Source organism: Winogradskyella psychrotolerans (assembly GCF_018860565.1).
Taxonomy (GTDB): Bacteria; Bacteroidota; Bacteroidia; order Flavobacteriales; family Flavobacteriaceae; genus Winogradskyella; species Winogradskyella damuponensis.
On sequence record NZ_JAHKPS010000022.1, the window covers coordinates 463,552 to 521,222 of the forward strand.

Sequence of the window (57,671 nt, forward strand, 5' to 3'; positions counted from 1 at the left end):
CGGAATTAAAAGGGCAATCATTGTCGCAAGAAGAGATGTCTAAATTATTGCCTTTTAAGGTGTTTGAAGGTAATAAGCCAACAACATCATTGTTAATTCAAAAGTTAACACCAAAGAGTTTAGGGAAACTCATAGCTATGTATGAGCACAAAATTTTTGTACAAGGTATTGTTTGGAACATTTATAGTTATGATCAATTTGGTGTAGAATTAGGTAAACAACTCGCTAAATCGATTTTAAATGAGTTGACAGATTCTGATGTTACGGGATCTCATGATGCATCTACGCAAAGTTTGATAGCGTTTTATAAGGAAAATGTTAAATATTGTTAAAAAGTTTTGTAAAAAATTAATAAAATTCTTTAATATATAAGGATTCTATAATTAACTTCTTGTCGCTTAATTGTTAACATTAAGTTAATCTAACAGCTGTAATAGCTGTGTAATTTTGCGCTGATAAAAAACCAATTAACTTAAATTTTATATGAAAAAATTTAATCAAATTTTATGTGTTATTGTACTTACTTTGTTTAGTACGATAATGTATGCTCAAACAACTATCAAAGGAAAAGTAATTGATAGTGAAATGAACTCCCCTTTACCAGGAGCAAATGTATTAATAAAAGGAACTACTACAGGAGTTATAACTGATTTTGAAGGAACTTTTTCTATTACTGCAAATGTGCAATCTGGAGAAATTGTAATTTCTTATGTAGGTTATGGTTCAGTTACAATTCCATTTAATGGAAGTACTGATGTTGGAGAAATAACGTTATCTCCAGATAACAGTTTAGATGAAGTAGTAATTATTGGAGGTGGAATTATTGACTTAGCAGAAGATAGAAAAACACCGGTTGCAGTATCAACTATTAAAGCTAGTGAAATACAAGAAAAGGCTGGAAATTGGGATTTACCTGAAATTTTAAAATCTACCCCTTCTGTTCAAAACGTAAAAGGTGGAGGTTTTGGTGATGGTTCTATGTTTTTACGTGGTTTTGACCAGACAAACACGGCTTTCCTTTTAAACGGGCAGCCAATTAATGGTATGGAAGATGGTAAGATGTACTGGTCTAATTGGTCTGGTGTTTTGGATATAGCAAATGCTGTACAGGTGCAACGTGGTTTAGGGTCATCTAAATTAGCCATTTCTTCAGTAGGTGGTACTGTTAATCTTGTTACAAAAACCATAGATAAAAAACAAGGCGGTTTTTTTCAAACTATGGTTGGCAATGACAATTATGTAAAGACCACAGGCTATTATTCTACAGGATTAATGGAGAATGGATTGGCGGTTTCTGCAATGCTTGGGCATTGGCAAGGTGATGGCTATATGCAAGGAGCCAAAGGTCAAGGACAAACATACTTTTTGTCATTTGGATACAAACTCAATGATAATCACTTATTTAACTTTTTGGTTACTGGAGCTCCTCAATGGCATGGTGCTGCTGGAGGAAATAGATTGAGTGATTACTTAGATAACGGTAGAAGATATAGTGATTGGTGGGGGTATTACAACGGCGAAGAATATGCAGGAGGAAGAAATTACTATCATAAACCTGTAATTAACTTAAGTTGGGATTGGGACATCAGTGAAAAATCTACATTGTCAACAGTGGCTTATGCTTCTTTCGGACGAGGAGGGTTTGCTTACCCGGAAGGGAGCTCTTTCTATTCTTTCAGAACGGGGAATGATAAAATTGATTATGATGCCATTCAAGCAAATAATATAGCTAACCCTGATGCAGATAACTTTGTGAAATCTTCAATAAACTCTCACAACTGGTTTGGTGTGGTTTCAAATTTTGAGCACCAATTGAACGATAATATGAGTTTTAATGTTGGTTTTGATGGAAGATTCTATAATGGTATTCATTATAGAACCGCTGCTGAATTATTAGGGGCAACACCAAGTGTGACAAGCAATTATGGAGGAACTTATATTTTAAGTGAAGCAACTGGCTTTAATCCATGGACAAATCTATTTTCTACGACTGATAGAGACCAAAGATTTGGCTATGACTATGAAGAAAATATAAATTACCTTGGTGCTTTTGGTCAGTTTGAATATTCAAATGATAATTTGTCTGCTTTTTTCCAAGGGGCAATCTCAAACCAATCGCACTTAAAAACGGATTACTGGAATTACTCAGAAGCTGAGGAGGCTGAAGAAATCAATAATCTTGGTTATAATATAAAAGCTGGTGGTGCATATAATATTAACGATGATAACATTGTCTTTGTTAATGCTGGTTATTATTCAAGACAACCTTACCATGATGATTTATTTACTAACATTAGATCATCTAATGAATTAAATCCTTATGGTGATGAAAATCAAGAAATTACAGGTCTAGAAGCAGGGTATAAGTTTAAAAGTCAGTATTTTTCTGCAAATTTAAACGTATACCACACTATTTGGGATAATAGAATTTTATCTTCTGCATCTGATACTGATGATAACGGAGAAGCAGATGTATTCACACAGTCTAGTGGTATAAAACAAGTTCACCAAGGTATTGAACTTGAGGTGTTCTCAAAACCATTCCATAATTTTAACTTAAATGGTTTTGTTTCTATAGGTAATTGGGAATACGACGGAAACGTTGAAACGCGTTCTTTTGACGAAGATGATATTCTATTAAGCTCTGGTGATATAGCATATATGGATGGTGTAAAGGTTGGTAATGCAGCACAATTTACAGCAGGTGTTAATGGAGCTTATGCTATAGTAGAGGGGCTGTCTGTTGATGCGGCTTTTAATTATTATGACAATCTTTATGCTAATGTGGATTTGAGTTCATCAGAATTTGAAACAGATAACAATAGAGGATCTCTTGAATTGCCAAGTTATGAAACCTTAGACTTGGGGCTTTCATATAAAATGAAGGTTGGAAAGGATAAAGCTAATTCTGTTCAATTTAGATTCAACATGAATAATGTTTTTGATAAATTATACATAGAACAGTCTGAAACTAATATATATGCTGAAACTGGAGATGAAACATGGGAAGGTATAAGCACAGACAATCAAGTGTATTTAGGTTTTGGTAGAACTTGGAATGCAAGTATTAGATTTAATTTTTAATAAAAAAATAGAGTCAGTTAAAAAAAGCCCGCAATTGCGGGCTTTTCTTTTTTGTAGTCTAAATTATTCCTTCCATTTTACACTTTCCATTATACGCTTTATATCCTTTTTTAAATACTCTGAAGCAGGATAAATAGAATCGTAATTAGGTTTAGCATAGAAATAAAGCGAACCACTTAAAAAATGATTGGTGCTATCTGTAACATAAAATTGAGATTGTGATGCTGCATCGCCTCCAATTTCATAAAACATTCCATAAACCTGCTTTTCAGCATTTACAAATTCACCTTGTGCAATCTCATCTGCTTTCATGGTGTGTTTTTGAGTAAGGTTTTGAGCATCTCGTAACAACTTCTCTAAGTTTCCATCTTTTACTTCTTTATAGGTGAGATAAATTGTAGCCTTTAAAGAAGGATAATTAACATCAATGCCTTTAATGTCTGCCGTAGATTTTACAAACTTTATAGGATCCGAAAGTTCATTTTTTTCAAAAGAAAACGGTAATGGAACTGTAGCTTTTTTATAGACGGCTTTTGGATATTCGAGTCTTAAATAGCCTTTTGGTTTTGGTAATGGATTATCTCCACAGCTTAACATTAATAAACTTAAAATGGGAAGAACTATGCGTTTCATGTGTTTGTATTTATTGTTTTTGTAAGACACGTATTAATTAGTTATTAATCACCTTATTGGATAATGTGTAATGTGCTCGTTTTAAACGTGTGTCCCTAATAACGTAAGTTTTATTTGTTTAATACGCTTACGTTCTAAAGCTTCTACTGTAAAAACGTAATTTTCAAAATTTATTTTACTTCCTATTCTTGGGAAGCCACCTGAAATTTCTAAAACAAAACCTGCAAGTGTTTCTGCTTCTCCTTTCCGAGCTTCAAAAAGTTCAATATCATCTTCAATACCAACTATTTTATATACATCTTTAAGAGGAGTCTTACCTTCAAAGCTATAATTGTTATTGTTTAATTTGGTATAGATTAAATCGTCATCATCATATTCGTCACTAATGTCTCCAACAATTTCTTCAATAATATCTTCAAGAGACACCAATCCAGAGGTGCCTCCGTATTCATCAACAACCACAGCAAGATGTACTTTTTTGGTTTGAAATTCTACCATTAAATCATCTAATTTCTTGTTTTCTGGTACAAAGAAAGGTTCTCGTAAAATGGTGGTCCAATCAAATGTTTTCTTATTTAAATGTGGTAATAAATCCTTAACGTATAGCACTCCTTTGATCGTATCGATGTTTTCTTCATATACCGGAATACGAGAGTAACCATTGTCAATAATTTCTTTTATAATGGTTTCATAGGGCGTGTTTATATTTAGAGCAAACAAATCCATTCGAGGTCGCATTACCTGTTTGGTATCTGTGTTTCCAAACGATACAATACCTTGTAATAGTTTTTGTTCTTCCTTTGTGGTGTCTTCGTCGTTGGTCAATTCTAGGGCTTGAGACAACTGGTCTACACTAAGATTAGAGCGTTGTTTCCCAAATTTATTCTGAATTTGAATGGTTACAAAGCGCATTGGTAAACTTAAAGGAGAAAAAACCACATCTAAAAAGCGTAATGGTCTTGCCATAAAAGAAGAAAATTTTACACTATTTCTACTCGCGTAAATTTTAGGAATAATTTCTCCAAATAATAATATTAAGAATGTTGCCGAAACAACTTCAACTAAAAACCTAAACAAAGTACTCGTAATACTGCTAAAAAGCGTTTCTCCTATATATGCAAACAACAGAACAATAGCAATATTTATAAAATTATTAGCAACTAATATGGTGGCTAATAATTTTTTTGGGCGTTCTAAGAGTGTTGCAATAATTAACATTGCAGGAGATTTTTTTTCTATACCTTCATCTATATTAGATTTGGTAAGTGAAAATAAAGCAACTTCAGCTCCAGAAATTAAAGCAGAACACATTAATAAAATAATAAGAATGATAATACTTGTTATAAACGAGCTACTGATAACTACTAAATGTGAAATTAAAACCGTGGGTTCTGGGTCCAAGATAAGGTTAGTTTAAAAGTTGGTTAGAATGGTAAATCATCATCTCCCTCTGGTTCTGCATTTGTTGGTGCAGGTTGTTGTGGTTGAGGATTGGTATTTTGCGTGTTAGGTTTATTGGATTGTTGTTGGTCATTCTTAGGTGTTAAGAATGTAAATTCATCACATTGAATTTCTGTAGAATAACGATCCATACCTTTATCATCTGTCCATTTTCTAGTTTTTATTCTACCTTCAATATAAACTTTATCACCTTTAGTAAGGTATTTTTCACAAATTTCAGCCGCTTTATTTCTAACCACAATATTGTGCCATTCTGTATTGGTTATGCGTTCGTTTGTTTGCTTATTTACGTAAGATTCGCTAGTGGCAATAGGAAAACGACCAACACAATTTTTATCATCAAAATAATGCATTTTTACTTCGTCACCTAAGTTTCCGATGAGCATCACTTTATTTAATGTTCCAGCCATAATTATTTATTTTTTGTAAAGTTAGTCTTTTTGAAAGTACTCCATTAAAAGTAATAAAAAAATGTGATTTCTTTAAGATTCTAAAATGTGAACTTATGTAAAAAGTTGCTAATAAGCACTGGAGCAGGGTATTTTGTTAGTGATTCAATAGAAATTGCTTCTTTTGGTAAGTGTTCTGTTTCAATAATCCAGAATTTAGTATACAGATGTTGGTGAGATAATTTGTGAACAATATCTGTTTCATTATATAAAGAGTAATCGAAGGGGGTTGTTTTTAAAAATGTGTTTTCAATATCTAGTAAATCAAATTCATTAATACTTAGACTTTTTTCTGATTCAATTAAAGGAAACTGATAGAGGTTTTGCCAAATTCCTTTTTTAGTACGTTTTTCAAAAAGAACCTTTTTATTAGGGTCTATACAGACTAAAAAGTTGAAATATTTAGTGGTAACTTTAGTTTTTTTCAATTTTACAGGAAGCGTATCGACTAGTTTTTTCTGAAGTGCTACACAACCCGATGCAAGTGGGCACGTTGTACAATCGGGATTTTTAGGTTTGCATTGCAGCGCACCAAACTCCATGATAGCTTGGTTGTATGTAGCAGGTTGATCTTTGCTTATTAGAGAAGCTGCTAAAGACTTAAATTCTTTAATACCTAAAGTTGAATTTATAGCAGTATCAATTCCAAAATAGCGAGAGAGTACACGATATACATTACCATCTACTACAGCAGCAACTTCACCAAATGCAATAGATGCAATAGCACTTGCTGTATAATCTCCAACCCCTTTTAACTTAAGTAAATCTTTATAAGTGTTTGGAAATTGACCCTCTAATTCAGTAACAATATATTTTGCTGCTGTATGAAGATTTCTAGCTCTAGAATAATACCCTAATCCTTGCCATAATTTTAAAACGGATGTTTCAGAAGCTTCAGCAAGGTCAAAAATTGTAGGATATTTGGTAACAAATGCGTCATAATAAGGTAATCCTTGCTTAACTTGTGTTTGTTGTAAAATTATTTCTGATAGCCAAATGTAATACGGATTACTAGTTTTTCGCCAAGGTAATTCTCTTTTTTTGACTGAGTACCAGTTAATTAGTTTGAGGTTGAAATCCATTTAGTGTTTTTAATGAAAAACAAAATTAAATGTTTATTGTGTTAAATTTTAATTAATTACGTTTGAACTATTGAAATTAAATTACCTATATTTGCAATCCCTTAGAATTTAAAGTAACCCTAAAACTAATAACAATGACAAAAGCCGATTTGGTAGCAAAAATATCTGACAAGTTAGGTATTGAAAAAGGTGACGTACAAGCAACTGTTGAAACCTTTATGGAAGAAGTAAAAACATCTTTAGAAAGCGGAGATAACGTATACTTAAGAGGTTTCGGAAGTTTCATTATTAAAACAAGAGCTGAAAAAACAGGTCGTAATATTTCAAAGAATACTACAATAAAAATTCCTGCTCATAACATTCCTGCATTTAAGCCAGCTAAAGTATTTTTAGAAGGTGTTAAATCTAATGTTGAGGTTAACTAAGAAAGCATTTAAACAAAATATTAATTAAAAAGAATTATTTATTATGCCAAGTGGTAAAAAAAGAAAAAGACACAAGGTAGCGACGCACAAGCGTAAAAAACGTAGACGCGCTAATCGTCATAAAAAGAAATAAATTGTTAAAAGTAGTTTTATAACTACTTTTTTCAGTTTTAAAGAAACGTTCTTTGATATAGAATCTGGTGTATTTAATAGAGTATGCCATGGTTTGTTGGATATTATATCCTGTGTCAAATAATTTAGTAAACTCCATCTAACTCAATGAAGAGCTAGATATAAATTAACATTATGAACAAGGAATTAATCGTAAGATCAAGTTCAGATATTGTTGATTTTGCCTTATTAAAAGATGGAAAACTTATTGAATTACACAAAGACGAAGAGGACAATGACTTTGCGGTAGGCGATATTTTTATTGCCAAAATCCGTAAAGTTATGCCTGGTCTAAACGCTGCGTTTGTAAACGTAGGGTATGAGAAAGATGGTTTTTTACACTATCATGATCTAGGACCGCAATTGCCTTCGCTTTTAAAATTCATTAAGCGTGTAAGCACAGGGAAATTAAGGGATTACACCCTTAAAGACTTTCCTATGGAAAAGGATTTAGATAAAAATGGCAGCATTGCGAATGCCATAAAATCGAATCAATCCATATTAGTACAAGTAGTAAAAGAACCAATCTCTACAAAGGGACCACGCATTAGCTCAGAATTGTCTATTGCAGGAAGATACATTGTCTTGGTACCGTTTTCTAATCGTATTTCAATTTCACAAAAAATTGAATCGCAAGAAGAAAAAGACCGCTTAAAAAGACTCGTAAAAAGTATTACACCTAAAGGGTTTGGAGTTATTATTCGTACTGTCGCAGAAGGCAAAAAAGTTGCCGAGCTCGATACTGATTTACAAAATTTGCTGGATCGATGGACAGCAATGTGTAAAAAACTGTACAAAGCACATCACCCAACAAAAGTATTGGGAGAAATGAATAAAGCATCCTCAATTTTGAGAGATATTTTTAACGATTCATTCTCTGGTATTGTTGTAGATGATGAAGAAATGTATGTACAAGTAAAAGATTATGTGCAGCAAATTGCACCAAAAAAAGAATCTATAGTGAAGTACTATAAAAATGGTGTTCCAATTTTTGAAAAATATGGCATAGAACGTCAGATTAAAACATCATTTGGTAGAACTGTCTCTATGGCAAAAGGCGCTTACTTGGTAATAGAACATACCGAAGCCCTTCATGTTGTAGATGTAAACAGTGGTAATCGCTCTAATAAAGAGAAAAACCAAGAAGACACTGCTTTAGAAGTCAACATGATTTCAGCCCAAGAAATTGCTCGCCAATTACGATTACGTGATATGGGCGGCATTATCGTTGTCGATTTTATAGATATGGGCAAAGCAGAAAATAGAAAAAAGCTTTATAATTATCTTAGAGATGAGATGAAAGATGATAAAGCAAAGCACAAAATATTGCCGCCGAGTAAGTTTGGATTAGTGCAAATCACCAGACAACGCGTTAGGCCAGAACGCAATATTAAAACGAAAGAAGAAAATCCGAATTTAGTAGGAGGAGATGAAATCGAAGCACCAATTAAAGTGGTAGAACGTATTAATCAAGATTTACAACGTATTTTCAAAAAAGACTATAAAAAGGTAACACTTAATACACACCCTTTTATAGCAGCCTTTTTAACCAAAGGGTTTCCATCAGTGCGTTCAAAGTGGTTTTTTGAACATAAAAAATGGGTAAAAGTTTTACCTAGAGATGCTTACACTTATCTTGAATATCATTTTTTTGATAAAAATGGTAACAAAATCAAATAATATCTATTAGAAAAGCCCAACTAAAAATTTTAGTTGGGCTTTTTATTTTATTGACCATTTTAAATTAATCTCTAGACATAAAAATTCTAAGGATATACCAAAATAATAACATTAAAGACGCAAACAAGCCTAAGGCTGCAGGAATGTAATCTTCAACACCATAAGTTTTCATTAAATTAGATGTTTGGTATAAAATAGATCCTCCGGCTAATAAACACATACCTACAGAAAACCATAAGCCTAAGTCAAAACCAAATAAGGAACCTGCAATTATTAATCCAATAGCAATAAAGAAACCAATGGTTAATCCTGTTTTTAGAAATGAAAAATCAGTTTTTGTCATTAGTACGGTTGCAGATAATCCTGTAAATAGGGCTAAGGTTATTATAGAGGCTTGGTAAAGAAGATCTGAGCCCGCAGGTCCCATTAATTCTGTAACAATATATAGCATAGGTACAAAAATTAAAGCTTCAAAAAAGATATAAATTCCGTAAGCTAAATATTGTTTGTTTTTATCTGTTGTACGCATTGCCATACCTTCGGCATAATTGGTTGCTAGCATAAAACCACCTAACATTAATAGCCATTTATAGCCTAGAGTCATAGATAACATAAACTCAACTATAGTTTCACTTTGTAAGAGTAAATACTCAAATAACACAAAGACAAGTACACCTGCGGCAACATGTGAATATGTTTTTTTGTAAAAAGCAACACGATCCACTTCTGAAAGGCTATTGACCATTATTTTTTCGGGGAATTGATTTTCCATTTTAAATTTAAAAATTGATTAGTTTAACTAATGTATGTAATTTCAGTTGTAATTCAAATAAAAAAGCTCTGAGTAATCAGAGCTTTAATTGTGTTTATATGTTTTAAGCTGTTAGTCTCTACCTCCAAACACCTGAAGTGCCCAATATAATAAAGAAGCCAATGCTCCAATAGCAGCCACCAAATATGTTCTTGCAGCCCATTTAAGTGCGTCTTCAGAACCTTTATATTCTTCTGGTGTTACCATGTTTTTATTCTTTAACCATGCTAAAGCTCTATTACTAGCATCATATTCTACAGGTAACGTGATAAAGCTAAATAGTGTTGCAAAGCCCATAAAGACTAATCCAGCAACGGCTACCCAATAACCTAAACCAACTCCTGCTGCAGCTCCTAAAACTAAACCTCCAATAACTAACCATTGCGACATTCCAGACGTAACGCTTACAATTGGTACTAATGCAGAACGCATACCTAAAGCGCTATAAGCTTGTGCATGTTGTACGGCGTGTCCACATTCGTGAGCAGCAACAGCAGCAGAAGCTGCATTTCTTTGGTTGTAAACAGATTCACTTAGGTTTACGGTTTTATTTTTTGGATTGTAATGATCGGTTAATTGTCCTGGTGTAGAAATTACTTCAACATCATAAATTCCATTGTCAGCCAACATTTTTTCTGCAATCTCTCTTCCAGATAAGCCATTTCTTAGTTGTACTTTAGAGTACTTAGCGAATTTACGTTTAAGTTGGCTACTTACTAACCAGCTCACTAAAGCAATAGCACCAATTAATATGTAATATCCTAGCATTCCACTCATAATTTGAAATTTTTAATTCATGTAAATTTACTAAATGAATAGCAAATAGTAAGCCAAATTTGAGTTAAGAAATTTTGTCAGGATTATTTATGACAGTATTAGTTTATACGGCATCAACAGACCAATTGAAAGCTTCGGCTATTTCTTCGTATACAATTCTACCATTTACAATATTTAGACCTTTAGCTAGCATAGGATCCTTTTCACAAGCTTTTTCCCATCCTTGGTTTGCTAGACGCAACACATAAGGTAAGGTTACATTAGTTAATGCTAAAGTTGATGTGTATGGTACAGCACCAGGCATATTAGCGACACAATAATGCACCACATCATCAATAATATAAGTTGGGTCTTCGTGTGTTGTTGCTTTAGTTGTTTCTATACAACCACCTTGATCAACGGCAACATCTACCAAAACTGTACCTGGTCGCATATATTTAAGCATATCTCTAGTAATTAATTTGGGGGCTTTTGCGCCCTTAACTAATATACCGCCAATAATTAAATCGTGATCTTTTATACGCTTTCTAATATTGTATTCGCTCGAGAATTCTGTCACTACATGACTAGGCATTACATCATTCACATAGCGCAACTGTTTCATGTTAATATCCATAATAGTGACATGAGCACCTAAACCAGCAGCCATTTTTGCTGCTTGAATACCAACGATGCCAGCCCCTAAAACTAAGACACGTCCTGGTGGTACACCTGGAACTCCTCCTAATAATACTCCACGTCCTTTAATAGGTTTTTCTAAATATTTTGCCCCTTGTTGTATTGCCATTCTTCCAGCAACTTCAGACATTGGTGTTAATAATGGCAGAGAACCATCTTTGTCTTCAACAGTTTCGTAAGCAATACAAACAGCTTTACTTTTTAACATGGCTTTTGTTAGTGGTTCGCTAGAGGCAAAATGAAAATAAGTAAATACCACATGATACGATTGTATTAAAGGGTACTCTTCAGCAATAGGTTCTTTTACTTTTACAATCATGTCACTAGAGGTGTACACGTCTTCAATAGTATTCAAAACAATGGCACCAGCGTCAATATAGTCTAAGTCTGAAAAACCACTACCCAATCCGGCCGATTTTTGTACGTAAACAACGTGTTTGTTTTTTGTTAATTCAAAAACACCAGCTGGTGTCATTCCAACTCTGTTTTCATTGTTTTTGATTTCTTTTGGGACTCCGATTTTCATTTTTTAATGATTTATAAGATTAATAGCTTTTGAAAATTACTATTATTAAATCTGATGTTCCAAATTTGAATGTGCATTTGAAATCATTTTTACGGAATTATTATTTTGAAGGACTTATTTTGAAATAATCTAAAAATAGTTCTGATTTTCAGAGCGATATGATATGTGTTGAAAGAAAGATAGTTGCGATGGCTTGGTTATGTTGAATAGGTCGCTATACAAAATTTTAGAAATCTATTTCACTCGAACAGGCCAAAGAAATATATAATTTTTAATCTGTTACGTCATTTCGAGTAAATTGTAAGAGACGAGTAAAATGTATTGATAAGCTGTTGTTAATGCTGTGTTTCAAATCCGCTGATAACACGTTCGCTTTCAAAAATAAAAGTTTGATTAAAAAATGAAATATGATATAACCGCCATGAAATAATTTTATTTTGAAGTATAGTCGGCTAAGGATACGTTATTAACTTTATCATTAATAAACTGAATATAAAGATGCTCCACTTGATTGTTCTCTCGGTTAGGTGCTAATCCTAATTCGTATAGCATAATATCTTTATCAGATTTTAAAATCCAACTGGGTTCGCCTAATAAATTTATAACATCTTCTTTCGATTTATCAATTAAAATATGATCATCAATAAGGTCGTCCACCATTTTATGGCGTGTCATTGGGCGAGATTTCCATTGTTCTTCTGTAAATCGATTTTCAAAAAAGAAATGTAAAGACGTGGCAATGACAAACGAAGAAAATAAAATTAAACCTATTTGATTTATTTGATTATTACGATAATCAAAATAATCTTTAAGGCGCTTTCGCTTTTTTAATGGTTCGTTATTTGGCGTATCTAAGTACATAGCATTATTCGTTCGTAAGTTCAGTGTAGCTTAGAAAATAAGTGTCTTCACATGGTGACATAGCATGCGGATAATTTGGAATGAGTAATACACCTTCAGCAGTTAAACTCCATGTTTTGTATGTCCAATAGCTATCGTCAACAAAAGTTTCACACTCTTCGTCTTGGACATCGTTTTCTAAATGTTGGTATTTATCCTTCAATTTCTGAAAAAAATTAACCTTTGGGTATAAGCTTTCAATATCCTTAACAACATCTAAAGTTTTGAGGTTAAAATTATAAGCGACATTACCATGAGAAGGATGTGCTCCGCCACAATAGATGCTGTAATTTTTTAAGTAGCTTATAAATTTATCATTGACGAGATTGATGTGGTATGAAATTTCAAACCAAGAATTACAATCTAAATTGTCTTTGGCATCTTCAAGGTGAATGGCGTCTAAAATAGGATTGAATTTAGCGCGTTGTGCTTTAGTGAAACCATTTCCTAATCTAAATAAGGGCAGTTTTGAATATTTTTCATGAAACCATACTAACTGCTTGTCTTTATATTGAACAATACTATCTTTAATAAAGGTCAGTTTAGGATTTCTAAAGTCTTCTAAAGGCTCTTGTTGTGTTTCGGTTAAGACAACGTTGTACGTTTTATCTTTTAATTTGAAATTACCTTCGAGTTGATTGCCTTTTTTGGTTAATTGAAAAACTTCGTCGGCATCAATAACCGATTCAGGCCTAAAAAAATAGCCATCAATTAACGTGATTTTATCTTTTTTAAAATCACCAGATATTGGAATACTAATGAGTTTAGAATCATAAAAATAATAGCCATCTAATTCGCCGGAAGTGGAGTCTTTTTCATGTGGATAACTCGTGACCTCTAAATGAATAGGATAATTACCAATAGTACCAACATAACTTTGAGACCAACCTATAATTGGCAACAAAGTTATGATGATATATCTTAGAAGTTTACCCAACAATATTTACAATCTTACCAGGCACCACAATCACTTTTTTAGGTGTTCTGCCATCTAATTGTGCTATGGTTTTTTCGTGAGCCATAACGGTTTTTTCAATAGCGTCTTTGCTCATATCCATTGGTAACTCTAACGTAAAACGCATTTTACCATTAAAAGAAATGGGATAGTTTTTACTACTTTCTACTAAATGACTTTTGTCAAAAACAGGGAAAGCTGCCGTAGAAATAGAATCACTATGTCCTAATTTAGACCATAATTCTTCAGCAATATGTGGCGCATAAGGTGAAATTAAAACCAATAACGGTTCTAAAATAGCTTTGCTTGTACACTTCTGAGCGGTTAACTCATTAACGGCAATCATAAAGGTAGATACAGAGGTATTAAACGAGAAGTTCTCAATATCTTCTTGGACTTTTTTTATGGTTTTATGTAAGGTTTTTAAGTTGTCTTTAGTTGGTTCTGCGTCATTTACACCAAACCCACGTTTAACGACTTTTCCAGCAGAATATACATCATCTGTATTTGGATTATGAAGGTAATAATCAGGATTATCTTTGTTTATATCATCGCCTTGATGATATAATTTCCATAGTTTTTTAAGGAAATTATGGACTCCTGTAATACCTGCGGTGTTCCACGGTTTATATTGTTCTAAAGGTCCTAAGAACATTTCGTACAATCTTAGACTGTCTGCTCCGTAATCTGCTACAATTTGGTCTGGATTGACAACGTTGTATTTGGATTTGGACATTTTTTCGACTTCTCTTCCAACTTTGTAAACGCCATCTTCAAGAATAAATTCAGCATCTTTAAAATCTTCACCAAATTCTCCATCCGTTTTTAAACCTTCAATATCTAATTCATCGGAAGCATTTACATATTGTACTTTAACGTGTATTGGAAGTACATTTTTATCTTCAGTTAATCCTTTAGATAAATACTTGTTAGTGTTTTCTTCTCTATATATAAAAGCACTAGTCCCAAGTATCATCCCTTGGTTAATCAACTTTTTAAAAGGTTCTTCAACATTTACAAAACCTCTGTCTTTTAATAATTTCACCCAGAAACGCGAGTAGAGTAGGTGACCAGTTGCATGTTCGCTACCACCAATGTATAAATCGACATTTTCCCAATACTTCAAAGCTTCTTCACTGGCAAACACTCCATCTCTATTGGCAGCCTCTTCCATATAACGGAAGAAATACCAAGAACTCCCTGCCCAACCTGGCATGGTGTTTAATTCTAGTGGGTAGATTCCGTTGTCTTCAGTGGATTCCGCATCAAGTGCGGAATGACAAAGGTCGTTGCTAACTACAGTATTAGTTTTTGTATCCCATGCCCAAACATCGGCACGACCTAACGGTGGTTCGCCTTCTTCTGTTGGTAAATACTTTTCAACTTCTGGTAATTTAATTGGTAAATGCTCAGCCTCTATCATTTGAGGCATACCATTCACATAATAGACTGGGAACGGTTCTCCCCAATAACGCTGACGTGAAAATACAGCATCTCGCAAACGGTAATTGGTTTTACCTTCGCCTTGGCCCATTTGCTCTAATTCGTAAATGGCGCGTTTAGAGGCTTTTTTATAGTTCATGCCATTAAGGAAATCGCTATTGGTAATTTTTACATTGTCTTTAGAGGCGAAAGCTTCTTCAGAAATGTCAACACCTTCAAATATATTTGGAATCGGAATATCAAAATGTTTTGCAAAATCGTAATCACGCTGGTCACCACAAGGCACTGCCATAACTGCACCTGTGCCGTAGCTTGCTAGTACGTAATCTCCAATCCAAATTGGAATAGGTTCTTTAGAAAACGGATGCTCTGCATAAGCTCCTGTAAACACACCAGAAATGGTTTTTACATCGGCCATACGATCGCGTTCGCTTCGTTTTGCTGATTTTTCTATGTAAGCTTCAACTTCAGCTTTTTGTTCTGGTGTTGTAATTTGTGATACTAATTCGTGTTCTGGTGCAAGGGTCATAAACGACACACCAAAAATAGTATCTGGTCTTGTAGTGAAGACGTCTATTTTATGAGAGGTCTCGGCTGCGCTCGACGAGTTAGGAGGAATGACATTGAATGTTACAGAAGCTCCAACCGATTTACCAATCCAGTTTTTCTGAATGTCTTTTAAAGCGTCAGTCCAATCAACTGTATCTAACCCCTGTAATAAACGCTCAGCATACGCCGAAATTCGCATGCTCCATTGCGTCATTTTTTTACGTACCACAGGATGACCTCCACGTTCCGAAACACCATTAACGATTTCGTCATTGGCTAAAACGGTTCCTAGTTCTGGACACCAGTTCACTTCGGTTTCTGCTAAATAGGTTAATCTGTATTTTAAAAGGATTTCTTGCTGTTGCTCTGAGGAATAATTATTCCAGTCTTCCGCAGTGAAAGTAGCAATATCATCATCACAAGCGGCATTTACCGTTGCATTTCCTTCTGCAGCAAATTTTTCAACTAAAGTATCAATATGCTCGGCTTTGTTAGAATCGTTATTGTACCACGATTCAAATAATTGAATGAAAATCCACTGTGTCCATTTGTAATACTCAGGATTTGAGGTACGTACTTCACGACTCCAATCGAAAGAAAAACCAATTTGGTCTAACTGACGACGGTATGTTTTTATATTCGCTTCTGTGGTTACAGCAGGATGTTGACCCGTTTGAATGGCATACTGTTCTGCAGGTAATCCAAAAGAATCATAGCCTTGCGGATGTAACACATTAAAGCCTTGATGACGTTTATAACGTGCATAGATATCACTAGCAATATAACCTAAAGGATGCCCAACATGTAAGCCAGCTCCACTTGGATAAGGAAACATATCCAAAACGTAATATTTTGGTTTATCGCTGCTGTTTGAGGCTTTAAATGTTTCGTTTTTTGCCCAGTAGTCTTGCCACTTTTTCTCTATGTCGTTGAAATTGTATGTCATTGTCTTGTTTTCCTTGTAATAATGGCGCAAATTTAATAATAACCATCTAAACTGCCTATTTTAAAATCAATAGGTATTATAAAAGAAAACGCACCTTACTAAAGTGTAAGATGCATTTTAAAATTTAAGGCTTAATAGCTTAGAATTTATAACCTAAAGAGACTTGAAAGACACTATTTTTAATGTCTGGGTTTTCGGCAACCGTTGAAATACCAAAATTATAACGCGCTTGGACAAACATATTAGAGTTAAGGTTATAACCCAAGCCTACATTAGCTCCAACATCAATACTAGAAGCATCTGTATCTTCATCAGGAAGGTCGCTATCAATATATTCGCCTTTATCGTTTACTAGAAATGAAAATTGTGGACCAACTTCTAAGCTAAAATCTTTTGCTAAATAATATTTTGCCATAATTGGAATGGCTAAATAATCGACTTTTACTTTAATGACATCTTGTACTTCTGATCCTTGTCTTGAGTATAAAAGTTCGGGTTGAAGCGAAAATTTTTCACTCAATGGGATTTCAGAAATAAGACCAACATGAAATCCGAAGAGGCTATTTCTATCTGCATCTCCTCCTGTAAAATTAGAGATGTTAAGTCCTGCTTTGGCACCAAATTGGATGTCTTGAGCATTTGTTTTTTGCATTAACCCTAAAGTTGCAAGTACTACAATGATGTGAATTTTTTTCATAATAATTGATTTTAAAGATAAATTGATTAGTCTAGAACTAGACAATTATTATGCCAACATAAAATAGAAATGACTTAGATTGTAAATGCTTATTGTTTGATATCTTTTTTACACCGTTTACAACACTATAAAAAGTTAGCCGTTGTAATAGTTATCATAAGCAAATTCTTTATTATTTTTACAACTTAAATTCGCATTTATTCATGGCATCATCTTTTGACAAATATCAAAAACGTAAACTCATTTCATCTTACGTCTCTGTAGTGATAAGTATCGCTTTGGTATTGTTTCTTTTAGGCTGTTTAGGGCTTTTAGTGATTAACTCTAAAAAAGTTGCCGATCACTTTAAAGAGCAAGTGGTTATGACCATTTATTTGAATGATACAGCAAAAGAAGTTGAAGTGAATCAGCTAAAAAAGAGTTTAGCGATGGCAGATTATACTAAAGATGCGCTTTATGTGTCTAAAGAAGAAGCTGCCGAATTTATGAAAGCCGAAACCGGTGAAGACTTTATGGATTTTGTGGGTTATAATCCGCTTAAAAATTCAATAGATGTGCATTTAAAAGCCGATTTTGTTACCACAGAACAGCTTACCGAAATTTCCGAAGGCTTATCTAATAAAGCTTTTATTGAAGAGATCAGATACGATAATGATTTGGTAGAGTTAATGAATGATAACGTTAAGAAAATTACATTTTGGGTGTTAATTATTAGTGCATTATTTACATTAATAGCTGTTTTATTAATTAATAGTTCTATTCGTTTAGCAGTGTACTCTAAACGTTTTATTATTAAAACGATGCAAATGGTTGGGGCTACAAAACGTTTTATTCGCAGACCATTTGTATGGAAAAGTGTACAGCTTGGTGTTATTGGAGCGTTAGTTGCTTTAGCAGGAATGGCTGTTGTATTGTATTATTTAGATCTTACATTTCCAGAATTAGAATTATTGAGAAATACCGTATTAATAGGAGCACTTTTTGTTGGAATTTTTCTATTAGGTATTTTAATTACTTGGATTAGTACATTTATTGCTACGCAACGTTTCTTAAACTTGAAAACGGATCAGTTGTATTATTAGTGACGTTTAAATTCAATCTACTTTTCCTTCCTTGATACTATTAATTTTTATAGACCTTTTTTTAGGTATATAAAGGTGAAGGTGTTGTTAAAATGTGTCTTTTTATACTGAAGCATTAGCATATTTTAAAAATAAATTCATTCTGTTTGCGTTAGCTCTTTAAACGATGAGATATGAACAAATCAGTTAGAAAGTTTATAATTGCCGTAGCGGTTGTCATTCTTTTGGTTTTATTGTTTAATTCTTTAGTTATTTATAATCCAAAATCGGCAGAATGTAAGATTGTAACTGCAAAAATTATTGAACTTAGAGCTGGTCCAACTTACGACATTCAGTTTAAAGATTACAATGGAGACACGTATTATATCAATAGAGGAATAGAATCTGGTTTAAATTTAGATTCTCTTAACGTAAAAGTTTTAAATAAAACCGTTACTTTGCACTTACCAAAAATGATTTATGGGCCATCCAAACATATAGCACAACTAGCTATTGATGACCACATAATCTATTCAGAATTTAAGGACTAATGGGAGTACAAAAACGAAAAAACGAATCAAAATCCGAATTTATCTTCGGTAAGAAAAACTATAAATTCTTATTTATAGGTTTAGCTTTTATTGTTGTAGGTTTTATTCTTATGTCTGGTGGTGGAAGTGATGATCCTAATGTTTTTGACGAGTCTATTTATAATTGGAGACGTATTAGGTTAGCACCAACTTTAGTATTAATTGGATTTGGTATTCAAGTTTATGCCATTTTACTAAACCCAAATAAAGGTTCCAAAAAATAACATTCATTTTACTTAATTTTGTGTCGTTTCATTATTCTAAAATGATACTTTTGTCCCATGGAAATTATTGATGCTATTATTTTAGGAATTATCCAAGGGCTTACAGAATTCTTACCTGTATCTTCTAGTGGTCATCTAGAGCTTGGCGAAGCGCTTCTAGGTAGTGAAGCTATTCCACAAGAAAGCTTAATGTTTACCGTAGTTCTTCATTTTGCAACGGCATTAAGTACTATGGTTATTTTTAGAAAAGATATTATTGAAATATTTCAAGGTATATTTAATAGTATTAAAAATTTAGAGTGGAATGAAGAGTCTAAGTTTTCTGTAAAAATTATCATATCAATGATACCAGCCGTTATTATTGGTTATAAATATGAACGCGAATTCGAACAACTTTTTGGTAATAATATATTGCTAGTTGGATCTATGCTTATTGTTACTGCACTATTGCTGTTTTTGGCTGATAGAGCTAAGAAAACACATAAAAAAGTATCTTTATTAGATGGTCTTATAATTGGTGTTGCTCAAGGTATTGCTATGTTACCTGGTATTTCTAGATCAGGCGCAACAATATCAACATCTGTACTTTTGGGAATAGATAAAACTAAGGCGGCACGATTTTCATTTTTAATGGTCGTTCCGCTTATATTTGGTAAAATAGCAAAAGACGTTTTATCTGGCGAATTAACTTATAATAGTACAAGCTTTGGATATTTAAGTGTTGGTTTTATAGCTGCTTTTATTTCTGGTTTATTTGCATGTACTTGGATGATTGCCTTGGTAAAGAAAAGTAAATTAACCTATTTTGCTATTTATTGCGTTGTTGTTGGAATTACGGCAATAATCTGGACTCAAATTTAATGCACACTAAAGACGATTTTTTAAACGGACAAGTCTTATTAATAGACAAACCGTTAACGTGGACCTCTTTTCAAGCCGTAAATAAATTACGTTGGGAGATTCGTCATGCCTTTGATATAAAGAAAATTAAAGTTGGTCATGCAGGTACATTAGATCCATTAGCAACCGGTTTGTTAGTGATTTGTACCGGAAAAATGACTAAGCAAATCAATATTTTTCAAGGTCAGGAAAAGGAGTATACGGGGACTTTTATTTTAGGAAGTACAACCCCTTCTTTTGATTTAGAAACAGAAGTTGATAAATTTTTTCCTACCGAACATATCACAGATGAATTAATTCATAGCACTACGCAACAATTTATAGGACAGATACATCAATTTCCACCAGTGTTTTCAGCTATTAAAAAAGATGGTAAACGTTTGTATGAATTTGCCAGAGCAGGCGAGGAAGTTGAAATAAAATCGAGACAAGTAGAAATTACTGAATTCGAAATCACTAAAATTAATCAATTAGAATTACACTTTAGAGTCGTTTGTAGTAAAGGAACTTACATTAGGTCTTTGGCGCACGACTTTGGAAAAGCCTTAAAATCAGGAGCTCATTTGTCGTCTTTGCGTCGTACTAGAATTGGTGATTTTAAAGTTGATGATGCCTTAACTCCCGAAGCATTTATAGCTAATTTACCTTCTAAATAAGAATTTTACATCGGTTTTTAAACTATTTCTACGTTATATTCGTATATAGTTATACACCTAAAAATCTTTTTTTTTCTGAAATTAATTGAACAACATAAAGCATTAATCATTACTGTTCTTATCGCAGGAATAATAGTCTTTGGCTTGTTTAGTATTCAAATAAGACAACACAAAGATTTAATTACCGAAAGCTATTATCTGCTTGAGCCAGAACCTGAAAAACCTGAAGAAGAACTTCAAAAATTAGAAGATTTAAATGCAGAGTCTACCAATAAAGCATTTAACGAAGACCAAGAGTACAAAGAGATGATGCGTAATTTTAGAACTGTTGACGCCAATGATTTTGAACGTACGACGAAAGCGATAGAAGCAGCTAAAACAAGTGAGGCACAACAAGAAGAACAAGAAGAAACGAGTCTCAATTCTTCTTACACTAATGGTAATGCCTATGCTTTAAATTCAAATGAAACAGAGTCTTATAAAAGACTTCAAGAGGAATTAAGTCAGCGACTAAAAAATAAAAAGCTAGCAGACGAACATGCCAAAAATAAAGGGACACTTACATATTCTTTAAAAGGTAGAACTTTAGTGAATTACGAAATACCACGATATCTATGTGAAATTGGCGGAAAAATCATCGTAAATATTACAGTAAACAAAACCGGAGATGTAATTGAAGCCTATGTTAATGGATCGTCAAACTCTAATAATAAATGCTTAATTGACCATGCTATTGCTTATGCAGAATCTGTACAATTTGATAGCTCAAACCGAACAGACCAAATAGGTACAATTACATTTTTGTTTAAAGGAAAAACCTCCTTTTAAATTAAAGATTGTTTATCCTAGCAGATGTATTAAATCTTCAATTGTAGACTGTCCTTTGTCTTTATTGTACCAACGTTGTAAATCTTCTTTAAATTCAGGCGTTAACATACCATGTTCAGCTTTATAGGCCTGTACTAAATTTGTAGCTACAGTTGGTCGTGGACCAAACGTGTTTAAAACAGTATTTGTTTCAGAATCTAGCATAATTAACTTTGGGATGGCTTTTCCGCCATTGGTTAAAAACTGATTCATTAATGCTTCGTTTTCGTCTCTAAGCACCACTTTATATTCAATATTTTCACTCAATTCAGCGACCTTATTAATAATTGGCATAATGTGAGCGGCATCTCCACACCAACTCTCTGAAATAACCAACCAGGTTACTTTTTTGTCAAAGTTTTTAAGCTTAGATTTGATATCTTCAGAAACTTTAGCTGTTTTATCCCAACGTCTCATTCGTCTATCGTTAAGCTGAGTGTATTCTACTAAATTTTCAGATTTATCGACTCCTGTGGTTGATTTTTCTTCAACTAATTTTATAACTAAATTTCTATATTCAGCATAAGTCATACTGTTTTTTAGACTTTCTGAAATGATACTATTTATTGTAAGTGTGTCTGTTTCCATAGAACAAAAATAAGATTCTATTACATTTTTTATGCAACTGTTGTTACATTAGTAGTGTTAAAAATAATTCCTTACAAATGAGTAAAAATAGATGTGGTTGGTGTGTTGGTAGTGATTTGTATGAAGCGTATCATGATGAAGAATGGGGAGTTCCTGTTTATGATGATGCTACTTTATTTGAATTTTTAATATTAGAAACTTTTCAGGCGGGTTTAAGTTGGATTACTATTTTAAAAAAGCGAGACAATTTTAGAAAAGCGTTTGATAATTTTGATTATAAAAAAATCGCCACATACAAACCTTCAAAAATTGAAGATTTGTTACAAGATGCTGGTATTGTTAGAAATAAATTAAAAGTAAATGCTACGATAACTAATGCGCAGGCCTTTATAAAAGTACAAGAGGAGTTTGGATCGTTTTCTCAATATATATGGAATTTTGTTGATGGTAAACCTATAAAAAACAGGCTTGAAAATTATAAAAACGCTCCAGCAAATACTCCATTGAGTGATGCTATAAGCAAAGATCTAAAAAGGCGTGGTTTTAAATTTGTAGGTTCAACCGTTATTTATGCACACATGCAAGCTACTGGAATGGTGAACGATCATGAAGTCTCTTGTTTTAGATACCACGAGGTTGAAGGTAGCTTATAAAATCTGCTCTAGATATGTTTATAGCACCCAAACTTTCCAAATGTTTGGTATGAAGTTGGCAATCTATTAGTCTATAATTGCTGTTTTTTATAAATGTGATAAAACCAACCTTACTCGCATTACTTACTTTGGCAAACATACTTTCACCGCAAAAAACATCATCATTAATTGCAATACCATATAAGCCGCCAACAAGTTCTTCGTTTTGCCAAACTTCAATAGATTTAGCATAACCAAGTTGGTGCAATTTGAAGTAGGCTTCTATCATTTCGTCCGTAATCCATGTACCATGTTGCTCTGGACGTTTGGCTTGAGCACAATTTTCTATAACAGCTTTAAATGCTTGGTTTGTTGTGACTTTAAATAGGTCCTTTTTTAAAATTTGTTTCATGCTTTTAGACACTTTTAAATCTTCAGGAAACAAAACAAAGCGAGGGTCTGGTGACCACCAAAGAATTGGTTCTGCAGTGTCAAACCACGGAAAGATGCCATTGTTGTAAGCCTGTAGCAAACGTGCTGTAGACAAGTCGCCTCCAATGGCTAAAAGACCATCGGCAGAAGCTTCAGTTACATTTGGGAATTCTATTTTATTAGTTAGAAAGTGCATAGCATTTTGCTATTAGATAAAGGTGTTAATATTGAATGATAACTAGGACTTTTTAATTTACGTATTAAATAGAAAAAGACCTGTTTTAAAATTAAAACAAGTCTTTATATATCAGTTTACAGTTTCCTTTTTAGAAAGGTAAATCGTCGTTATCACCTTCGTTTAAGTTATTAACTGGCTCAAAAGCTTCAGTTGGTGGTACAGGTGGCATATCACCGCTTGCAGCTTGTGCTTGTACAGCTTCAATTCTCCAACCTTGAATAGAGTTAAAGTATTTAGTTTCACCTTGTGGGTTTACCCATTCTCTTCCTCTTAGGTTAATATTTATTTTAACCTGCTGACCAACTTGGTAGCTGTTTAACAAATCTGTTTTGTCTTGAACAAACTCTACCATAATATGTTGTGGGTATTGTTCCTCTGTAGTCACTACAATCTCTCTTTTTCTAAACCCATTACTACCAAAAGTTTGAGTCTCTCCTACCATTTTAATACGTCCTTGTACTTCCATTTTCGCTTAATCTATAATTTATTTTATACTTATTTTTTTCAGGCTACGAAAGTAATAACTTCCAAGCACTTTTTACGTCTCCATAGCTCAAATAATTTCGAGCTAATTTATGTTTTTCTCTATGTGATGCGGTTTTAATGTCTGGATAACGTTCACTAATATTTTCAACAAATTGATTAACGTCATCTTTAGTAGGTAGGGCATCAACGTTGCCTAACATTCCAAGGTTATTTCCTGTTAAAATCATGCTGTTTCTAACATGTTCTGGCATATTATCTACACCAATTCCTTTTGTTGCTAATGGTTTAGGGATTTCAAAAAAACCTTTTTTAGCTCTGCTATAATAGCTTCCGCCTGCTCTAGCAACTAAGTCTAAAGCTTCTTGGTTTATCGTTTTGTCATCATTTAAAACCTCTTCTGAAATATGAAGTTTTACCACTTCGCAAATCACTAAATTTCCAGCTCCTCCTTCAGTACCTAAATGTACAATATCATTGACTTTACATTCTAGTTGTATAGGTGATTCTGCTACTCTAAATGGTTTTACTTTATCCGAAGGTAACATGGTTAATCCTGCTTTTTCAAACTCGTTAACTCCTTCAGGGTACTCTGTACTCGATAAAGACGCTTGATGTACCATATCGTAATTTACCACATTTATAACCACTTCTTTGGTAATTTCAACATTTTCTAATGTGTGTTTGGTGGTATTGTCTCTAACGCGCCTTGCTGGTGAAAAAATAAGTATAGGAGGATTAGCACTAAAGACATTAAAAAAACTAAAAGGCGATAAATTAGGATTGCCTTTTGCGTCTATTGTACTCGCAAAGGCGATGGGCCTTGGAGCAACGGCGCTTAATAAATAACCGTGTAAAATGCCTGTTGTAAGATCCTGTGGATTGAATGATACCATGTATTAGACTGATTTTCAACAAATATAATTATATTGATTTGCTAACGAAAGTATTTTCTACATATTAAAGCGCAATAATATCAACATATTTACATTATATTTAAAATTGAAATAAATAAACTAATGACATTCAGCTTAAACCGAAATGTAATCCGTTGGATTATAATTGCGTCTTCCTTTATTATTATATCTCTCATTTTATGGAATACTTATACGTTTTTTCAAAATTTTAAGGCAGAAGAACGTAATAAAATGAAAACATGGACTTTTGCTTATCCTGAATATTCTAAGTTTTTTTATCAAGATGATGCTGAATTAAATTTGGTTGCAGATAAAGTTGTTGCAGATACTACAGTTACAACTCCAATGCTACTTTTAGATGAAAATGATAGAATTTTAAGTCATAGAAATATTGATAGTACATTAATTAAAAGTCCTAAGGATATAATAAAAACACTGAACGACTTAATGTCACAAAACGATCCTATATCGGTAACTTTAAAGGATGATAAAAAGGGGAAATTGTATTATGGTAATTCCCCCTTATTAAATAAATTAAAATACTATCCTTTAGCTTTGTTGTTAATTATATTGCTTTTTGCAGCTGTCGTTTATTTCTTTTATAGAAGCTCAAAAATTGCTGACCAAAATAAACTTTGGACAGGAATGGCAAAGGAAACGGCACATCAAATAGGTACGCCTTTGTCTTCATTAGTGGGTTGGACAGAAATTTTAAAGACCGAAAATGTAAACCCAGATTATATTATAGAAATTGAAAAAGACATTGATAGACTTCAAACTATAACTGAACGTTTTAGTAAAATTGGCTCTGCACCAACGCTTAGAATAATGGATATTGTTGCGGTGACTAAATCATCTTATGAGTATCTTAAATTACGATCTTCTAAACTTATTAATTTTGAAATTATAATTCCAGATAGAGAAATACAAGTTAACTTAAATGAACAGCTTTTTAGTTGGACGATTGAGAATTTAGTGAAAAATGCCATTGATGCCATGAAAGGTAAAGGGGATTTAAAACTTGAGTTAACGCAGCTAGAAAGTAGAGTTTACATTAACATATCTGATACCGGAAAAGGCATCCCAAAAGCGTCATTTACTAAAATTTTTGAACCAGGCTATACTACAAAAAAACGTGGTTGGGGACTTGGACTCTCTTTAGCCAAACGTATTGTTGAAGACTACCACAATGGAAAAATAAAAGTGTTGACTTCAGAATTAGGAAAAGGAACAACGATACAAATTATATTAAAACAAATTTAGATTATAATTTATCGGTAAAAAAGAGGAGTGTAGTTTCTAGTAAACAATAAGTTAGCATTTTTATTTTAAATTAAAAATATCAAAATTTTAGTTTAAATTTGGGCATGAATTCGTCACGATTTTTCACTTTAAAAGAAGCTAGAATAGGTAATAACTGTCCAGAATGTTATTCTAATGATAGTTTGGAACTTACGTTTAAGCAAAAATTAACAGAAACCAGGTTCTATAAAGCGATTACAGATGAGACAATAAGTGAAATTCGTTGTCTTAATTGTGATGTGCAAATTTTTCCAATTCGATGGACAGATGAAATAGAGCAAGTTGTAAATTACCATAAAAGAGCACTTAAAACAAAATCTAAGTCTACTAAACTAAAACCCATTGCTTGGGGTTTAATGGCTTTTGGAATTATTGTATTAATTGCAATTATTTTATTTGCAACAGGAGTATTTTTATAACTAAGTATTACAAATAAGATCCAATTTTTTCGGCAATAGCCTTAAATTCTTCAGGTGTTACTTTTTGTTTGTTTGTAAAACGTGCATCGTCCATAGTATGCAACGGAATTAAATGCACATGTACATGCGGTACTTCTAAGCCAATTACAGACATGCCCACACGCTCACAAGGGATGGCTTGTTCTAGAGCAATTGCAACACGACGTGAAAATTTCATTAAGCCCAGGTAAGTTGCTTCGTCTAAATCAAAAATTTTATTGACTTCTTTTTTGGGAATACATAAGGTATGTCCTTTAGAATTTGGATTAATGTCTAAAAACGCAAAGAAATCTTCAGTTTCGGCGACTTTATACGATGGTATTTCACCTGAAATTATTTTTGTAAAAATAGTGGCCATAATCTAGTAATTATTGTCTTCTATAAATATAAAAAGATTCCTGTAATGAGGAATCTTTTTTATAGTATTAGTTTGGTATTTTAATTAAAACATGATTATTGTTACCTAGAAATTTCTAGAATATCAAATTTCATTATACCACTTGGCACTTGTATTTCGGCAGTATCTCCTACAGATTTACCTAATAAACCTTTTCCAATAGGCGAATTTACTGAGATTTTACCACTAGCTAAATCGGCTTCACTTTCGGCGACCAAAGTATAAGTCATTTCCATGCCGTTGATTTGGTTTTTAATTTTAACTTTTGATAGGGCTAAAACTTTAGTTAAATCTAATTGCGACTCATCAATAACTCTTGCGCCAGACAAAGTTTCTTCCATTTTAGAAATTTTCATCTCTAGCATACCTTGCGCTTCTTTCGCAGCATCATACTCTGCGTTTTCACTTAAATCGCCTTTGTCTCTAGCTTCTGCAATTGCTTGTGATGCCTTAGGACGTTCCACATCTTTAAGATGGTTTAACTCTTCTCTTAATTTTTTTAAACCTTCAGCTGTGTAATAAGATACTTTACTCATAATTTAATCGTTTTAAATATAACGAATTCTAATTAGCAGATTCCTTATCATTTTTGAGCCTGTCTGAAAATCAGACAGGCTCAAAAATGACTGTAGATAATATACTTCTTAGAAGCTCGTTATTCTATAATTATAATGTTAGCATAAAAAAAACCTCGCGCTGACGAGATTACTATGCAAATATATAAAATATTTACTGTATTGTTGAATTAATAGTAAATTGCGAATCAAAAATTGAAGTTAGAATTCATGAAAAATGTTAATAATTTAAAAGCTGAATAAGAAAACGAGTGTTCTCGTGGCTTTAGACGATTTTGTTTTTCAATTCACTAAATTTCAAACTTTTAAAAAAAGAATTAAAACTGTGAAGAAATTATTTTTAATCCTAAGTTGTATTGTTATTTTAGGTTGTAGAGAGAAAGATCCAATATATAATTGTAACTATTTGCTTGATGTTGGAGTGAATCTAACAGTAAACCTTAACCTTCCTCAATTTAATCAGCTTTTGTTTCCTGTAAATGCTATTAGAGTTGATGGTTATGGGAATAACGGAATTATTTTGGTGAGAACTAATGCGAATTCAATTTTAGCTTGGGATGGTTCTGACCCAAACCATACAGCTTCGTCTTGTTCTAAATTAACAATTGTAGGTTTAAATGCCGTTTGTGGTTGTGATGATGGTAACGAGTATAGCTTAGTTACTGGGACAGCAATAGGCGATAATCCTCAACCCTGTACGTTAAAGCCATACAGAGTTGAGCCTATCGGTAATAATACATATTTAGTTAGTAACTAAAACTTTAAGGTTACTCCTACTAAAAAGTTAGTGGTTGCTTGCGGGTAAAAACCAGCTCCTTCAATAGTTGCAATACTTCCTGGGTTAGACCAGCTGTCATCATACGTGTAATAATAGCCATTAGACACATATTTTACATTGAAAATATTATTGACTAAACCTGAAAATACAATAGCATCAAAAACAGATGCTGTTTTTAAAGTATAATTAATGTTGAAATCGTTAATAAAGAAACTGTCTAGCTTTGATAAGTCTGCTTCAGTATTACTCATAAATTGTTCGCCAACATATTTACTTAATAAAGACATTTGTAGATTCTCAATAGGTTGAAAAACGATGGCATTAGCCGCAACAAAACTTGGTGAAAATGAAATGTCTGTATTGTTTAAATTTTGTGATTCTCCATCAAAAGAGAAGCTTAACTCATCTACTTTATTAGCGCTGATTGTCATATTTGGTTGTAGGGTTAATTTAGACGTTATAGGAACAATGGCTTCTAGTTCCAAACCTATACGGTAACTCTTATCTACATTTTGTCTTATAGGATTTCCTACATCATCAGATTCTCCGGTGAGTACTAACTGATCTTTGTAAAACATAAAGTATGTGTTTGCACTAAAGTTAAAATTGTTCTTTTTATGTCTCCAGCCTAATTCAAAATCATTAAGCTGCTCTGGTTTTATACTTTGATCAACTTCAAAATCGGTTCGGTTTGGTTCTCTGTTGGCTCTAGCATAAGAGAAGTAGAGGTCATTGTTAGTATTTAAAGAATAGGTGATTCCAGCTTTTGGGTTAAAAAATGTAAAATCTTTATCTACAGCAAACTCTACAAGATCAGACGTTGTACCCGTTGTTTTGTAAGTAACATTTCTAACTTGTAAATCTCCGTATAAACTTATTTTTTCGTTGAGTCTATAATTGGCTTTAGTAAACATAGATAAATCGTTTTTTATACTATTTCCATCATAATAACGATCTCTAATTTCAGTTTGACTAGCGTATTCTGCCCAAATCACTTCACCAAAATGGTCACCATCGTAATGACTATAAGAACCACCAAAAATTAAATTAAGATTGTCGTCTTTATAGCTAGCGTTAGCATTGATAACATAAAAATCATTGTCTAACCAGCGTCTTCTAATTAAATCGGTTTCATCAATGATTTCCCCATTGAAATCTATAGGTTCAAAGCCATAATCGTCAAAGCTTTCGTCTTCTTTGTATTGTTCAAAATACCCTTGACCTTTGGTGTAGTTTAAGCCTAATGTGGTTGACCATTGGTTGTTGTAGCGCTGATTCCAATGTAATTGGTAGTGATCTTGGCTATAATTATCGACTTCATTATCGTAAAACTGTATATCACCATTATCATCGGTGTATTCACCTGCTGTATTATACGTACGGTCGTCTTTTAGTTTCTCTAAATCCTCTAAGCCATTCCAAGACTGATACGTGACTTCCTTACCACCAAAAGTGATGGCTTTAATTAAGGTGTTGTCATCTACATAAGACCCTTGTAAAAAATAGGATTTTAAATCTGCCGAAGCACGATCAATATAACCGTCTGAGGCAATATTAGACAGACGACCAGCAATTTCAATGTGGTCATTGATTAGACCTGTGCTGAATTTTACAGTATGTTTTCTCGTGTTATAACTTCCAAAAGAATTTGCAATTTCCCCTGAAGCTTCATTTGAAACGGCATCGGTTAACACATTAATACTAGCTCCAAAAGCACCAGAACCATTGGTAGAGGTCCCCACACCACGTTGTAATTGTAGACTTTCTGTTGAAGAGGCAAAATCTCCTAAATTAACCCAAAACGTTCCTAATGATTCCGCATCATTATACGGAATACCGTTGATAGTAATATTGGTAGATTGCGAGCTTACACCACGAACTCTAATACCAGTGTAACCAATTCCGGCACCCGCATCCGTAGTCGTTACTACCGAAGGTAAGAAGTTCAATAACATCGGAATGTCTTGTCCTAAGTTACGTTTAGCTAAAGCTTCTTTGGTCACATTAGAATGCGTAATTGGCGATTTAGCATCAACCCTGACAGCTCTTACTAGAACTTCGTCTAGTTTTTCAACTTTAGTAGAGTCTTGTTGTTTTTCTTGTCCATAAACTGAACAAATACCTAAAAATGCAATTGAAAGTGTTAATCTCTGCCTACTTTTTTTTGAGAGATTGTTGAATAAAATTTTCATACGACTATAGTATTATAATCGAATAAAAAGAGGTCATTATTCTTGGTTAATAATTAATTATTGTGAGCTTATAACAGCTGTTATTTGGCCTTGTTATTTCTTATTTTGAATTTTTTTGCGCAGCATTAGGCGATATTAAATTCAGAAGTAAAAAATAAACATTGAAAACCTTATAGCACCTGCCAAAAACATCCAAAAAGGACATTTTCTTTGCGCTCGTTTCCTAAACAGCATTACCTGTTCTAGGTTCAATGGGTATGATCTCAGCCACTTATTGGCACCCCTTTATTGAGAACGCGGCAAAGATATAACGGATTTTAGAATTACTAATGACGAATTTTGATTTTTTTTTTTTTGACACAAAAACGTCGGGTAAGATGGTGTAAACGTAAAGCTTTGAGGTTCTAATATTTTAGTGGAAAGGATTGAGCGTTTACTCAAGTGTTGGAGGCTTCCGATTTGCTTTTTTATCAGCATGGATACGCTTATTTTTTAAGCGTTTCTTTTTAACGCCTCTAGGAATTCTTGTTGGAATACGTATTTTCTCTTCTTTTAAACCTTCTTCAATCAATTCTATAAAGCGTTGTGTGACTAAAGCTTTGTTTCTAAATTGGCTTCGGCTTTCATCGCAAGCTAAAATTAAAATACCATCCTTTGTTAATCTATTGCTGAAGAATTCTGAAAGCTTTTGTTGCGTTTCTTGGTTAAAAACAGATGTGTTTTTGAGATCGAAGTATAATTCGGCTTTAGAAGACACCTTATTTACATGTTGTCCTCCGCTTCCCGAGCTTCGAACGTATTTATAGGTTAATTCAGATTTAAGTAAGGTTACATCCACTATTCTTTAATTTGATGTGGTGATTTTAATAAATCGTTTACTGTTTTTACGGGGTTAAAAGTAATAATAGGAACTTCAACAAAAATAGTATTCCAATGTGCCATACTTCCATTCCAAAGTCCAGGTAATTCTAAGGCTTTTAAATCCTTACCATTTTTAGTTTTTTGAGTTATAAAAGCGGCATTGTGATCGACATAATTTTCTAAATTAAACTTTTCACCTTTATAGTTTTTTACGCCACAAACTAAATCTACAGGATTAAAATGCGTAGCGTTTTTAAGAATTTCTTCTTGTTTTGGATCTTTTAAATTGATTTGTGCCGACTCTACTATTTGAAGTGATTGGTTAGATTTATGATCTTTTACCCAGAAAGGACCACCACCAGGCTCCCCTTCATTTTTTACCATACCACAAATTCGAATCGGACGGTTTAGTTTTTCATGTAAGTATTCAATTTTATAATAATCAGTATATTTTTTATACTCATCAGATATTTTAATACTTAATTCTTCCGTTATAAAATGTTCAATGGCTGCTAAATTATCTTCCGTAATGTTTTCAGAATCTAAATCGTGTAAATATTCAAATGCTTTAGATTGCAATTTTAAAAGAATTCCCGCGAGTATTTTTTTATAGGTAGCAACCTCTTCTTTATATTTATAAACAACAACATTATCTATGTTTTTAACAAAAATAATATCAGCATCGAGTGCATTTAAATTTTTTAATAAGGCTCCATGTCCAGAGGGTCTAAATAATATTGAGCCATCTTTGTCCCGAAAGGGTTTGTTGTTTAAAGTTACAGCAATTGTATCTGTTGATTTTTGTTGATATGAAAAAGAAATATCGAATTTAACACCTGTGTTTTGCTCAATATCTTGTTGGATTTTTTTAAATTCTTTTTTGAATTTGTTTTGATGATCTTCTGAAATGGTAAAATGCAACTTAGCTAAGCCGTTACTTGATGCATACAAAGCAGCTTCGTATAAATGTTCTTCAAAAGCTGTAGATATATGATTTTTTTTATACTGATGAAAAGGTAATAAGCCTTTAGGTTGATTTCCAAAATTTAATTGATCTTGATCTAGCATGGCCTTTGCAAATTGCCATACTTTTTCTGTATTAGGCAAGGTTTTAAAATCTATGTTTTTAGATTTTAACAGTTTTAAAACTTGATTGTAAAACGGAAATTTTTCCATTCCAACCATAAAAAGAGATAATTCTCTAAGGTTATTTCTATTGATGTAAGAATTGAGCGATTGCTCATTGGAATTATATTGGTTAACAAATTGAAATAGAAATTTAAACATTCTAGTTGCTGCACCAGATGCTGGAACAAATTTTAATAACGATTTGTTGTCTTTTTCTTTTTCAAATAAGGAAATATATTCTTCAATTAAAGTATCGTTTAATACCGTAATGCCATTGTTAATAGTCGCGGCCTTTGAAATGTTTGTATACGGAATTCCAGTTTCGAAAATTTGAATCTGTTTTTTTACAACATCTAAGTTTAAATCTTTAGATTCGATTTGTTTTATGTCTTTTTTGGTAAACTTCATAATTTGTTCAATAGTAGGTTGTCAATATGTTGTATGGCAATTTTAAGACGTTTCTCTTTACTTCCTTTTAATAAAATATAAGGTTTATTATGTGTTTTTAGAGTGGTTTCAAAAGCATTAAACATACGTTCGCGTTCATTGGGTTTGTCTCTTAGGTCATCAGCTTCCCACGGGGTGTCAATATAGGTTAAAAAGTAAATATCGTAAGAGTTTTTTAGAGCATGTGCTTCTAAAATCGGGTCACATGTTCCTGAGTAATAAACTTCGCTATAAACTTTAGTTTCAAGTAAATCGGTGTCGCAAATTAAAACAGAATCTGTTTTTTTAGCTAATTTGTTTTCGAGATTCATCTGGCCAATTGCAATGGGCAATAAATCTTTAGGTTCACATGTTTTGCGTTCGTTGTTCCATTTATCTTGTAAATATTCACGAGCATATTCTGGCACCCAAACGGAGTTATAGTGTCTGGCTAGTTGTTGAGATAATGTTGTTTTACCTGTAGACTCTGGGCCAAATAATACTACTTTTATGCAGTTGCTAGCTTGTTGTTTAAGCTTTTTTTCCATGCTAAATAACCAAATATTGCTATAACTGTAAATCCTAAATATTGAAAACTTGTGAATGTGAATCCTTTATACAAATATAAAGGTACAGAAATCACATCGCCAATAATCCAGAAGATCCAATTTTCTATTTTTTTCCTTGCCATTAACCACATACCTACAAAAAATATAGCTGTTGTTATGGTATCTACATAAGCTACCCAGCCATTCCATTTGTCAAAGCTTTTATATACAATGAATACAAATACTAAGGTTGCTATGAATATGGCAAGGCTTAGTATTTTTTCTTTATTAGTAGTTTTTGATATTTGAGTAACGTGTGTGGCATCTACTTTACGTGTCCATATATACCAACCATAAACACTCATACAGAAGTAGTAAGCGTTGATCATCATATCTCCAAGGAGTTCCCATTTTAGTAGTAGGTAAACAAAAATCAGCGTGCTTATCATTCCTGTTGGGAAAACAAGAAGTTTATTCTGTTTGGAATACCAAACCGATAAAAAACCAAAAATAACGGCTACAATTTCTAAAACAATATCAGTGGTTTCATAATCAGAATATTGCGAAAAAAGAAAATCAAAAATGTGGTTCATAGTCGCTTCGGTCTGTTTTTACAATTTTCATTTGTAATACGGCAATATCAATTTCTGAAAATGAACGTTTTATTTCTTGAGTTAAAAACGGCATTAATGTATCGTAATTACCATAAATTTGAGTACTCAAAGGGTTTTCTAAAACCGTGAATTCTGAAGCTCGTAAGTGTTTTATAAAATCAATAATATGAGGTTCGTAATCGTCTTTTAATGGAGATAATTGTAATTCGATGGATATTTTCATTGTCCTTGTCTTAACTATTTATTAGTTGTGTATTTGCTGTTTTTTCAATTTATCAAAAAAGGCTTCGTTATCTTCAAACGCAGTTCCAATGACGACGATATCTGCTCCTGATTTGTAGGCCGCTTCTATTTCTGTTTTGGTTCTTATACCTCCACCAACGATTAGAGGGATGTTTAATTGTTGTTTAACTTCGGAAATAATATGAGGCTCAATAGCATGTGTTGCGCCACTACCAGCTTCGAGATAGATAAGTTTCATGCCTAATAATTCTCCTGCTTTTGCGGTATCTTTAATGGTTTGAAGGTCTTTTCGTTGTATGGGTTTTGTTTCACTTACACGTTGTACGGCCGTTTCTTTTCCATTTTCAATAAGCAAATAACCTGTTGGAATAATTTCAAGATTGGTCTTGGCCAGTTTTGAAACAGCTTCGACTTGTTTTCCTATTAAATAATCAGGATTTCGACCAGAAATTAAGGATAAAAATAAGATTCCATCGGCTTTGTCTGTTATTTGAATGACGTCACCAGGAAATAAAACTACTGGTAGATTGGTGTATTTTTTTACCTCAATAACTAAGGAGTCTGTTAAGCCTTCATCAACTTCACTTCCTCCAACAAAAATATGAGTTGCTATCGATTGGTTTACTTTAGAGATAAAACGAGAAGCATCATTAAGATTCATCTTATCAGGATCAATCAAAACGGCTAATAATTTTTCATCTTTAGCTTTTGAAGCGGTTATATTTTTATAAATACTATTCATTAAGGAATGACATAAGCACAAGTAAAACCTTCAAATTCTAAAAACGCTGTATGGTATCTATATTTTTTGTTTTTATAATCTATCCACGCTACTGTGCAACCATCTTCTAGCATAAACGGGATGACTAAAAAATGGTCTTTAAATAACATGCCAGGAGTAGCAAAAAGTTTGTAAAGGGATTCTTTTATTCCCCAAATGACGGTAAGTTTATTAATATAATCTTCGTCCGTAGGTTTTACATAATTAGATTCATAATCGACAAACTTATGTGCAATAATTCCTATCTTTTCACGCTGTTTTTCAATATCAATACCAACTTCAGCATCACTTATAATGACTCCAGAAAATGTAAATGAATGTGTTATAGAAATGTGTTTACCATCTTTAAGATGCGGTTTTCCGTTTTCGTCATAATATAAATCCTGATCTGTGTATCCAAACTCGTGCAATAAATGTCTAACGCTTAAAAAACCACGTTGATGTAACTCACTTTTCATGCTTAACACACGTTGTAAACTTTGTGGTTTTAAATCTAAGGGTTGAAATAATGCGTCGTAAGATTCTTCAATCTTCCAGATTTTAACAGTAGTTTGTGAATTTACACTAATGGATTTGTATAGTGGCATTTAGAATTATGAATGTTATTGATTATCTTTGCATCGCCTAAGGCGGATTAAGCGTTTTTTAGATAAGCGAATTTAACTATTTAAGTGTTAACCCCAAAGGTGTTTCAAAATATATAAACAAAGAAAATAATATGAGTACAAAAACAGTTGCTTACGTACCTAATAAGGTAAAGGATATGTCGCTTGCGGCTTGGGGAAGAAAAGAAATTGAATTGGCTGAAGCAGAAATGCCAGGCTTAATGAGTTTACGTGAAGAGTATAAAAATGAGCAACCTTTAAAAGGAGCACGAATTGCTGGTTGTCTACATATGACAATTCAAACGGCAGTTTTAATAGAAACTTTACAAGCTCTTGGTGCTGAAGTAACTTGGAGTTCTTGTAATATTTTCTCTACGCAAGATCAAGCTGCTGCTGCAATTGCAGATGCAGGAACAGCTGTGTATGCATGGAAAGACATGACAGAAGAAGAATTTGATTGGTGTATTGAGCAAACATTATTCTTTGGTGAAGATCGTAAACCATTAAACATGATTTTAGATGATGGTGGTGATTTAACCAATATGGTTTTAGATAAATACCCAGAGTTATCTGCTGGAATTAAAGGTTTATCTGAAGAAACGACAACGGGAGTTCACAGACTTTATGAGCGTGTTAAAAATGGTACATTAACAATGCCAGCAATTAACGTAAACGATTCTGTAACAAAATCTAAGTTTGATAATAAATATGGTTGTAAGGAATCTGCAGTAGATGCTATTCGTCGTGCAACAGATATTATGTTAGCTGGTAAACGTGTTACTGTTTGTGGTTATGGTGATGTTGGTAAAGGTACAGCGGCTTCTTTTAAAGGTGCTGGTTCTATTGTAACTGTTACTGAAATTGATCCTATTTGTGCTTTACAAGCTGCTATGGATGGTTTTGAAGTAAAGAAATTAGAAACTGTTGTTACTAATTCAGATATCATTATTACAACTACTGGAAATAAAGATATTGTACGTGCAGAGCATTTTGAAGCCATGAAAGACAAAACGATTGTTTGTAATATTGGTCATTTTGATAACGAAATTCAAATGGATTGGTTAAATAAAAACTATGGTAACACTAAAGATACGATTAAGCCACAAGTAGATAAGTATAACATTAATGGGAAAGACATTATCATTCTTGCAGAAGGTCGTTTAGTAAACTTAGGTTGTGCAACTGGTCACCCAAGTTTTGTAATGAGTAATTCATTTACAAACCAAACTTTAGCGCAAATTGAACTTTGGAAAAACAGTGATAAGTATGACAATGACGTATACATGTTACCAAAGCATTTAGATGAAAAAGTGGCTAAATTACATTTAGAAAAAATAGGTGTTGAGTTAACGGAGTTAAAAGACTACCAAGCAGAATACATTGGTGTAACAGTTGAAGGTCCTTATAAGCCTGAGCATTACAGATACTAATAAATTCCTGCGCAAGCAGAAATCTTATAATCGAAAAATCCCAAGCATTAGTGTTTGGGATTTTTTTATTATAGTTACCTTTCAATAAAAAATTAAAATGAGTGCAGTTAATAGTACTGTTTTGCAAAAGAGATTAGATGTTTTAGAAGGTTTAATTCCTAAAAGTAAAGCTATAAACACAAGTGTTTCAAAAGCGAATGTGGCATGGCATATAGATCATAGTTTAAAAGTGATTAATGCTGTTGTGAAAAATATGCAGGATTCAGATCCAGCCTTGTATAAGGATAATTTTAGTTTGGTAGGTAAATTGTTATTGAAATTTAGATTCTTTCCAAGAGGAAAAGCAAAAGCTCCAAAATATGTGACACCGCCTGAAGTCATTTTAGAAGCTGATATTATATTACAATTAGCAGAAGCGAGAGCGCAGATAAAAACAATATCAAGTTTAGACAACAATGCTTATTTTAAACACCCTTTGTTTGGCAATGTAAATAAATCAAGAGTTGTACAATTCTTAGAAGCGCACACCAATCATCATTTAAAAATTGTGAAGAGTATATTGAAATAATTAGCTTATGAGGCTTATAGATTATCGATGTAGCGTTGAGGCAAATCAAATGTGATAGAACGGTATAGAGAAGCTTATATCAAGCTATAAAAAGCCCTCACAAGTTTAAACTTGTGAGGGCTTTTTAATTATATAAGTCGTTAACGAACGACAGAAGACTAAAGAACTGATTACTTTTTCTTCTTATTTCTTTTCTTCTTTTTCTTAGAGTTGTCGGTTTTAGGGTGAACCAATTTCATCTCATCAATCAGATGTTTTGCTCCAGCATATTTATCAACAATAAAAAGTACATAACGTAAATCTACCATAATGTTACGGCAGATTTCCGGATCGTAATTCATGTCACTCATAGTCCCTTCCCAAACACGGTCAAAGTTTAATCCAACTAAATTCCCATGAGCATCAATCGCAGGACTTCCTGAGTTTCCACCAGTTGTGTGATTCGTTCCTAAAAAGCAAACAGGTACTTTTCCGTTTTTATTAGCATATTGTCCATAATCTTTGGCTTCATATAGTTCAATTAATTTTTGAGGGACATCAAATTCGTAATCATCTGGAATGTATTTTTCAATGACGCCATCTAAATAGCTTACAGGATTGTAATACACAGCATCTCTTGGTGAATAGCCTCTTACCTGGCCGTAAGTGACACGAAGAGTACTATTTGCATCTGGAAAATAACGCTCGTTAGGTAAGGCTTCCATAAGTGCTGTCATATATTGTGTTTGCAATGCTGTTATAGGAGCATTTTTTTGTTGGTATTCAGCATCAATAGTATTGAAAAATTCTTCGATTATTGGTTTTGCATACGTATAAGCAGCATCGTTATTTAGATTTTTAATTACAGTCTCTGTATCACCTTCAAGTAATTGTAAAGCCGATTCTAAGTTGGTAAAAGCGGTTTCACCATATATTAATGAATTTACATTATTTGGTTGGTATAATTTCATCACATTTTCAAAAACACCTTTATCTAATTTTGCATCATAATTTTTATGAATACCTCTTAGTTGACCAGTTAAAACTTCTTTTCCTCTTTCTAGATTTTCAGGATTGGCAATTAAAGCTTGCTCAACTTGGTAAGCTCTAAAGGTCATTTGCATAAGCTCATTAGTCACTAAAAAGACTTCAATAAAGTTTCTGCGTTTAATGTTAATAGGGGCAAAATCTTTGTAAAGTCTATCAAATTCAGGAAGAATATTTCCGTATTTGTCTTCAAGTCCTTTTTCTTTTAAGGCTTTTGTGAATGTGGCTTCAAATTCGCGACGTTTTTCAACAGCATTACTTCTTTTAATACCTAAGTTTTCACCAATCCATTTTTTCCATGCATTAGCAATTCGCGCTTGTTTAGAGGCATATTTAATTCTAACGGCATCGCTTTCTTTCATTTTTTGATCAATGACTTTTAAAGCTGCTTCACGAATTGCAATGTTCGTAGGGTTGTAATCTTTTGTGATATGTTCTATCGCAACAGCTGGTAAATACTCACTTGTGGTTCCAGGGAAGCCAAACACCATAGTAAAATCGCCTTCTTCAACACCATCTAAAGAGATTGGAAGAAAATGTTTTGGCTTGTACGGTTTGTTGTCTTTGCTGTATTTTGCCGGACGATTATTAGCATCGGCGTAAATTCTGAACAAAGAAAAATCACCAGTATGTCTTGGGAATACCCAGTTGTCGGTGTCACTTCCAAACTTACCAATACTACTTGGCGGAGCACCAACCAAACGAATATCATCAAAACGTTCTGTAACAAAAAGGAAATATTGATTGCCTTCGTAAAAAGCTTTTGTTTTTACATCTTGCCACGATTCTCTTGGCCATGTTTTCATGGCTGCATTACTGTTTTTAGAAATTAGAGATTGCTTTTCTGTTTCAGTCATGGTATCGGTAATACCTTTTAAAACCACTTCTGAAACATCGTGTATACTCACAATAAATTCAATAAATAAACTATTATTTGGTAATTCTTCTTCCAAATTCATGGCCCAAAATCCATCTTTTAAATAATCGTTTTCTAATGATGAATGGGATTGAATTTGACCATAACCACAGTGGTGATTAGTAAGTACTAAACCTTGATCAGAAATGACCTCACTAGTACAACCACCATTAAAATGACCAATGGCATCTTTTAAGCTTGAATGGTTAACATCATAAATATCTTGAGCGGTTAATTTACTGCCCAAATTTTGCATTTCGTCTTCATTCATACCTTCTAAAAGTGAAGGAATCCACATACCGCCTTGTTGGGCAGAAGCTTGAAAAACAACGAAAAGAAAAAGAATTTTTAATAAGCGCATGATTAATATTTTATTAGTTTTTGTAAAGATAGAAAAGCTTGTTTTATATCTTTAATGTTTTTGTATATAAAGACTACTTTTTATGAAACGAACATGTGAAAAGTTTCAATATCCTAGCAAATGATTTTAACTACCAGCATGTGACTCTTAAAAGATAATACATATAAACAGATGAATTTCAATTCAAAATTACCCAATGTTGGCATCACCATTTTTACTGTAATGAGTGCTTTGGCAAAAGAACATCATGCTTTAAACTTATCACAAGGGTTTCCTAATTATCCAAGTTCTCAAAAATTAAATGATTTTGTTACCAATGCCATGAATAATGGGTATAACCAGTATGCACCAATGGCAGGCAATTTAGAGTTGCGTATGGCTATTGCTCATAAATACGAATTATTGTATAACAGCTCTTACCATCCTGAAAAAGAAATCACAGTTACAGCCGGAGCAACCCAAGCCATTTATACAATCATTTCAGCTTTTGTGAGGCCAAATGATGAGGTAATTATATTTAAGCCCGCCTACGATTGCTATGAGCCCGCTGTTGAAATTAATGGTGGTCAAACGATTCCGATTCAATTATCTGCACCTAATTATAAGGTGAATTGGGAAGAGGTGGCTTCAAAAATTTCGTCTCAGACAAAAATGATGATTATTAATTCGCCACACAATCCAAGTGGAACGACATGGTCTAAAGACGATATGCTTCAACTTCAAAAATTAACCAAAGACACTAATATTCTTGTATTAAGTGATGAAGTTTACGAGCATATTGTATTTGATGAAGCTCAACATCAAAGTGCGTGTTTGTTTGAAGATTTAAAACAGCGCAGTTTTATAACGGCTTCTTTTGGAAAGACATTTCATAATACAGGTTGGAAAATTGGTTATTGTTGTGCACCTTCAGTATTAATGTCAGAGTTTAGAAAAGTACATCAGTTTAATGTGTTTTCAGTCCATCATCCATCTCAAAAAGGGATTTCAGATTATATGCAAGACGCTGAAACATATCTTAGTTTAAATACTTTTTTTCAGCAGAAACGCGATTTGTTTTTGAGTTTGATTTCAGAATCTAGATTTAAGTTTCAACCATCACAAGGGACTTATTTTCAGGTATTAGATTATTCTAAAATTACAGATGATTATGATGTAGACGTTGCAAAACGCTTAACTGAGGAGTTTAAAATAGCAGCTATTCCATTATCCGTTTTCAACGAAAAAGATAAAGATGATAAGGTGTTACGATTTTGTTTTGCCAAAACGGACGAGACTTTAGTTAAGGCTTCAGAAATTTTATGTAAAATTTAAGTTACTTTTTACAGATTTCTGTGTCTTAATAATGAACAAAAAAATTATATCATGAAATATTATATTATACTATTATTCTTAAGCCTATCACTTTCTTCTTTTGCACAAGAAGTTACAAAAGACGGAAAAATTTATGAGGTTAAAAATGAGAAGATCTATTTAGACGGACAAGATGTTACTGAAACTTTAACTCTTGAAGAAAAAACATTGATTTTTAAAGAAGCGGCTGTAATTACAGAAAAACTTAAAGTAGAAGCCGCGGCAAAAGCTAAAGAGGTTGAAGCAAAGGCAAAATTAGAGGCAGAAACAGCAAAGGCCGAAGCAGTGAAATCTGAAAAAGCAGCTGCAAAGCTTAAGAAAGAAGAAGAGAAGGCATTAAAGAAAAAAGAAGAAGTAGCTGAAAAACTCGAAAAAGAGAATAAAAAAGCAGAGAAAGCTCAAAAAAAAGCAGAAAAAGCACAGAAAAAGGCTGAAAAGGAAATAAAGAAAAAAGAAAAGCTTCAAAAGAATTTTCAAAAAGCAGAAAGCAATCTTGAAAAAGGACAAAAGAAGTACGAAAAGCTAAAAAGAAAAGGTAAGCTATCGCCTCAAGACGAAATCAAGTGGCTTGATAAATTGGATAAACTAACTAATAAAGTAGCTAAGGCAAAAAGTAAATTATAGAAGTCAGCTTTATTAATTTATTAGAGCAATCTAAAAAGTAGATAGATTATTGTATCTGCTTTTTAGGTTGCTTTTTTTATGCTTTTTTTTGAATTCAAATTTGTAATTTTAAGCTATGAATTCAGAATTGAAAGTTGCGATTGTTCAAACGGCATTAGTTTGGGAAAACCCAGAGGAAAATAGGCGATTATTAAGTCATAAGATAGCTGCTATTTCAGCAGACGTTGATCTTGTAGTATTACCAGAAATGTTTACTTCTGGTTTTACAATGAATCCTGCTGAGGTTGCCGAGACTATGGAAGGAAACACCATAGTCTGGCTAAAAGAACAAGCCAAGTTAAAGCAAGCTGTAATTATGGGAAGTCTTGTGATTTCTGAAAATGGTAAGTTTTATAACCGTATGGTTTGTGTAGAGCCATCTGGCACAATTACCACATACAACAAGCGTCACACCTTTACTTTAGCAGGAGAACATAAGGTTTATACTGCGGGAACAGAGAAGGTAACTTTTAGCTATAAAGGTTGGAAAATTTGTCCGCTAGTTTGTTATGATTTGCGATTTCCTGTTTGGGCAAGAAATGTTGAAGATTACGATCTCATAATTTATGTTGCTAATTGGCCAAAAATTAGAATAGGCGCATGGGATGCTCTGTTAAAAGCAAGAGCAATCGAGAACATGGCTTATTGTGTTGGCGTGAATAGAGTAGGACTAGACGGAAATAATTTTGAATATTCTGGACACTCTGCAGCTTACGATGTTTTAGGAAATAGGCTGGATACTATTTTAGAAAACCAAGATGTTGTTGAAATTGTCTCTTTAGATAAAGCGGCTATTAAAAAATACCGAGAAAAATTAAATTTCTTAAACGATAGAGATAATTTTACTCTTGAAATTTAAAATCAATAACAAAATCAAAGTTAGAACGTACAGGGTCTATTGGTTCTGAGTAGCTAACTCGTTCTGGTTGAATACCTAATAAGAAGTTTCCTGTGTCGTATTTACCATTGCCATTGGTATCAAAAACAATACGTAATGCATATTGGTTTGGTGCTAAATTTGTGAAATCTACAGCAGGAGCGTCAGTAGTGTATTGTTCATACATCACTTCACCTTTATTGTCTACCAATTGAACAATTAAAGGGAGTTCAGCATTTTTTAAGTTCACTCTTATGTTCCCGTATTCAGATTTCATCTTTGTTTTTACGGAATAATTTAGCGTGTCTTTATTCGTGTTATCGTAAAAGTCAGTAAAAGTACCAGGCAACATGGTAAAGTCGTATTTTTGTCCTTCTTGTTTATTAATAGCAAATAAATAGGTATTAAAAATGGAGTCGTACTTCACTTTATAAGGTACAGAAAGCGAATCGTTAGTTGTTAATTTAATTTTTGTGGTATCAATTTGAGTTAATGGAATGTTTGCTTCAACAGCAAAATCCTCGTCATAATTTATAGTTCCTTTAGTTAAGGCTGTTATTTTTAAAGAATCTGCTTTTATAGTTCTAAAACGATGTTTAAAAGTGTCTGTATACTTTTCGTTTGTAACAACGAAAAATGTAGTGTCTATTTCAAATTTTGGTTTATACCAATAATATAAGGTATCTGTTTTTTTATCTTTAATGATTCGGGTTTTGTAACCTTCAGGTTTGTCGTTTAAGACTTTAATTCGCATGTTTTCGTAGTCTCCTTCATAAGGAAAAATAATTCTGGTGTCTCCATCTTGCTTTGGCTTTAAGGCTTTAAAGTTTACATTTTCCTTAAACAATGTTAGTTTGTGAGAAGTGGAATCTGCTGGCACTGTTATAAAACCTTCTTTAAACCCTATTTTGTCATTTTTTTGATCAAACTTATAGTTAGAATTTTGATCTTTTAACGCAATTAACTTATAGGTACCTGCCTTTATATTATCTATACTAAAAGTTGTAACACTATCGAGTGTGTTTGTAATATATCTAGGTTTCTGTTTGTAAACTATAGAGTCTGTATAGGTAGAATCTGCCTCGTAAAGCATTACAGAAACAAATGTGTCTGGTTCTTTAAGTAAAGCATCTTCAATATGTCCTTTTACAGATAATGAATCTATGGTGTTTCCTGTTGAAAATACATAGCGGTAATAAGGGTATGGATTTTCTTCGTTGTTATCTACAATACTTTCACCAAAATTAAAAGCATAAGTCGTATTGTCTTGTAGAGTATCTTGAATAGTGATAGAAATATATTTGCTTGCTCCGCTCGCAGGTGTTACAATAGGATCTAAATCCATTGGAGGAGAAATAATAAGTTGTTTCCTAATATCTTTAATTTTAACGTATTCGTTAAAATGAATTTTAATCGTTTTTCCTTTAAAGTTTGTAGAATAATTCTTTGGATTAGATTGCGTTATTACAGGCGGTTCTGTATCTTTTTCACCACCTGTTGGTGTACCACGATTGGCACAGCTAATAATGCTTATTGCAATTAAAATCAGACTTAAAATTCGCATTAAATGTAAACGCATCTATCAAAATAATTTAGCACAAAGAAACAATATAAATGTCTTTACTCAAAACATATATGCTTTGAGTGTTAAAACGAAAAAATCAATCGGCAATTGCCATTGTAGCAAGACTTAACTTAATTTTATCAATTTTTAACAAAACAGAAGCACAGGCTTCAATTGTAGCGCCAGTTGTGATAATGTCATCAACCAATAAAATATGCTTTTTTGTTAAAGATTTGTTTTCAGAAATATCAAATAATGCTCCGTCATCGTTCCAACGTTTTATACGGCCTTTAAAAACTTGTGTTTTGGATGCTTTTGTTTTTATTAAAACCCTATCGTTATAGTCTATATTTAATGCTTTAGCTATTTCTTTACCAAATTTAGCGACTTGATTATAACCGCGTTTTCTCAATTTGGATTTATACAATGGTACAGGCACAACAACATCAATAGTTTTGTAAGCTTCAACAGTTGCTAATTCGGAGCCAAGCCACTTGCCAAAAAAACCTCCAATAGCTTCATGGCCTTTGTACTTTAAATTATGAAGCATTTGTTGTACAATTCCTTTTTTAGAAAAATGTAGTAATGCTGTTGCATTTTCTAATTTTACTCTGCCGTAAAGAACCTTTTTTACGTCTTCAGCATTATCAAAATGAAAGTTGGTAATAGGCAAATGGTGTCTGCAAGATGTGCAAATAACCATCTCATTATCGCTTAAAACATAATTACAGGCTTCGCAAACCTTAGGAAAGAACAAGTTTAACAAGTTTTTCATCACTTAATCGATTAAAATAAAATCGCTGTACAATTAACTCTAATTTCGCATTAAATTAAGAAAAATAATAATGATAGTTAACCCTCAATTATTTAACTATAGATTAATTATAGGTTCTTTATTAGTCGTTTTAACTGTTTTAGGAATATATAGCTTTAATAAATATAAGTCAAATGAATCCTATGAAGAATTCTTAAAACAAGAAAAAGTTTTGATAGAAACCGAACTATCAGACTTGTTATTAAGTTATGACGAACTGAGCCAAGACTATGATCTTATGGCTTCTCAGCTCCAAGAAGCAAAATTAGAGACTAAGGTTGCCTTAGATTCTTTAAGATTATTAAATAGTGATTTATCCATTATCACTAGGTTTAAAGAGCAGCTTGTAGTTTTAAAATCTAAGAGTAAAGTGCTACTTCGCACCATTGACTCGCTAAATTCTGCTAATATTAAATTGCAGAATGAAAAACGTTATGCCTTAAATACTATAAAACAGAATAAAAGCACTATAAATGAATTGGTCGTTGTTAATAGCGATTTAGAAGAAGTCAATGACTCATTACACAAATCTATTTATAATGCAGCGATTTTAAAAGCGAGTAATGTTAATGCAACATCTTATAAATTAAAGTCTGGTAAAAAACGTTTTACAGATAAAGCAAAACGTGCCAATGCCATTGATGTGTGTGTAACGTTGAATGAAAATCCACTAGCATTAAAAGGAAAAAAAGATATTTATATTCAAATTGTGAGTCCACAAGGAAACGTGATTTCTGATAAAGGAGAAGTGGTTTTTGGTGATGCATCATTAAATTACAGTAAAAGAGAAATTGTAAATTATGATAACGAAAATCTAGAAATTTGTACTGCAATTATTGCAGATAAGAATGAGCAACCTTTTCAAAAAGGACATTATTTTATCAATATCTTTCACAGAAATATAAAATTAGGGAGTACAAGTATTATTCTAATATAATAGAAGTAAATAAATAACGATATAATTTTTGAAAAACCGTTCTGTTAATCAGAGCGGTTTTCTATTTTTGCAGTATTATGGCAAACGAAGATCAATTTAAAAAAGTAATCTCTCACGCAAAGGAGTATGGTTACGTGTTTCAGAGTAGTGAAATCTACGATGGACTTAGCGCAGTATATGATTATGCTCAAAATGGAGTAGAATTAAAGAAAAATATTAGAGACTATTGGTGGAAAGCCATGGTACAAATGCATGATAATATTGTAGGAATTGATGCTGCAATATTTATGCATCCAACCACATGGAAGGCTTCTGGCCACGTCGATGCATTTAGTGATCCTTTAATTGATAATAAGGATTCTAAAAAACGTTATAGAGCCGATGTTTTAGTAGAAGATTATTGTGCTAAAATTGAAGCAAAAATTGAAAAGGAAGTTAAAAAAGCAGAAAAACGCTTTGGAGAAGCTTTTAATAAAGAAGAATTTATTTCTACTAACGGACGTGTTGTTGGTTATCAAGAAAAAATCGATTCTATTTTAAAACGTTTAGGGCAATCTTTAGAAAAAGAAGATTTAGCAGACGTAAAAGCATTAATTGAAGAATTAGAGATTGCTTGTCCTGTTTCAGGAAGTCGCAATTGGACGGACGTTAAGCAATTCAACTTAATGTTTGGAACTAAACTTGGCGCATCTGCAGAATCTGCAATGGACTTGTATTTAAGACCGGAAACAGCGCAAGGTATTTTTGTGAATTTCTTAAACGTTCAGAAAACAGGACGTATGAAGATTCCTTTCGGAATTGCACAAACCGGAAAAGCATTTAGAAATGAGATTGTAGCAAGACAATTTATTTTTAGAATGCGTGAGTTTGAACAAATGGAAATGCAGTTTTTTATAAAACCAGGCACACAAAAAGAATGGTTTGACTATTGGAAGGACGCACGTTTAAAATGGCATAAATCACTTGGTTTAGGTGAAGATAATTACCGTTTCCACGATCACGAAAAATTAGCACATTACGCTGATGCGGCTACTGATATTGAATTTAAATTCCCATTTGGTTTTAAAGAATTAGAGGGAATTCACTCGCGTACAGATTTCGATTTAAAACAACACGAAGAGTTTTCAGGAAAGAAACTTCAGTATTTTGATCATGAAGATAACGCAAGTTACACACCTTATGTATTAGAAACGTCTATAGGTTTAGACCGTATGTTCTTAGCCGTCTTCTCAAATGCTTTAGTCGAAGAAGAATTAGACAACAATACAACTAGAACTGTTTTAAAATTACCAGCAGTTTTAGCACCTACAAAAGCAGCGATTTTACCATTGGTTAAAAAAGATGGTTTACCAGAAATTGCAAAACAAATTGTAGATGATTTAAAGTGGGATTTTAACGTGACTTATGATGAAAAGGATGCCGTTGGAAGACGTTACAGAAGGCAAGATGCTAATGGAACCCCATTTTGTATTACGGTAGATCATGATACTTTAGAAGACCAATCTGTTACGATTCGTCATAGAGATACGATGGAACAAAAACGTGTGAAGATTGAAGACTTAAAAGCTATTATAAAAGCTGAGGTTGATGTAAAGCATTGGCTTCAAAAAATGTAATTATAAAGTCCCGATAAATCAGGCATCTTTAATAAAACCGAAAACACCCAAGCTTATAAGTTTGGGTGTTTTGTTTTTATGAATTAATGCTAGTAAAGGCAATTATATATCATACTAATGGCTATGGCCTCCTTCACTATCATTTAAAAGCATTCCAATACCTTTAACTAAGATTTTTTTATCTTTCAAGTCTTCTGAATTTAAAATTTCTACAACGTCTTCTGTTGCTTTTCCAATAGTTACTTTTACTTTTTCGAGATGAAATTCATTGTTTTCTTTCGTTTTTAAAACCAGAACATAATTAGCCTCTTCTAAGCTAATTATCGCTTCTTTTGGTAAACCTATACGTTTTGTACTATCAGTAATAATTTCAGCATCTACAAACATGCCAACAATAAAATGATCTTCGTCGTTATCTATATGACCATGAACTTGAACTCGTCTACTCTCTCCGTCAATTGTGGTGCCCACTAAATGAACGTCTGCATTAAAGGTTTGATCTGAAGCTTCAGGAATCTGAAATCTAATTTTTTGTCCTTTTTTAATAGCCATTATATCCTTTTCAAAAACCGATAATTCCAAATGAACATGATGTGTGTCCACAATTTCTAAAATAACATCACTTGGAGAAACATAGGTGCCATTACTCACGTTTACTTTAGTTACAAATCCGTCAATTGGTGCATATAAATTAATACTCGATGAAATAGTGCCTTGTTCTACACGTTGTGGATTAATATGCATCATCTGTAATTTTTTACGTAAGCCGTTGTAGTGTGCTAAGTTGCTTTTATAGGTGCTTTCTGCTTTTAAATAATTTTTTTCAGACGTAATTTGTTCATCAAATAAGGTTTTTTGTCTGTTAAATTCCGATTTTAAGTAATTTAATTGCTCGGCGACTTCTAGATAGTTTTGCTGTATTTCGACATATTCAGGATTTTCAAGTGTAACTAAAAGTTGGCCTTTTTTTACTTCGCTACCAATTAATAAAGGTGTTTTAGTAACGTAGCCACCAATAAAAGTTGAAATACTTGATTTGTTTTGTGGTGGCACATCAATCATGCCATTGACTTTTATACCTTCGTTAAAATCAAATTCCTCTATATTTCCAAAAGCCATGTTTTCACTTTTAAATTGTGCTTGTGTGACGGTTATATCCTCATGCACCTCTTCAGTTGGTGTAACTCCCAATACATTGTTTTTTTCTTTTTCGCAAGCTGTGATAAGCAGGGCGAATATTATGATATGTAGATATTTCATTTTTAAAATAGTTTTAAAATAAGGTGATTAATGTTGATGACAGTTTGGTTGTATGCGTTTAAATTATCTAGATAAGACAGCTCAATATCTTTAGCTGTTTCTAAACTTTGGATGTATTGAAAAAAGTCAATTTCACCTTCTTTAAAAGTGCGGTTGGCTGTTTTTATAATTTCATCTTTTAAACGTTTTCCTTGTGTATCGTAATAATTTATAGCTTCGTTGTATTTGCTTAGTGTGGTTAAGAGTGATTTATATTCGGCATTTAATTGCACTTCATAATCTTGTTTTTGTTCTGTAATAATGTCTTTAGCAATTTTTAAGGCTTTAATTTTTGAAGAATTTCCAAAGAACAGTAGCGGAATTTTTATGCCAAATTGATAACCCTTGATATTCGTATTTAATTGGTCGTTGGTGCCTTGAAAATATTCAAAATTAAGGTCTGGCAAAAGGTTTTGCTTTTCAGCTTTATAACGTGCATTTTGATACGTTTTAGCACTTTCAAAATACAATAAACCAGAATTATCTTGAAGCGAAGGACTTTGTAAGTTAAGCTTTACTAAGTCTTTGTCTACAATGTCTAAAGTGTCTACTTGTACAATGGCTTTTAACTGTTCTTTAGAAAACTGAACGTCTTGTAAAGCTTGATGATATAGGGTTTGCAGTTGTTTTTGCTTCGATTCTGCGGTGATGGTTTCCAAATAATTAGTTTCACCAAGTTCAAAGCGTCGTGCCGATTTTTGTGCAAAATCTTGATACAAACTATCTAAAAATCGATAGGTTTCAGCTTTCTGCTTCATATAACTCAACTGATAATAAGCTGAATAGACTTGTTTTTTAACCTCTTGGAATTGTAAGTTGTACTTAGATTCTTGCAAATTAACCAAGGCTTTATTTACATTTTTTTCAGCAAAATAAACCGTTGGAAATTTGAAATTTTGAGCAATACCAAACACTTTTAAGGGCTCATTATTTATAGCCATATTGTTTTCGTCATAATTATAATAGAGCTCTGTTTTATCAAAACTAAAGGCGCTTCCAACAAAAGCAGCGCTTTTTTCAATTTGTAATTTAGACGCTTTTAAGCTAGCGTTGTTTTCTATTGCTAAATCTAAAGTTTGTGTTACGGTAAGTTTAGATTGTGCATTGCCATTCCACATGCATAGAAAACCAATAATGGTTACAACTGTTGTTTTATTCATTTTTAAAACTGTTTTTTGTTTAAACCATGTGTATAAAACGGGTAAAACCACTAAGGTTAAGATGGTTGCGGTAAATAAGCCGCCAATTACCACAGTAGCTAAAGGGCGTTGCACTTCTGCGCCAGCATTGGTTGAAATGGCCATTGGTAGAAATCCTAATGCGGCCGCTAAAGCAGTTAATAATACAGGTCTTAGACGTTCAGTAGTTCCTCTTTTTACTAAGGATTCAATCGTTTCATTAGCATTTTCTTCTTGTAAGGCTTTAAAATGTTCAATTAATACAATGCCGTTAAGGACAGCAATTCCGAAGAGTGCAATAAACCCAACTCCTGCCGAGATGCTAAATGGTAAATCGCGTAACCATAATAATAAAATGCCACCAACTGCAGCGAGAGGAATGGCAGAATATACAATTAAAGCTTCCTTTACTGAATCAAAAGCAAAATACAAGAGTATAAAAATTAAAGCCAAGGCAATTGGAACAACAATTAACAATCTGTCTTTAGCACTTTGTAAATTTTCGAATTGACCTCCGTAAGTAATCGTATAGCCAACAGGAAGTTTTAATTGGGTGTTGAGAATTGATCTGACATCATCTACTACCGATTCTAAATCCCTATTTCTAACATTAATACCAACAACAATGCGGCGTTTAGTGTCGTCTCTAGAAATTTTAGCAGGTCCTTCTGTATATGTTATATCTGCTAATTCGCTTAATGGAATTTTGTTTCCGTTAGGCACATCAATATATAAGTCTTGAAGGCTAGCCAAATTTTTTCTGCTCGATTCATCTAAACGCATCACTAAATCAAACCGCTTTTCTCCTTCAAACACATTACCAACCGTTCCTCCTGCAAATCCCATTGAAATCAAATGATTTATATCTGAAATATTAAGACCATAACGTGCTATTTTTTGCCGATTGAAAATCACACTCATTTGTGGTAACCCCTCAACTTTTTCAACTATAATATCGGAAGCTCCTTCAACATGTTCAATTAAGGCTTTAACGTCATCTGCTTTTTTTGCTAAAACGGATAAATCATCACCAAAAATTTTAATAGCAACATCTGCTCTCACTCCGGTAATGAGTTCATTAAAACGCATTTCTATTGGTTGCGTAAACTCCACATCCATACCCGGAATAATAGAAAGTGCCTCTTTAAATTTATCTGCCAATTCATCTTTACTCGCTGCAGAGACCCATTCCGTTTTAGGTTTTAGTTTTATAATAACATCACTTTCTTCCATAGACATTGGGTCTGTTGGGACTTCAGCCGCACCAATTCTAGTAACCACTTGATTTACTTCGGGGAAATTGTCAAGTAGAATCTGTTCTATTTTTGTAGTAATTTCTATGGTTTTTCCTAATGAAGTTCCCGTTTTAAGTACGGGTTGAATCACAAAATCTCCTTCATCTAAAGTCGGTACAAATTCACCTCCCATTTTACTGAATATTAAAACACTAATTGCTAATAAAAGTGACGATACTATAATGACCACTTTTTTATGGGCTAAGGACCAATTAATAATAGGTTGATACCCTTTATTAATAATATTCATTAAACGTACCGAAACGTTTTTTGATGATTGTTTATTAGGTTTTAGAAATAACGAAGCTACCACAGGAACGTAGGTTAAACACAACAACATGGCACCAATTAAAGCAAAGCTAAAGGTCAATGCCATTGGTCTAAACATTTTGCCCTCCACACCGCTTAAAGCTAAAATAGGAATGAAAACAATTAAGATGATTAATTGTCCAAAAATGGCAGAATTCATCATTTTAGAGGCGCTTTTTAGTGTAATAGCATCAATTTCTGTCTGTTTTGCTTGTTTATGGAGTGCTTTTAATTTATCGTTTTGCGAAATAATTTGAAAAGCAATAAACTCTACGATAATAACAGCGCCATCTATAATGATTCCAAAATCGATAGCTCCAAGACTCATTAAGTTGGCGTCAACGCCAAACACATTCATCATAGAAATGGCAAACAATAAACTTAAAGGGATTACAGAAGCGACTACTAAGCCAGAACGCAGATTTCCAAGTAACAAAACCACCACAAAAATGACAATGAGTGAGCCCAGAATTAAGTTTTCTGAAACTGTAAAAGTCGTTTTGTTAATGAGTTCGCTACGTTCTAAAAAACCATTGATAAACACACCTTCTGGTAAGGTATGTTGTATGGATGCTACGCGTTCTTTTACGGCATCTATGATGGCTTTAGAATTTCCATCTTTAATCATCATTATTTGCCCTAAAACTTTTTCGCCTTCACCATTTCCAGTTATAGCTCCAAAGCGTGTAGCGCTTCCAAAACCAACTTTGGCAACATCTTTAATGTATATTGGTGTCGTTACATTTTTAACTACAATATTTTCAATATCGTCTAAGGTTTTCACCAAACCTTCACCACGAATAAAAAAAGATTCATCATTTTTTTCAATATAACCACCCCCAGCAACACTGTTATTTTTTTCTAATGCATTGTAAATTTCAGAAATCGAAATATTCATAGCATGTAATTGCTTCGGATTGATGGCAACTTCGTATTGTTTTAAAAATCCGCCCCAAGTATTCACTTCAACGACCCCAGGAATTCCAGAAAGTTGGCGTTTTACAACCCAATCTTGGATGGTTCTTAGATTGGTTGCAGAATACTGGTCTTCATAACCCGGTTTTACATCTAAAATGTATTGATAAATTTCACCCAAACCTGTTGTGATTGGTCCCATTTCCGGACTTCCAAAGCCTTCTGGGATTTTTTCTGTTGCCGATTTTATTTTCTCGGCAATCAGTTGTCTAGGAAGAAAGGTGCCCATATCATCTTCAAAAACAATGGTAACTACAGAAAGACCAAATTTTGATACGGAACGGATTTCTTCTACGCCTGGCAAATTTGCCATTTCCAATTCTACAGGATAGGTAATGAATTGTTCAACATCTTGCGTCGATAAATTGCTCGATGTGGTAATAACTTGTACTTGGTTATTAGTAATATCTGGAACAGCTCCAATAGGAATTTGGGTTAAGGATAAAATACCAAAACCAATAATAAATGCTGTAAACAGGAAAATAATCAGCTTGTTTTTTAAGCTGAACTTTATAATGTGTTCTAACATAATTCAAAAAAATAAAATTTAATAAATGCCCGTTTTAATAAACAGGATTAAAAATCTAAAAATGAATTATGCGTGTTTGGGTGGTTGAAAAACAGATAGTTTCTCAAAATTAGTATGAGAATCTGTGTAATAAAAGTTGAAAGGAGTTTTTATAAAACTTTGAGGAGTAAAATTAAAAGCAATTATAGGATTTATAAAAGGGATGCTCATGTGAGAACATAATTGATGTGCATCTTTAAATGGTAAATCCTGATGTTCATCATGCTCATTATCGTGATCAACCTTGGCATCTCCATAATGTTCTGCTAGAAACTGATAAAAGGTGTCTCCGTACATTTCTTTATGAAACTCAGCATGCTCCAATAATATTCCAAACTTAGAAAGATCTTCTATGCCTATATTGAAACTTTGAAAAAGTATCAAAATTGAATATGTAAAAGCTACTATTTTGTTCATAACGATTACGAAGATACAAATTTTCGTATTTAGACTATGTAATAATGGTTACATATCGCTTAAAAATAAGCCTTTAACTGAATTGTTCCGGTATGTATTACTTTAGAAGTTTCCGATTTACGTCCAAAGTAATTCAAATTTAAGTCTAAATATTTGGTCAGCTTTTTCTGTGCTAATAAGCTCCATGTAAAGTTTTTTCCTGGTTGTAAACCTTCGAGTATTTGGTATGCAACAGGCGAATTAGAGTTGCCTTCAAATTCATTTTGAAAGAAGTTAAATTCACCTGTTAAAGCAATTTTCTGTGCGTTGTTATAGGTAAAAGATAAGCCGTAATTATTCTGTGCTAGACTTTCTAAACTTCCAATAGTGTTTTCTTTTGAGGTGTATTGGTAAAATATATCAAACTGTGCATTCTCACTAAATAAATAGCTCAATTTTGGTTTCAATTGATATGCTTCAATGGTGTAATTTCTATTGGTGAAATTCTGGCTTTTACTGTCGTCTTTCCCTGAACTAGCCAATGTGTTTACGAGCCAATTCACATTAAATTTATGGTTAAAATTAAGCTGATGACTGTTCGTTTTATTTTGTTGTAAACCTGTAGAAAGTAAATTTCTACTCTTATTAGTTAAAAATGTATATGAGGTGGTGTAGTGTTGTTTTCCTCTATTAAAAAACAATACATTTCTAACACTGTAGTTTAAGGATATAAATTCTTCAGTATCTAAATCATCTTTTAAGGCTTCAAAAGGATTTAGATTAAATGAATTCCCATTTTTAAATTTTTTACTATCTACAATAAAGGATGTTTGGTCATAAAAATGAGACCAAAATTGCTTCGATTTATTTTTTGAGACATTCCAAGATTGCGGATTAATAGTAATTGTTTGTCCAAACCTATTTTGATGTGTTTGCACAAAAACCTGATTGGGTAATAGTACTCTAATATAACTGCCTTGGTCTGTAAACTGCGCAATTTCAAATTCGTTTAATTCTTGAATGCCATTTTCGTTATAGTCTATCCATGTGTATGCTCCTTGTCCTGCTTCTACTTCAACATAAGTAAAATCTTGTTGAGGTGATGTTCCTGAATTGGTTTCAAAACTGGTATTTAAAACCACAAGGTTGTTAAATAATTTTTGATTATAATTTAAGCGACTATTTAAACTTTGCTCATCCTTTATACTATTATCTTCGGATTTTAAATCTCTATAATTGACAAACAACTGAAGCGTTGTGTTTTTGTTCTGAATTAATCGCGATTTTAAATAATAGGTATTAGAACTGTTTACACGTTCTAAATTATTAGTTCTTAAACTATCATTAAATCGTTTAATATATCCAACTTCTGCAAAAACCTTGGTGCTGTCTCCTATGCCAACAAAAGCTTCGTAAGCTTTAAATTTTTGACTCAAAGGTGTTAAGGAATCGGTTGCTATAACACGTTGTTCATTGTCTTCAGTAGCAAATTTTACACCAGTCCATTTGTTGTTTTTACCGTACACTACACGATTAAAAGATCTTAAAAAGGTAGAGCGATTAATGGTGCTTTCATTATTTAAAATACTAGAGTTTGAAAAAATAGTAAAATCTCCTAACTTCAAATTAGTTGTGATTTGATGTCGGTTGCCATTGAAGTTTTCTGAGTAATTTAGGTGTTCAAAGTTGTAAGTAGCTGTGCCTTTTTTTAAATGGGATAATTTAAGACCTGTTGTAAATAACAGTTGGTTACCGAAGTTAAAATTTCCTTGGTCGGTTTCTGAAGTGTCTAAGTTCCAATCTCTATTAAATTCAGCCCTGTACAAACGTTGAATAGTTCTAAAATCTTTTTGAATAAAATCGGCGTCAATTAAAGCTGATAAATTCCAAAGGCTATCCGTTTTAATGATTTTTTGTTTTAAGGTAAGTTTTCCAGCAAAACCGTCATTATCGCTATCATCCAATTTTGAAAATAAATTTTTATCGGCTTTACTTCCTGCTAATTCAAAAAAGATATCTGTTTTTTCACTGGGTTGGTATTGCCCATTAACAACCGCAATTTGCAAACGCTCAGGAGCAATAAGCTTAACAATGGGTTCGTAATTTCCTTGAGGAACACCAGCAATTGGAGCTACGTATTCAAAAATATTGTTAATGGCATTAGAATTACTCAAGATATAATTACCTTGATTTGTGCCAACTAAAGTAAAACGCACACTAAATAATTCGTCTTCAGGATTATTAGAAAACACAAAAATTTCTTCAGACCCAAGTAATTCTTTTCGGTATAAAATACGATTTTCAGAAAACGAAGTTGGTGTTGCAGAAGACGCTGTCATTAACTCTTGGTTGTCGCCAGCATCTGCTAAAATTTGAGTTTGTTCTGTAGATAAATTTTGTTGTAAAGGTTGGTTTTTAGCATCGCTTTCAGAATATACAGAGACATTTAGGTTTAGTTTTTCGGTCTTAAAATTTCCACCTCCAAAGATGGTAAAACGCGAATAGTTCCGTTCACTAAATTGATAATCTACTGTAATACGCATTTCGGAAGTGATGGGAAATGTAGAATTAAAGATAATCTCGCCAGCATTATAATCAATAATATAATCGTTGTTTTCTCCACGTTCTAAAGGTAGTCCGTTAACGTAAACTGTTTCGCTTCCAGATACAATGAGTACATACAGTTCATTATTAGAACCACGTAGTTTGTATGGACCTTGGTTGCCTTCTTGTGCTGTAAATTGCGTGGTCGTAAATTGGCCTCTTACTAAAGCTCCAGATGCAAAAACAGATGTTTTATCACTTAAATTAGCACTCACTAAAAGTCCTTGTACACGTTTAGAAAAATTAGCAAAATAACTCGTTGTGTTTTCCAAATCGATGTCTCCAGCGCGAATGTTCCAATCGTTGCTAAATAATTCAATAAAAACTTGGTCAAATTCATCTAGTCGTTGTGAATAACCGCTTTCTTGCAGTGGAATATTAGCATCTTGAATAGAGGCTCTTAATGAGACCTTATCACTCAGTTTTCCTGAAATTTGTAAATCGAGTTCACTATTTAATACGGAATTTTGATTGTTGCCAATGGTAACACCTCTAGAAATACTTCCCGAAGTTGTTAAACCGTCAAAAGGAGTAAAGGTGTCTTTTGAAGTGGTGTTTTGTAAGGTATAAAGTTGTTGATATTGTGACGAGCGTTCTACAATAACAGCATCGTCCAATTGCCTGTAAACCTTAGTCAAAAATTTAGGATAACGTAAATAATCTATTTGAATGGTGTCAAGTTCACTAGGCTGTTTAAAACGTAAGATGGCTTTAGCAAAATCTACAGTATATAGTGTAGAGTCTATAATTTTATTGTCTTTGGTCTTTACAAGAAAACGCGATGGATTAATACTTACAGAATCAATATGAATAATATCTTTAACGGCTACTTTTTTTTGTCTAAAATTACGGTCCTGTTCTTGAGAAAAGCCCCAAAAAGCAGTTAGAAATAATAGAAAAAGTAACGAATGTTTCATGTAGAATAATAACTGTTTTAAACTTAAAATATTTTATCGTTAAATGAAGCTTAAAATAATGGTGTAAAAGTAGCGTATTATTTAATTTAGCAGTTCATCAAAAAAATGATGATAAGGGAACAGGCATGCTTAAACTTTTTTGTTAAAAGAGAGATAAATAGCAAATCGTATGTGACCATTGGAAAACAATAAATATAAATACATGAAAATAGTTTCTTATAACGTAAATGGTATCAGGGCAG

54 protein-coding genes (2 of these 54 only partly in view) are annotated in these 57,671 nt (G+C 32.9%); 22 read left to right on the top strand and 32 right to left on the bottom strand.

Annotated elements, in window-relative coordinates:
- Positions 1-332: the end of a glucose-6-phosphate isomerase gene (gene pgi / locus KO504_RS10940; protein ID WP_215926813.1), read on the top strand. 1,324 nt of this gene lie to the left of the window's left edge; 332 of the gene's 1,656 nt are visible here — the last part of the coding sequence; its start codon lies off the left edge, out of view; it ends in the stop codon at positions 330-332.
- 151 nt (positions 333-483) lie between these two features.
- On the top strand, positions 484-3,084 hold the full coding sequence (locus KO504_RS10945; protein ID WP_215926814.1) for a TonB-dependent receptor: 2,601 nt from the start codon (positions 484-486) through the stop codon (positions 3,082-3,084).
- A gap of 63 nt (positions 3,085-3,147) precedes the next feature.
- On the opposite strand, the gene gldD is transcribed toward KO504_RS10945, so the two are convergent.
- The 4 genes from gldD to mutY all read right to left on the bottom strand — a co-directional run bounded on the left by gldD (position 3,148) and on the right by mutY (position 6,709).
- Complete coding sequence (gldD, locus tag KO504_RS10950; protein WP_215926815.1) at positions 3,148-3,717, bottom strand: gliding motility lipoprotein GldD; 570 nt, start codon at positions 3,715-3,717, stop codon at positions 3,148-3,150.
- 81 nt (positions 3,718-3,798) lie between these two features.
- Positions 3,799-5,118 (bottom strand): gliding motility-associated protein GldE, encoded by a 1,320-nt coding sequence (locus KO504_RS10955; RefSeq protein ID WP_215926816.1) that lies wholly within the window; start codon positions 5,116-5,118, stop codon positions 3,799-3,801.
- Positions 5,119-5,141: 23 nt separating this feature from the next.
- Positions 5,142-5,588, bottom strand: a complete 447-nt coding sequence (locus KO504_RS10960; RefSeq protein WP_215926817.1) for a single-stranded DNA-binding protein — start codon at positions 5,586-5,588, stop codon at positions 5,142-5,144.
- An 80-nt stretch (positions 5,589-5,668) separates the two neighbouring features.
- Positions 5,669-6,709, bottom strand: coding sequence for an A/G-specific adenine glycosylase (gene mutY, locus KO504_RS10965; protein WP_215926818.1), 1,041 nt, complete (start codon positions 6,707-6,709; stop codon positions 5,669-5,671).
- 134 nt (positions 6,710-6,843) lie between these two features.
- Here mutY and KO504_RS10970 point away from each other — a divergent pair, with 134 nt between their 5' ends.
- A complete protein-coding gene (locus KO504_RS10970) occupies positions 6,844-7,134 on the top strand; it encodes an HU family DNA-binding protein (RefSeq protein ID WP_008270198.1) in 291 nt (96 codons plus the stop codon).
- 306 nt (positions 7,135-7,440) lie between these two features.
- The gene (locus tag KO504_RS10975; RefSeq protein ID WP_215926819.1) at positions 7,441-8,985 is read left to right on the top strand and encodes an Rne/Rng family ribonuclease; all 1,545 of its coding nucleotides are present in this window, start codon (positions 7,441-7,443) and stop codon (positions 8,983-8,985) included.
- Positions 8,986-9,049: 64 nt separating this feature from the next.
- Here KO504_RS10975 and KO504_RS10980 read toward each other — a convergent pair whose 3' ends face one another.
- The 7 genes from KO504_RS10980 to KO504_RS11010 form a co-directional block, all read right to left on the bottom strand.
- Complete coding sequence (locus KO504_RS10980) at positions 9,050-9,757, bottom strand: Bax inhibitor-1/YccA family protein (protein ID WP_215926820.1); 708 nt, start codon at positions 9,755-9,757, stop codon at positions 9,050-9,052.
- 111 nt (positions 9,758-9,868) lie between these two features.
- Entirely contained in the window at positions 9,869-10,564 is a 696-nt protein-coding gene (locus KO504_RS10985; RefSeq protein WP_215927421.1) for a zinc metallopeptidase, read from the bottom strand.
- 112 nt (positions 10,565-10,676) lie between these two features.
- Positions 10,677-11,777 carry an alanine dehydrogenase gene (ald, locus tag KO504_RS10990; RefSeq protein ID WP_215926821.1) on the bottom strand — a complete coding sequence of 367 codons (1,101 nt, stop codon included), beginning with the start codon at positions 11,775-11,777 and terminating at the stop codon, positions 10,677-10,679.
- Positions 11,778-12,209: 432 nt separating this feature from the next.
- Positions 12,210-12,638 (bottom strand): hypothetical protein, encoded by a 429-nt coding sequence (locus KO504_RS10995; protein WP_215926823.1) that lies wholly within the window; start codon positions 12,636-12,638, stop codon positions 12,210-12,212.
- Positions 12,639-12,642: 4 nt separating this feature from the next.
- Positions 12,643-13,614, bottom strand: coding sequence for a DUF4163 domain-containing protein (locus KO504_RS11000; protein WP_215926825.1), 972 nt, complete (start codon positions 13,612-13,614; stop codon positions 12,643-12,645).
- Positions 13,607-16,570 (bottom strand): leucine--tRNA ligase, encoded by a 2,964-nt coding sequence (gene leuS / locus KO504_RS11005; RefSeq protein ID WP_215926827.1) that lies wholly within the window; start codon positions 16,568-16,570, stop codon positions 13,607-13,609. The genes KO504_RS11000 and leuS overlap by 8 nt, the downstream gene beginning before the upstream one ends.
- Before the next feature lie 139 nt (positions 16,571-16,709).
- Entirely contained in the window at positions 16,710-17,267 is a 558-nt protein-coding gene (locus KO504_RS11010; protein ID WP_215926828.1) for a porin family protein, read from the bottom strand.
- Positions 17,268-17,470: 203 nt separating this feature from the next.
- On the opposite strand from KO504_RS11010, the gene KO504_RS11015 reads away from it, so the two are divergent.
- The 6 genes from KO504_RS11015 to KO504_RS11040 all read left to right on the top strand — a co-directional run bounded on the left by KO504_RS11015 (position 17,471) and on the right by KO504_RS11040 (position 21,526).
- Positions 17,471-18,349 carry a cell division protein FtsX gene (locus KO504_RS11015; RefSeq protein WP_215926830.1) on the top strand — a complete coding sequence of 293 codons (879 nt, stop codon included), beginning with the start codon at positions 17,471-17,473 and terminating at the stop codon, positions 18,347-18,349.
- A gap of 173 nt (positions 18,350-18,522) precedes the next feature.
- A complete protein-coding gene (locus tag KO504_RS11020; protein WP_215926832.1) occupies positions 18,523-18,879 on the top strand; it encodes a hypothetical protein in 357 nt (118 codons plus the stop codon).
- Positions 18,879-19,142, top strand: a complete 264-nt coding sequence (locus tag KO504_RS11025) for a DUF3098 domain-containing protein (RefSeq protein WP_215926834.1) — start codon at positions 18,879-18,881, stop codon at positions 19,140-19,142. The genes KO504_RS11020 and KO504_RS11025 overlap by 1 nt, the downstream gene beginning before the upstream one ends.
- A gap of 57 nt (positions 19,143-19,199) precedes the next feature.
- Positions 19,200-20,003 (top strand): undecaprenyl-diphosphate phosphatase, encoded by an 804-nt coding sequence (locus KO504_RS11030; RefSeq protein WP_215926836.1) that lies wholly within the window; start codon positions 19,200-19,202, stop codon positions 20,001-20,003.
- The gene (truB, locus tag KO504_RS11035; protein WP_215926838.1) at positions 20,003-20,698 is read left to right on the top strand and encodes a tRNA pseudouridine(55) synthase TruB; all 696 of its coding nucleotides are present in this window, start codon (positions 20,003-20,005) and stop codon (positions 20,696-20,698) included. The genes KO504_RS11030 and truB overlap by 1 nt, the downstream gene beginning before the upstream one ends.
- Positions 20,699-20,842: 144 nt before the next feature.
- On the top strand, positions 20,843-21,526 hold the full coding sequence (locus tag KO504_RS11040; RefSeq protein ID WP_215926840.1) for a hypothetical protein: 684 nt from the start codon (positions 20,843-20,845) through the stop codon (positions 21,524-21,526).
- A 12-nt stretch (positions 21,527-21,538) separates the two neighbouring features.
- Here KO504_RS11040 and KO504_RS11045 read toward each other — a convergent pair whose 3' ends face one another.
- Complete coding sequence (locus KO504_RS11045; protein WP_215926842.1) at positions 21,539-22,153, bottom strand: thioredoxin family protein; 615 nt, start codon at positions 22,151-22,153, stop codon at positions 21,539-21,541.
- Positions 22,154-22,230: 77 nt separating this feature from the next.
- Here KO504_RS11045 and KO504_RS11050 point away from each other — a divergent pair, with 77 nt between their 5' ends.
- Positions 22,231-22,806, top strand: a complete 576-nt coding sequence (locus KO504_RS11050) for a DNA-3-methyladenine glycosylase I (RefSeq protein ID WP_215926844.1) — start codon at positions 22,231-22,233, stop codon at positions 22,804-22,806.
- On the opposite strand, the gene aat is transcribed toward KO504_RS11050, so the two are convergent.
- From aat to KO504_RS11065, 3 genes are all read right to left on the bottom strand, one after another.
- A complete protein-coding gene (aat, locus tag KO504_RS11055; RefSeq protein ID WP_215926846.1) occupies positions 22,775-23,413 on the bottom strand; it encodes a leucyl/phenylalanyl-tRNA--protein transferase in 639 nt (212 codons plus the stop codon). The genes KO504_RS11050 and aat overlap by 32 nt on opposite strands.
- Positions 23,414-23,543: 130 nt before the next feature.
- A complete protein-coding gene (locus KO504_RS11060; protein ID WP_215926848.1) occupies positions 23,544-23,921 on the bottom strand; it encodes a DUF3127 domain-containing protein in 378 nt (125 codons plus the stop codon).
- A gap of 43 nt (positions 23,922-23,964) precedes the next feature.
- On the bottom strand, positions 23,965-24,834 hold the full coding sequence (locus KO504_RS11065) for a flavin reductase family protein (protein WP_215926850.1): 870 nt from the start codon (positions 24,832-24,834) through the stop codon (positions 23,965-23,967).
- Between the two features lie 123 nt (positions 24,835-24,957).
- Here KO504_RS11065 and KO504_RS11070 point away from each other — a divergent pair, with 123 nt between their 5' ends.
- Positions 24,958-26,118, top strand: a complete 1,161-nt coding sequence (locus KO504_RS11070) for a sensor histidine kinase (protein WP_215926852.1) — start codon at positions 24,958-24,960, stop codon at positions 26,116-26,118.
- A 104-nt stretch (positions 26,119-26,222) separates the two neighbouring features.
- Complete coding sequence (locus KO504_RS11075) at positions 26,223-26,576, top strand: hypothetical protein (protein WP_215926854.1); 354 nt, start codon at positions 26,223-26,225, stop codon at positions 26,574-26,576.
- A gap of 7 nt (positions 26,577-26,583) precedes the next feature.
- On the opposite strand, the gene KO504_RS11080 is transcribed toward KO504_RS11075, so the two are convergent.
- Entirely contained in the window at positions 26,584-26,973 is a 390-nt protein-coding gene (locus KO504_RS11080; protein ID WP_215926856.1) for an HIT family protein, read from the bottom strand.
- 101 nt (positions 26,974-27,074) lie between these two features.
- Positions 27,075-27,548 carry a transcription elongation factor GreA gene (greA, locus tag KO504_RS11085; protein WP_215926858.1) on the bottom strand — a complete coding sequence of 158 codons (474 nt, stop codon included), beginning with the start codon at positions 27,546-27,548 and terminating at the stop codon, positions 27,075-27,077.
- A 364-nt stretch (positions 27,549-27,912) separates the two neighbouring features.
- Between greA and KO504_RS11090 the strand changes: the two genes are divergently transcribed.
- A complete protein-coding gene (locus KO504_RS11090; protein WP_215926859.1) occupies positions 27,913-28,344 on the top strand; it encodes a hypothetical protein in 432 nt (143 codons plus the stop codon).
- Here the strand turns inward: KO504_RS11090 and KO504_RS11095 are convergent.
- From KO504_RS11095 to KO504_RS11130, 8 genes are all read right to left on the bottom strand, one after another.
- Complete coding sequence (locus KO504_RS11095; protein WP_215926860.1) at positions 28,341-30,557, bottom strand: TonB-dependent receptor; 2,217 nt, start codon at positions 30,555-30,557, stop codon at positions 28,341-28,343. The genes KO504_RS11090 and KO504_RS11095 overlap by 4 nt on opposite strands.
- 433 nt (positions 30,558-30,990) lie before the next feature.
- On the bottom strand, positions 30,991-31,395 hold the full coding sequence (gene arfB, locus KO504_RS11100) for an alternative ribosome rescue aminoacyl-tRNA hydrolase ArfB (protein ID WP_215926861.1): 405 nt from the start codon (positions 31,393-31,395) through the stop codon (positions 30,991-30,993).
- Positions 31,395-32,954, bottom strand: a complete 1,560-nt coding sequence (locus KO504_RS11105) for a DUF4301 family protein (protein ID WP_215926862.1) — start codon at positions 32,952-32,954, stop codon at positions 31,395-31,397. The genes arfB and KO504_RS11105 overlap by 1 nt, the downstream gene beginning before the upstream one ends.
- Positions 32,951-33,520 (bottom strand): AAA family ATPase, encoded by a 570-nt coding sequence (locus KO504_RS11110; protein WP_215926863.1) that lies wholly within the window; start codon positions 33,518-33,520, stop codon positions 32,951-32,953. The genes KO504_RS11105 and KO504_RS11110 overlap by 4 nt, the downstream gene beginning before the upstream one ends.
- Positions 33,481-34,113, bottom strand: a complete 633-nt coding sequence (gene pnuC, locus KO504_RS11115; RefSeq protein ID WP_215926864.1) for a nicotinamide riboside transporter PnuC — start codon at positions 34,111-34,113, stop codon at positions 33,481-33,483. The genes KO504_RS11110 and pnuC overlap by 40 nt, the downstream gene beginning before the upstream one ends.
- On the bottom strand, positions 34,097-34,357 hold the full coding sequence (locus KO504_RS11120; RefSeq protein WP_215926865.1) for a hypothetical protein: 261 nt from the start codon (positions 34,355-34,357) through the stop codon (positions 34,097-34,099). Before KO504_RS11120 ends, pnuC begins: the two co-directional genes overlap by 17 nt.
- A 21-nt stretch (positions 34,358-34,378) precedes the next feature.
- Entirely contained in the window at positions 34,379-35,119 is a 741-nt protein-coding gene (locus KO504_RS11125; protein WP_215926866.1) for a geranylgeranylglyceryl/heptaprenylglyceryl phosphate synthase, read from the bottom strand.
- Complete coding sequence (locus KO504_RS11130; protein WP_215926867.1) at positions 35,119-35,745, bottom strand: 4'-phosphopantetheinyl transferase family protein; 627 nt, start codon at positions 35,743-35,745, stop codon at positions 35,119-35,121. Before KO504_RS11130 ends, KO504_RS11125 begins: the two co-directional genes overlap by 1 nt.
- A 131-nt stretch (positions 35,746-35,876) precedes the next feature.
- On the opposite strand from KO504_RS11130, the gene ahcY reads away from it, so the two are divergent.
- Positions 35,877-37,193, top strand: a complete 1,317-nt coding sequence (ahcY, locus tag KO504_RS11135; RefSeq protein WP_215926869.1) for an adenosylhomocysteinase — start codon at positions 35,877-35,879, stop codon at positions 37,191-37,193.
- A gap of 97 nt (positions 37,194-37,290) precedes the next feature.
- Positions 37,291-37,761 carry a DUF1569 domain-containing protein gene (locus KO504_RS11140; protein WP_215926871.1) on the top strand — a complete coding sequence of 157 codons (471 nt, stop codon included), beginning with the start codon at positions 37,291-37,293 and terminating at the stop codon, positions 37,759-37,761.
- A gap of 170 nt (positions 37,762-37,931) precedes the next feature.
- On the opposite strand, the gene KO504_RS11145 is transcribed toward KO504_RS11140, so the two are convergent.
- Positions 37,932-40,064 (bottom strand): S46 family peptidase, encoded by a 2,133-nt coding sequence (locus KO504_RS11145; protein ID WP_215926873.1) that lies wholly within the window; start codon positions 40,062-40,064, stop codon positions 37,932-37,934.
- 171 nt (positions 40,065-40,235) lie between these two features.
- Here KO504_RS11145 and KO504_RS11150 point away from each other — a divergent pair, with 171 nt between their 5' ends.
- The 3 genes from KO504_RS11150 (at position 40,236) to KO504_RS11160 (ending at position 42,939) form a co-directional block, all read left to right on the top strand.
- Complete coding sequence (locus KO504_RS11150; protein ID WP_215926875.1) at positions 40,236-41,378, top strand: methionine aminotransferase; 1,143 nt, start codon at positions 40,236-40,238, stop codon at positions 41,376-41,378.
- A 51-nt stretch (positions 41,379-41,429) separates the two neighbouring features.
- Positions 41,430-42,041: a hypothetical protein gene (locus tag KO504_RS11155; RefSeq protein WP_215926877.1), complete on the top strand. Its 612-nt coding sequence runs from the start codon at positions 41,430-41,432 to the stop codon at positions 42,039-42,041.
- 115 nt (positions 42,042-42,156) lie between these two features.
- Entirely contained in the window at positions 42,157-42,939 is a 783-nt protein-coding gene (locus KO504_RS11160) for an amidohydrolase (protein WP_215926879.1), read from the top strand.
- Here KO504_RS11160 and KO504_RS11165 read toward each other — a convergent pair.
- Positions 42,923-44,536, bottom strand: a complete 1,614-nt coding sequence (locus KO504_RS11165; protein WP_215926881.1) for an Ig-like domain-containing protein — start codon at positions 44,534-44,536, stop codon at positions 42,923-42,925. The genes KO504_RS11160 and KO504_RS11165 overlap by 17 nt on opposite strands.
- An 82-nt stretch (positions 44,537-44,618) precedes the next feature.
- The gene (locus KO504_RS11170; protein WP_252723667.1) at positions 44,619-45,296 is read right to left on the bottom strand and encodes a ComF family protein; all 678 of its coding nucleotides are present in this window, start codon (positions 45,294-45,296) and stop codon (positions 44,619-44,621) included.
- A gap of 70 nt (positions 45,297-45,366) precedes the next feature.
- Between KO504_RS11170 and KO504_RS11175 the strand changes: the two genes are divergently transcribed.
- Positions 45,367-46,272 (top strand): hypothetical protein, encoded by a 906-nt coding sequence (locus KO504_RS11175; protein ID WP_215926885.1) that lies wholly within the window; start codon positions 45,367-45,369, stop codon positions 46,270-46,272.
- Between the two features lie 77 nt (positions 46,273-46,349).
- Entirely contained in the window at positions 46,350-47,888 is a 1,539-nt protein-coding gene (locus tag KO504_RS11180) for a glycine--tRNA ligase (protein WP_215926887.1), read from the top strand.
- A gap of 114 nt (positions 47,889-48,002) precedes the next feature.
- On the opposite strand, the gene KO504_RS11185 is transcribed toward KO504_RS11180, so the two are convergent.
- The 4 genes from KO504_RS11185 to KO504_RS11200 all read right to left on the bottom strand — a co-directional run bounded on the left by KO504_RS11185 (position 48,003) and on the right by KO504_RS11200 (position 57,429).
- Positions 48,003-49,148, bottom strand: coding sequence for an efflux RND transporter periplasmic adaptor subunit (locus KO504_RS11185; protein ID WP_215926889.1), 1,146 nt, complete (start codon positions 49,146-49,148; stop codon positions 48,003-48,005).
- A 2-nt stretch (positions 49,149-49,150) separates the two neighbouring features.
- Positions 49,151-53,473: a CusA/CzcA family heavy metal efflux RND transporter gene (locus KO504_RS11190; RefSeq protein ID WP_215926891.1), complete on the bottom strand. Its 4,323-nt coding sequence runs from the start codon at positions 53,471-53,473 to the stop codon at positions 49,151-49,153.
- A 66-nt stretch (positions 53,474-53,539) separates the two neighbouring features.
- On the bottom strand, positions 53,540-53,896 hold the full coding sequence (locus KO504_RS11195; protein ID WP_252723668.1) for a hypothetical protein: 357 nt from the start codon (positions 53,894-53,896) through the stop codon (positions 53,540-53,542).
- Between the two features lie 92 nt (positions 53,897-53,988).
- Positions 53,989-57,429 carry a hypothetical protein gene (locus KO504_RS11200; protein ID WP_215926895.1) on the bottom strand — a complete coding sequence of 1,147 codons (3,441 nt, stop codon included), beginning with the start codon at positions 57,427-57,429 and terminating at the stop codon, positions 53,989-53,991.
- Between the two features lie 202 nt (positions 57,430-57,631).
- Here KO504_RS11200 and KO504_RS11205 point away from each other — a divergent pair, with 202 nt between their 5' ends.
- Positions 57,632-57,671 carry the beginning of an exodeoxyribonuclease III gene (locus tag KO504_RS11205; protein WP_215926897.1) on the top strand. 722 nt of this gene lie beyond the right edge of the window, so only the first 40 of its 762 coding nucleotides appear in the window; the start codon lies at positions 57,632-57,634; the stop codon falls past the right edge of the window.

What these genes read in the sequence shown, in the direction of transcription:
- KO504_RS10945 (WP_215926814.1), top strand. Translation starts at nt 484, where the DNA reads ATGAAAAAATTTAATCAAATTTTATGTGTTATTGTACTTACTTTGTTT.
- gldD (WP_215926815.1), bottom strand. Translation starts at nt 3,717, where the DNA reads ATGAAACGCATAGTTCTTCCCATTTTAAGTTTATTAATGTTAAGCTGT.
- KO504_RS10960 (WP_215926817.1), bottom strand. Translation starts at nt 5,588, where the DNA reads ATGGCTGGAACATTAAATAAAGTGATGCTCATCGGAAACTTAGGTGAC.
- mutY (WP_215926818.1), bottom strand. Translation starts at nt 6,709, where the DNA reads ATGGATTTCAACCTCAAACTAATTAACTGGTACTCAGTCAAAAAAAGA.
- KO504_RS10970 (WP_008270198.1), top strand. Translation starts at nt 6,844, where the DNA reads ATGACAAAAGCCGATTTGGTAGCAAAAATATCTGACAAGTTAGGTATT.
- KO504_RS10975 (WP_215926819.1), top strand. Translation starts at nt 7,441, where the DNA reads ATGAACAAGGAATTAATCGTAAGATCAAGTTCAGATATTGTTGATTTT.
- KO504_RS10980 (WP_215926820.1), bottom strand. Translation starts at nt 9,757, where the DNA reads ATGGAAAATCAATTCCCCGAAAAAATAATGGTCAATAGCCTTTCAGAA.
- KO504_RS10985 (WP_215927421.1), bottom strand. Translation starts at nt 10,564, where the DNA reads ATGCTAGGATATTACATATTAATTGGTGCTATTGCTTTAGTGAGCTGG.
- ald (WP_215926821.1), bottom strand. Translation starts at nt 11,777, where the DNA reads ATGAAAATCGGAGTCCCAAAAGAAATCAAAAACAATGAAAACAGAGTT.
- KO504_RS10995 (WP_215926823.1), bottom strand. Translation starts at nt 12,638, where the DNA reads ATGTACTTAGATACGCCAAATAACGAACCATTAAAAAAGCGAAAGCGC.
- leuS (WP_215926827.1), bottom strand. Translation starts at nt 16,570, where the DNA reads ATGACATACAATTTCAACGACATAGAGAAAAAGTGGCAAGACTACTGG.
- KO504_RS11010 (WP_215926828.1), bottom strand. Translation starts at nt 17,267, where the DNA reads ATGAAAAAAATTCACATCATTGTAGTACTTGCAACTTTAGGGTTAATG.
- KO504_RS11015 (WP_215926830.1), top strand. Translation starts at nt 17,471, where the DNA reads ATGGCATCATCTTTTGACAAATATCAAAAACGTAAACTCATTTCATCT.
- KO504_RS11020 (WP_215926832.1), top strand. Translation starts at nt 18,523, where the DNA reads ATGAACAAATCAGTTAGAAAGTTTATAATTGCCGTAGCGGTTGTCATT.
- KO504_RS11025 (WP_215926834.1), top strand. Translation starts at nt 18,879, where the DNA reads ATGGGAGTACAAAAACGAAAAAACGAATCAAAATCCGAATTTATCTTC.
- KO504_RS11030 (WP_215926836.1), top strand. Translation starts at nt 19,200, where the DNA reads ATGGAAATTATTGATGCTATTATTTTAGGAATTATCCAAGGGCTTACA.
- truB (WP_215926838.1), top strand. Translation starts at nt 20,003, where the DNA reads ATGCACACTAAAGACGATTTTTTAAACGGACAAGTCTTATTAATAGAC.
- KO504_RS11045 (WP_215926842.1), bottom strand. Translation starts at nt 22,153, where the DNA reads ATGGAAACAGACACACTTACAATAAATAGTATCATTTCAGAAAGTCTA.
- KO504_RS11050 (WP_215926844.1), top strand. Translation starts at nt 22,231, where the DNA reads ATGAGTAAAAATAGATGTGGTTGGTGTGTTGGTAGTGATTTGTATGAA.
- aat (WP_215926846.1), bottom strand. Translation starts at nt 23,413, where the DNA reads ATGCACTTTCTAACTAATAAAATAGAATTCCCAAATGTAACTGAAGCT.
- KO504_RS11060 (WP_215926848.1), bottom strand. Translation starts at nt 23,921, where the DNA reads ATGGAAGTACAAGGACGTATTAAAATGGTAGGAGAGACTCAAACTTTT.
- KO504_RS11065 (WP_215926850.1), bottom strand. Translation starts at nt 24,834, where the DNA reads ATGGTATCATTCAATCCACAGGATCTTACAACAGGCATTTTACACGGT.
- KO504_RS11070 (WP_215926852.1), top strand. Translation starts at nt 24,958, where the DNA reads ATGACATTCAGCTTAAACCGAAATGTAATCCGTTGGATTATAATTGCG.
- KO504_RS11075 (WP_215926854.1), top strand. Translation starts at nt 26,223, where the DNA reads ATGAATTCGTCACGATTTTTCACTTTAAAAGAAGCTAGAATAGGTAAT.
- KO504_RS11080 (WP_215926856.1), bottom strand. Translation starts at nt 26,973, where the DNA reads ATGGCCACTATTTTTACAAAAATAATTTCAGGTGAAATACCATCGTAT.
- greA (WP_215926858.1), bottom strand. Translation starts at nt 27,548, where the DNA reads ATGAGTAAAGTATCTTATTACACAGCTGAAGGTTTAAAAAAATTAAGA.
- KO504_RS11095 (WP_215926860.1), bottom strand. Translation starts at nt 30,557, where the DNA reads ATGAAAATTTTATTCAACAATCTCTCAAAAAAAAGTAGGCAGAGATTA.
- KO504_RS11105 (WP_215926862.1), bottom strand. Translation starts at nt 32,954, where the DNA reads ATGAAGTTTACCAAAAAAGACATAAAACAAATCGAATCTAAAGATTTA.
- KO504_RS11110 (WP_215926863.1), bottom strand. Translation starts at nt 33,520, where the DNA reads ATGGAAAAAAAGCTTAAACAACAAGCTAGCAACTGCATAAAAGTAGTA.
- pnuC (WP_215926864.1), bottom strand. Translation starts at nt 34,113, where the DNA reads ATGAACCACATTTTTGATTTTCTTTTTTCGCAATATTCTGATTATGAA.
- KO504_RS11120 (WP_215926865.1), bottom strand. Translation starts at nt 34,357, where the DNA reads ATGAAAATATCCATCGAATTACAATTATCTCCATTAAAAGACGATTAC.
- KO504_RS11125 (WP_215926866.1), bottom strand. Translation starts at nt 35,119, where the DNA reads ATGAATAGTATTTATAAAAATATAACCGCTTCAAAAGCTAAAGATGAA.
- KO504_RS11130 (WP_215926867.1), bottom strand. Translation starts at nt 35,745, where the DNA reads ATGCCACTATACAAATCCATTAGTGTAAATTCACAAACTACTGTTAAA.
- ahcY (WP_215926869.1), top strand. Translation starts at nt 35,877, where the DNA reads ATGAGTACAAAAACAGTTGCTTACGTACCTAATAAGGTAAAGGATATG.
- KO504_RS11140 (WP_215926871.1), top strand. Translation starts at nt 37,291, where the DNA reads ATGAGTGCAGTTAATAGTACTGTTTTGCAAAAGAGATTAGATGTTTTA.
- KO504_RS11145 (WP_215926873.1), bottom strand. Translation starts at nt 40,064, where the DNA reads ATGCGCTTATTAAAAATTCTTTTTCTTTTCGTTGTTTTTCAAGCTTCT.
- KO504_RS11150 (WP_215926875.1), top strand. Translation starts at nt 40,236, where the DNA reads ATGAATTTCAATTCAAAATTACCCAATGTTGGCATCACCATTTTTACT.
- KO504_RS11155 (WP_215926877.1), top strand. Translation starts at nt 41,430, where the DNA reads ATGAAATATTATATTATACTATTATTCTTAAGCCTATCACTTTCTTCT.
- KO504_RS11160 (WP_215926879.1), top strand. Translation starts at nt 42,157, where the DNA reads ATGAATTCAGAATTGAAAGTTGCGATTGTTCAAACGGCATTAGTTTGG.
- KO504_RS11165 (WP_215926881.1), bottom strand. Translation starts at nt 44,536, where the DNA reads ATGCGTTTACATTTAATGCGAATTTTAAGTCTGATTTTAATTGCAATA.
- KO504_RS11170 (WP_252723667.1), bottom strand. Translation starts at nt 45,296, where the DNA reads ATGAAAAACTTGTTAAACTTGTTCTTTCCTAAGGTTTGCGAAGCCTGT.
- KO504_RS11175 (WP_215926885.1), top strand. Translation starts at nt 45,367, where the DNA reads ATGATAGTTAACCCTCAATTATTTAACTATAGATTAATTATAGGTTCT.
- KO504_RS11180 (WP_215926887.1), top strand. Translation starts at nt 46,350, where the DNA reads ATGGCAAACGAAGATCAATTTAAAAAAGTAATCTCTCACGCAAAGGAG.
- KO504_RS11185 (WP_215926889.1), bottom strand. Translation starts at nt 49,148, where the DNA reads ATGAAATATCTACATATCATAATATTCGCCCTGCTTATCACAGCTTGC.
- KO504_RS11190 (WP_215926891.1), bottom strand. Translation starts at nt 53,473, where the DNA reads ATGTTAGAACACATTATAAAGTTCAGCTTAAAAAACAAGCTGATTATT.
- KO504_RS11200 (WP_215926895.1), bottom strand. Translation starts at nt 57,429, where the DNA reads ATGAAACATTCGTTACTTTTTCTATTATTTCTAACTGCTTTTTGGGGC.